Below are 57,671 nucleotides of genomic sequence, written 5' to 3' on the forward strand. Positions count from 1 at the left end.
GGGTGTCATGGCCGTTTTTGTCGTTCGGCGTTGCTTGGATATTTTTCGTTTCATATTTTTCTTCATGATTAGTTTGGTGTTTTTTTATTGGCACAGCATCTGATTTTTCAGACTGACTCTCTTTTTCATGTTTGTCTTGGTAGGAGTCGTCGGCATCCTCTATACGTTGAATTATACTAGGATTAAGTTTGAATCCAACTTTAGGTATTGTGATTATTGAGTTCTCTGCAACCCCAAATTCATAAAGGCATTTTCTTAGAGTGCGTATATATTGATTTAATCCTGCATTAGATGAACGCTGCCCATGATTTTCCCATATTTTTTCAAATAACTCTTCTCGACTCACCACGCAGCCATAATTTTCCAGCAGTAAGTTAAATAACCTTGCTGTTGTTGTGGTTAGTGCTAACTGGTTTTCATCATTTTGAAGTGACCTTAGAATGCCATCTTCAGAGTTATAAGTAACAAGATCATCGACGATATAAATACTCATTATTAAGTACCATAAATATCAAGGGGGTTTTTATGATGCATATAATATATTTTTTGGTCAAATCATGAGATTTTTCTAACGACAGTGTTGAGTGAAAATATAATTTTATTTAACAGGTGTGTATCTTGGCGTTATAAAAATTAACTCTAATTATGAATAAATGAATATATATATTTTTATGTAATTATCTTGCTGGAAGTATAGCTGCAATATTAGCTTTTTTAATGGCTTTTTAATATGAAAAACAAATGATTTTCAGACAAAAATATCATTTTTTCGATGAATATAGGTTCATCTGTCTAGGTTGTGGGCGGGTGGTTATAATTACCACACAAAAGTATTGAAGGCTGTTTTGTTGTAGGAATAATCTTAACTGATTTTGTGGCGCTTTTTCACTAATGTTGGGAATGTTTTTTATTACCAATGAGATTTAGCCTAAGCCCACAGTATCTGTGACTTCTGGTGGATGAAATGGTTAATGTCGTTACCCAAGGTTTAGATAATTATGCCAAGAAAGGCATTTATGCAGTTGTTGAGGGGATATATGGTGAGGACTCAATCAAAAAGAGTGAGATTGATGATTTAGACGATCCTTGCGAGGACGTCACATTATACTTTCGTACTAAATTTGAGGGATTAAGTCATTGTACTTGTCATCTGACAAACAATAATGTCGCAGTGGTTACAGGGTAATGACTCCAACTTACTGATAGTGTTTTATGTTCAGATAATGCCCGATGACTTTGTCATGCAGCTCCACCGATTTTGAGAACGACAGTGACTTCCGTCCCAGCCTTGCCAGATGTTGTCTCAGATTCAGGTTATGTCGCTCAATGCGCTGAGTGTAACGCTTGCTGATTACGTGCAGCTTTCCCTTCAGGCGGGATTCATACAGCGGCCAGCCATCCGTCATCCATACCACGACCTCAAAGGCCGACAGCAGGCTCAGAAGACGCTCCAGTGTGGCCAGAGTGCGTTCACCGAAGACGTGCGCCACAACCGTCCTCCGTATCCTGTCATACGCGTAAAACAGCCAGCGCTGACGTGATTTAGCACCGACGTAGCCCCACTGTTCGTCCATTTCAGCGCAGACAATCACATCACTGCCCGGCTGTATGCGCGAGGTTACCGACTGCGGCCTGAGTTTTTTAAGTGACGTAAAATCGTGTTGAGGCCAACGCCCATAATGCGGGCGGTTGCCCGGCATCCAACACCATTCATGGCCATATCAATGATTTTCTGGTGTGTACCGGGTTGAGAAGCGGTGTAAGTGAACTGCAGTTGCCATGTTTTACGGCAGTGAGAGCAGAGATAGCGCTGATGTCCGGCAGTACTTTTACCGTTACGCACCACGCCTTCAGTAGCTGAGCAGGAGGGACAACTGATGGAGATGGAAGCCACGGGAGCACCTCAAAAACACCATCATACACTAAATCAGTAAGTTGGCACCATTACCTGGTTACAGTGCTAAGTGATAAATCCGATGTAGGACATCTGGGTAATGAGGCGACTTTTACTATCTCGGATAGCTTTACGGATATCGAGAATAAAATAAAAAAAGTAATGAATCTCCATAAGAAAATCATGAATGAGGCAAGGCCTTCTCAATGCCTGTATTGCAAGATGCTTAAGGTATTAACACCAGAGGAGAAAAAGGTTGTTTTATTAATGAATAAAGGCCTTAGCTCAGTCATGATCGCTACATTACTTAATAAGAATATTAAAACGGTGAGCAGCTATAAACGCAGCATCATGAGGAAAATTGGTGTTAGGAGTAATGTGCAGCTGTATCGTTACCTTTCGACGATTTCGGTAGACCATTGATGTTTAAATTATAACTAATCCATTTCATGCTTAATACATGATATGCGATATCTATTCAGCCATCAGGCTTTTTTCAGGTTTTCTTTAGGACATTCATAAATTTTTTACGTTTCAGCCGTAAAAAATTCCAATTCCAGGTTTGTCAATCAGCGAAACTCAGATGTGGAGTCAATTCTTTTCGAGCCATGCTGATATTAACAAAGGCATATTATAGTGAATAAAATTTTTAAAGTTATTTGGAATCATAGCTTACAGTGCTTTGTCGTTGTGTCGGAGCTAGCACGCGGAAAACTTAAAACTGATTCTACAATAAAAATGAATGAGAATGCTCCTAAAAATCAATTTAAAATTTCCCTGCTATCAACTTCTTTGCTGATGGCAATATCGGGCTATGCTCAGGCTGCGGATATTACTGTTCATGATTTTAAACCTACAGACCCTTTTGAAGAGGTTATTGTTGGCTCAAGTAATTTAACAGGGAGTTTTGCGGGTATCCAAAAGGGAGAAAGTGGATCCAAGTGGACGACATTGGGACAAGCTAAAGCTGATGGCTTGATCACAGGCGATAGTGCCCAATGGGTTGACCATGATATTTTTAGAATTGGTTCACAGACTAAATCGATTAACTACATAGATCCTGTGACTGGCAACACGGTGACGATGAAAGTCTATGATAATAACGATATTCAAACGGAGCCTGCTGCAGATTTTCGTATAACAATCTCAACCCCAGTGGGAAAAGATGGTCAATATGTCGATAGAAACTTTTACCAGATTGGTTCTGGCGCGTCTCTAGACGTCAATGTTGGTAAAACCACAGGAAACTGGGTCGGAGCTGCAGAAAACCAATTCAACGTTATTTTGAAAAGTTCTTCCAAAACTAAGAATAATTCTTCAGCATTTCATGTGACCGATGGGGGGCAACTTAACTATCTGTCGAAGACCGTTGTTCAGCTCGGTAATAATGATAATAACATCCGAGATTCCAGTAACCCTGTTGCTTGGATGACGACAGCAGACTTTGTTGGCTCTTTTGATAGTGTGATTGGCCCACAAAATATTACTAACATTGATGAGTTTAAAGCCTATAACGATGCTTTAATTAAAGCCCTACAAGACGGTAAAATTCAGTTAACTGAGGCTGAATATTCTGCTGAATTGAACAAGGCCAGAGATCAAACATTACATGGGATTGTCGTTAATACAGATAATATTGCTTCTGACGATGCAGTAAGAGCGACTGTCAATCGAGACGTCGTGTCTTATCTCCATGCTGAAGGTGCTGGTTCTAATATTAACATTGGCGCTGACGCGAACATCCAGCTAGTCGGCTCTGATGCCACCGTTGTTAATCTGGAGAATGGGGCTAAATTAACCAACAATGGCACCTTGGGGACGGCGGGAAATACTTTCCGTGGTGCTTATGTTGTAGCAGCCCGCAGTACATCCTTTGTTGAAAACAATGGCGTGATCGATGCAGGTACAAACCCTGAAATGGCAGACTTCTTTCAGGGCGGAGCTGCAGGAGTGGCGAATGGCACCCATACCGCAATCTTAGCGAACGGCGCGTCGGTAGTTAACAACAATAACACTGGCGTGATTAATGTTGCCGCAAGAGGTAACTACTATGGCAATACCGGAGTATTGCTCGGCTCCTCTGCTACGTTAAATAACTATGGCGCGATTAATATTGCGGCTAGCAATGAAGCAAGCAGCATTTTGGGTGACGGTTCTAATATTGGTGTGGTCACTCAGCAAAACACCACATTTAATAATGAAGGTACGTTATACATTGGCCGTATGGCGCAACGGACGCCATCTGATAGCACTGATGATTTGGCCATAAAGCAATCATCAATAGGCGTGCATCTCTATGGTAATGGTACTTATAACGGAAAAACTAATTCAGAAATTATCATTGGTTCTAAGGTTCAGAATGCGACTGCTATTGATGTTGGTGGCTCAGCAACGTTAAATCAGCAGGGTACTATCCAACTTAATGGCGCGGTATCTGGAGAGTCTGTCTCTAGTAATACAGGGATTCTTGTTCGCGAAGGCACCAATGCTAACAAAGTAATCAATAGTGGCACTATTGATATGAATGGGTTGAATAGTACTGGGATTAAGGTGTTAGCGAATGGGCAAATTACAAATTCAGGGACGATCAATGTTAATGGTGGCCTCGACCCAGTAACACATTACGCCAACTATGGTATTTACGCTCAGGGTGAAAAAGCATTAGCGATCTTATCCGGTAAAGTGAATCTTACCGGTGATGGCGCCATCGGCGTTCATGCTAGAGATAAAGGTGAGATTGATGTCACTCAAAATGGTGTTGTGACGTTCAACGGCGGTACTAACCAAACGGGTTACTATATTTTCGGTGCCGGCTCAAAAATAAAAAACGATGCTAGCAGTGTGCAAGATGTGTCAACGCAAGACTCAACACTCTACCGAGTTGACGGAGGCGCCTCCTTTGACGGCTCTGGTAATAGTGCTGCGCAACTTAATGCCTCTGGCGATAATGCGACCATTATTCGCACTACTGGTGCGGGGAGTCAATTCAGCTCAGGCAAATTAGCACTTAGCGTTACCGGAGAGGGGGCCACAGGGATCCGAATTGAAGGCGGTGCCACGGGAGAAATTACTGCGGACGCCGTGATTGTAAAAGTGGCGGGCAAAGATACTACTGCGGGCATTGTGGACGGTAATTACTATGAGTTGGATGGTTCTGAGAATGCCGCTAAAAAAGGTAATTCCGTTCTGACCAGCTATGCCAATTTGGAAACAGCAAATACTGCTGATGGGGCATTTGGCTATATTGCGCGTAACGGTGGCAAGTTGATCCATGAGGGAAGCATCGACTTCACCGAGGCGAATAGCACGGGAGTATTGGTTGACGGCGGTATTTTGGATAACCGGTCTACTATTGTAGTTAATGGTGTCGCGGTGAATATTCAGGGGGCCAGTTCTGAAGTCACCAATACTGGAACGGTCACCGCAACGGATGGTACTGCCGCCTATTTAGTCGGGAAAGACGCCACATTGGCGCTAAACGGTAATGGTATTACGCAGGCTGCGGGTTCGGCTCACGGTATTTTATTAGATACCGGTGCGAAAGGCTTAACGGTAGACGGTGCCACCATAACCATGAGTGATACCGGCAGTGGTAGTGCTATTGAAAACAAAGCCGATATCGTCGGTATTCAGCTTAAAGATACGACGATCAACGTCGGTAGCGGTATTGGTGTTCACACTGGAGCCTCTATGGCTCAAACCAACTCCGGTACGATTAATGTCACCGGCAGCGGTACCGGTATCCTGTTTGAAAACATTGATGGCTCGCAGACCGATCAAACACTGGATATGTCCGACTCAAAAGATTTGGTGATTAATGTTCAGCAGGCCGGAGGAAAGGGGATTGTGACCAATGCGTCTTCTGACCTGAAAACCGGCGTGAGCGTTAATGTACTCGATGCTGCGGGAGGCGCAGCGCTGATAGTCAAAGGTTCAACACAAAAAGTTGAACAGTCAGGAAAACTTACCTCTAAGTCGACGACGGATGCGGTGGTTGATATTAACAACGGTAGCGTAAGCGAATTCGTGAACCGTGGTGATATTTTGGCACTCAATGCCTCACAGAAAGCCGTCGAAACGACCAGCGGCTCAGGTGTGCAGTTCACCAATGCTAATGGTGGGAACATCATTGGGCAGGTCAATCTTCTTACTGGTAATAACGTTGTGACGTTGGAGTCAGGCAGTACGGGAACTGATTTCACCACGGGTAGTGGTAGCGATCTGTTCTTACTTAAAGATGTTCAAGAGAGTGAAACCAACCTGTTTACATCTCTTAATGGTGGGCAAGGCGAGGATGTCTTGAAACTGGATAATTCCAGCTATGTGTTAAATCGCGCCGATGCCATTACCGGAATGGAGCATATCGACCTCACTAACGGTTCGACTTTCACCCTAGATAACGTGCTGCTGGCGCTAGGCGATAGCCGTGATGATAGTGTTTCAACGGGCTATTCCATTGATTCTACGAGTACTTTAGCCGTTAAAAATAGCGCTAGCGTTGCTTTTAATAGCCACTTATCTGGCAATGGATTGATGACGGTTGATACCACGGGTAACTCGTTTGAATTCACGTCCAACAACGCTGCCGATGGCTTCGCAGGGACGATTGCCATGGGGAATACTCGTTTTGAGCTGGATGGGCTTAATACTCAGGCTTTAACCAATGCCACGCTGCGTGCGGACAACGGTAGCATTACCCATGTTGGCGCTGGGCAGCAAACTATCGGTGGGCTGGCGTTTAACGGCGGTACAGTGAAGTTTGATGGTGTGACACCTGGCGTGACAGAGGCCGCAGGGACTATTCATACCACCGATAACATGGATCTGTTGGGCAAAGGTGTTGTTCAAGTCGATGCAGGCAGCGTGAGCAACGATCGTCCTTTACCAAATACACATGTTTCCCTTCTCGAACAAGATGATACTGGAAGCCTGATTAAGCTGGCTGATTCTGATGCGGCGGTTCAAGGCAGTGGCGGTAATTTAGAGCTGCATGACGCCAGCGGTAACGTCATTTCAGATGGTGTGACGTTAGATATTGTTCAGGATGGAACCACTGTCGCCAAAGGCACTTATGACTATCGCCTGACCAGCGGTGAAAATAACGATGGTCTTTATGTGAACTACGGTCTCACTCAGGTTGAACTGTTAGGAAGTGGCAATGATGCATTGGTGCTCGATGCGAATGGCAAAACGGGCAATGCTGCAGATTTGAGTGCCAAAGTCACAGGCAGCGGCGATTTAGCATTAGATAGTCAAAAAGGTGAGACGGTCTCTTTATCTAACATGGATAACGACTATACCGGCGTCACCGATGTTCGTAGCGGTAACCTCTTGATGCTGAACGACAACGTTCTGGGATTGACCAGTGAACTCAAGTTAGCGTTGGATACCGTACTGGATATGAATGGTCATAGCCAGACGGTGGGCAAACTGGCTACGGATGCGGGCTCTTTGCTGAACATCAACGGCGGTAAATTAACGTTAAGCCACGGTGGAATTTCTTCGGGTGAGTTAGCGGGTAGCGGAGAATTGGTTGTTGCCGCTGACACGTTAACGGTGAATGGCGCCAATGCGAATCTCTCTGCGACGACCACGATTGAGCAGGGGGCTTTAGCTGAGCTGAATAACACTCTGGGTCTGGGTATCGGCGATATTGTAGATAAAGGTGAGCTGTTGCTGAATAAGGCGGATGGCGTTCTCTATAACAATATCAGCGATAACGGCGCTGTAGCTTTGAAAGATAGTCACGTGGTTCTTGCGGGTGACAACAGTAAATTCGCGGGCACATTCATTATTGATTCTACGTCTCAATTGACGGCGGGTTCTGCACAGCATTTAGGGACGGCCGATATAAAAGATGAAGGCGAACTGGTACTGAATACTCAGTCCGATTGGGCATTGGCTAACAACGTGACCGGCAGTGGTTCGCTTATCAAACAGGGTAGTGGCAGCGTGACCCTTAATGAAAACGTAGCCTATACCGGAAAAACTGACATCCAGCAGGGCGGTCTGATTCTTGGCAATGAGAATGCGCCAATGACGCTTGCCAGCCAGCAGGTCAATATTCACGAGGGGGCGAAGCTCTCTGGATTTGGTGGTGTCGCTGGCAATATAGATAACCAAGGCTTGCTACAGATTGGCTCAGATACTCAAACTGATGGTAAGACCCAAACTTTCACTATTGGCAAAGATCTGGTAAACAGCGGAACCGTCCTGGTCGGTAATAATACTGGACATGCGACCGCGGGTAATCAGCTGTTGGTAAAAGGTGACTACACCGGTAATGATGGGCACATTCACTTTAATACCGCACTTGGCGACGACAATTCGGTTACGGATAAGCTGGTCGTTACTGGAGATACGTCTGGGAAAACCGGAGTCAGCGTCAGCAATGCCGGCGGCACAGGGGCTCAGACGCTAAACGGTATCGAACTTATCCATGTGGATGGGGCATCTAATGGTGAGTTCAATCAGGAAGGACGCATCGTGGCGGGCGCTTATGATTACACGTTGGCGCGTGGTAAGGGGGATAGCAGTGGAAATTGGTATTTAACCAGTAAGCAAAATGGTGAAAATCCTGATCCAGGCCCAAATCCAGAGCCGGGTGAAAATACCGAGCGTCCTGAAGGTGGGAGTTATATTGCTAACCTTGCAGCGGCGAATAATCTGTTCGTGACACGTTTACATGACCGCTTAGGTGAAACTCAGTATATCGATGCGCTAACCGGAGAGCAGAAAGTAACCAGTATGTGGATGCGTCAGGTCGGTGGACATAATAACTTCCGCGACGCTGCTGGCCAGTTAAAAACTCAAAGCAACCGTTATGTGATGCAGATGGGCGGCGATATTGCACAGTGGAGTACCGATGGGCTAGATCGCTGGCACTTAGGTGTGATGGCAGGCTACGGTAATAACCACAGCAACACGCACTCCAACATCAGTGGTTATAGTTCGAAAGGTTCGGTTGATGGCTACAGTACTGGTATCTACGGTACGTGGTATGCCAATGACGCCGAGAAAACAGGTACCTACGTTGATAGCTGGTTGCAATATAGCTGGTTTAACAACCATGTTAACGGTGAACAAATTGCCTCTGAATCGTATAAGTCACGCGGAATCACTGCATCGGTAGAAGTGGGGCAGACCATTAAGCTTAATGAGTTTAAAGGCAGTCTTGGTAGCACGAATACTTGGTACATTCAGCCGCAGGCACAGGCCGTTTGGATGGGTGTTAAAGCGAAAAACCATACCGAATCTAATGGTACTCGCGTGAGTAGCGATGGCGACGGCAACCTAATGACTCGACTGGGCGTAAGAACGTATCTCAAAGGGCACCATGCAGTTGATGAGGGGAAAGGACGCGAATTCCAGCCATTTATTGAGGCCAACTGGATCCATAATACTAGAGATTTCACGGCTACGATGAATGGGGTTGCCGTTAAACAAGATGGCGCACGCAATCTGGGCGAAGTTAAAGTTGGTGTTGAAGGGCAGCTAAATCCACGTCTTAACCTGTGGGGCAATATTGGCGTACAGGTGGGGGATAAAGGCTACAACGACAGTGCTGCAATGATTGGCGTAAAATATAATTTCTAATCGTATAGAAACTGAATAAGGGGCTTCGGCCCCTTTTTTCTTAAGAAAAAACAGTCTCTATTTTATGTAAGAGTCTAATACCTTCAGTACCACGCTCAGATCTTCTTCTCTTTTACTTTCTGAATCTTGGTGGACAATATGTTCAGTGAGATGACCTTTAATCACTTCTCGCATCAAGCCATTCACAGCGCCTCGAATTGCCGCAATTTGTTGTAAAACTGCGGAGCATTCATGAGGTTCATCAAGCATTTTATTCAGCGCTGCAATTTGCCCCTGAAGCTTGTTTGTTCGCGCTTTTAGTTTTTTCTTATCTCGAATGGTATGTGACATGTTAACACCTTTGTTACATCTTTATGAGTTAAATATAGCACTCACCAGATACTGGGGGGTAGTATTTTATACTGGGGGGGAGTAGAATTCCGGTTCTCTATCATATTAAGAATTATTCTCATGAACGAATTTACTACGCTATTTCAACAAGGGAATGCTTGGTTTTTTATACCGAGTGCCATCTTGCTTGGCGCTTTACATGGTTTGGAGCCAGGCCATTCAAAAACAATGATGGCAGCGTTTATCATCGCGATAAAAGGCACTGTTCGGCAGGCAGTCATGTTGGGGTTGGCTGCCACGTTCTCCCACACGGCTATTGTATGGCTCATTGCTTTTGGTGGAATGTATGTCAGCCAGAAATTTACGGCACAAGCGGTTGAACCGTGGCTACAGTTACTGTCTGGCGCGATTATTTTAGGTACTGCATTTTGGATGTTTTGGCTAACATGGCGAGGAGAACGAAATTGGCTTGAAAAGATGCATGCTGATGACAATCATACGCATAATGAAGCGCAACAAATAAATACCAATAATGGGGAGGTGGAGCTGTCCATCCATGAAGAAAACCACGTTGCCCGTTTTAGATTTAAGCAAATAACAGGACATGCTGACTTTGCTGAGAATATTTCAGCGATCGTTGATAGAGGAAATGGTGAGCAAGAAATATATCGATTTACTCATAAAAAAGGATGGGCTGAGTCAGAAAGTGAAATTCCAGAACCACATGAATTTTCAGTCATATTAAAGCTAGGCATTGCAGGAGATATTAGAGAATATCAAACTTATTTCCATGACCATGACCATGACCATGACCATGACCATGACCATGACCATGACCATGACCATGACCATGACCATCAATTCAAAGGTTTAAATAAAGACTCTAAAGAGTATCAAGATGCTCATGCGCTGGCTCATGCAAACGATATTAAAAAACGCTTCACAAGTAATAAAGTAACTAACTGGCAAATTTTATTATTTGGCCTTACCGGTGGATTAATGCCTTGCCCTGCGGCAATTACTATTCTTCTTATCTGCATCCAATTAAAAGCATTAACCTTAGGCGCAACACTGGTTGTTTGTTTTAGTATTGGCTTGGCGCTGACGTTAGTCACTGTCGGTGTGGGCGCGGCGGTTGGTGTTAGAGAGGCACAAAAACGATGGCGCGGGTTTAACCTATTAGCGCAAAAAGCGCCCTATTTTTCTAGCGCTCTGATCGCGGTCGTTGGGATATATATGGGGATTCATGGCTATATAGGGCTTCTTGGATAGCCGAAAGCTAGATGATGCGTGATGCATTTACGCTAACTCATAAAATGGTATATGATATGCATTATATAGATAGGTAGCCCTGCGTTCTTAAGGTGCAGAGGTGAAATTCATATGAGGTCGAAATATGCAGCGCATCATTATTCCTACAAACTATATCCATACCCGCACAACGCCATTGTGGACCAAGGAAACCGCTCCAGCATCTATCTGGAAGCGCCACCTAGACGCGGGCACACGGCAAGGCGTTTATCCACGTTTATGTGTGATGCAGGGAACCATTCGCTACTACGGCTATGCTGATGAAACCAGCCCTGAGCCTATTGAAACGCTGACGATTGAGGCGGGGCAATTTGGTGTATTTCCACCAGAGAAGTGGCACAGAATTGAAGCGTTGTCTGATGACACTGTGTTCAATGTAGATTTTTATGTAGATCCCAAGATTTTGTTAGAAGATTAAGGCTGGTAAATATGATGACAACTGAGAATCAAGGTTACGCACTTACGCTATCTAATTGTGAGAATCATCGAAGTGCAGAAAAAATATATCTGAAACCAATGGCATTATATATTCCGGACGTTGCTGCTAGCGTGGTTGCGGAGTTAATTACGGATTTAGGTGACAAAAACAGTAATGGTGAGGCCTTCTTACTGACGGTGACTAATAAAAATAACGGTGTGTCAGTAGATAAAGAATTTTCATCTTTAACTGAGTTAGAAAATCCTGCTACGTCAGCGGATGCGGTTAAAGAACTGGTTAATATTGTCCGTGGGTATGAAACGGATGAAGATACCAATGTTTGCGGTTGGTAGAGGAAAGAATAAATTTGAACGAGCTTGCGTTTCTAGGTCAAAGGACCTGACCTACTTGGCCTGCTATGGTTTTTCCCTGTTACCCGCGTGACGCTCATTACGTCCTCAAGAGAAAACAAGTAACTCTTTCTGAGTAAAATTCTGATAATAAAACGTCATAATTTGATCATGATATCGGTGTGTCAAGTACTTGGTTTTTTATGGTGAATACCTTCAACTCTATTTTTTCTCTGTAATAGAGAGATAGTACATGGTTTTGTGCATAATCTAAGTGCTTTCTCTATAGTGTTATATTTTGTTTTTATCGAATGTAAAAAACAAATCCCCGATAGTCCATCCCGCTAATATAAAGTAACGTGTGTAAATCTATTTTTATGTTTATTAATTTTCCATTTAAAATCATATGGATGATGTTTTTTCGTGAGTTTTCACATGTAATTTTTCTATTAATTTAATTTTTTTGATAGATTCTGGCAATCATGTGGCATGTTTCATGCAAAATTGATTGTTAAAATACCCATTGATAGAATGTGTGAATACTTGATTTTGCTATTGAACGTGAAGTTATAGCTTAGGATAAATCTTTATCGTGGGGTGTCATGGATGGCATGTCTTATTTTAGTGGTTTGGCTTTGTTAATTTAAATGAACAGATAAATAATACTTCTGTGGCGTGGAGTTTATAATAATTATCCCCGCGTGTTTTTAATAATTAATAGGCTTCGTATCAGCTGGATAAAATCGCGGTAGATATTTCAACGGCTATGTCGAATTTTTACTAACTGCACTCTCAACTCGTTAGGAGGTGATGGCATATTTTATAAACTAAATAAATGTACCTTATCAGAATTACGGTGAGAACTGTATTCAAGAAATAGGAACGCTCGCTTTATCTCATACCTATTTTTACCAAGGAGATTTGGAAAAAATTCTCCTCTCTGCTTAAAAGCATTTCACTTTTGGGTAGTATAATAATTATATAAGGAAATCACATGAGACTTACAATCTCACATGCGCTGCTTCCAGTCATCTATCTGGTTGCATTACCGCTGAATGCTGCGGATTCAATACCAGAATCTTTCCAACCTAAAAAAGAATCGACTGTTCCTACTGACTTGAAGACTAACTCTAGTTATCAGGACTCATGGGACTATACCCAAGAGAAGTGGGGACAAAAATATCCAAATCTGCAAATCAAAGATAATAAATATCTTGCTGACCGTGACATTGTTTTACTCAATCCTGCGTTTAGCAAGCAAGTTGTAACGCTAATCAACCATTCGTACAGCGTTGGCAATACGCTGAATTCGGTGCAGCTCAATATTGGTGATGGAATCAATGAGGCGAATGGCTCAGAAGCGCTGAATACCCTCGTAAAAGGGGAGTATGTTAACAGCAGAGGCAATATTGAAACGGGGGTATTGTCTGTTAATAGCAATGGTAAAGCCTTTAATACCGTGGTTGACGCTTACGGTTCGCTTTCAGTTTCTGGCGATGGCGAAGTTTATAATTCACTAATAAAAACTGGCGGTTTACAAGTTTTAGGCACCCGTGCCTACGCGCAGGCCAATATTATCGATGGCGGTGTTCAACAGCTATCGGTCACGGGAAACGCCGTGGCTGAAGACAACATAGTCAAAAATGGTGGTCAACAGATTATTTATGCTGGCACCGCAAAGAACTCGCACATTGGTGACGGTAGCTACCAGTTGGCCAGTGGCTTAGCGCAAGACACCGTTCTTTATAGCGGTGCGTTCCAAGAGGTCTATTCAGGCAAAGGAGAGACGCACGTTGCCGATAGCAACACTCAAGTACTGGCAGGCGCTTTTCAGCAAATTACCTCCGGTATTTCAGAAAATGCTCAGGTATATGGCACTCAAACGGTCAGCGGCGTTGATGTGACTTGGAAGGATGGTAGTTGGACATCAGATGAAGGTTCTAAAATCAGAATTAATGGCCAAACAGCTAAAAATTCAACTATCTATGCGGGTGGTAAACAGCGAATTCAGTCTGGCACTGCGGATGGTACTCAAGTCTATGGGGTGCAAACCATCAGCGGGCAAAAAGGCGGCTGGGTCGATGGTAAATGGGTCGATGCCGATGGCTATACAGGTGGCATCAGGGCTAATGCGACTAATACCACGGTTTATGCAGGCGGTTTACAGCAAATAGCATGGTATGGTGAAGCCGATCAAAACATCATTGACGGCGGAACCCAGCAGGTTGATGAGCTTGGTCATATATCGAATACCACTATTCAGAACGGTGGGGCTAGCACCATTGCCTATGGCGCTTATTCCAGCGGAGATCTGATCGTTAAAGATGGCTCGCTGAGTATGCAAGCAGGAAGCGATCACGCATGGACTGAAAACCTAGGTAAAGGCGCTTATGCAGCGAACGTGGATCTGCAAAGCGATAACGCTTATCTCTATATTCAGCACAACGATGCGACGCCAGAGTCCGTTGTAACGATCAAACAGCTAACTAATAATGGCGTGGTCAACTTTGGTGCGCAAAATGGCAGTGATAATGGACGTTTCAGCCGGCTCGATTTAAACACGCTGAGCGGAAGCGGTACGTTCATCATGAATACTAATCTTGCTGGTGAAGAGGGGGATTTCCTCAATATCTCTGATTCGGTCAGCGGCAATTTTCATGTGCTCGTTCGTGACTCTGGCTATGAGCTGACTGGCAGTGGAGCCAATCCGTACCATCTGATATATGCTAACGGTAGTTCGGCAGATACTTTTGCTATGACCAATGGCAGCGTTGATTTAGGTGCCTACAAGTATTATCTGGTACACGGCGATGCGAGTGATAAAGATAATTGGTATCTATCCCCCACAGCCGTTAAGCCAAACCCGGAGCCCGATCCTGATCCTACCCCCGATCCAGATCCGAAGCCGGACCCAGATCCAACGCCAGATCCTGGTACTGATCCCGGCCCTGATCCGCAACCAGAGCCGGAACCAACGCCAGAGCCAACACCAGAACCGACGCCTAATCCAGGGCCAGGTACTAAACCTGAACTCTCGGAAAGTGCAAAATCCGTTCTCGCGATGGCTAACGTAACTCCAACGATTTGGGATGCTGAGCTTTCAACGCTGCGCAGTCGTTTGGGTGAAGTGCGTAACAATCAGCAGAATGACACTGGTGTGTGGGGGAAATACATTAGTAGCCGTTACCGCATTTCAACCAGCAACGTGGGATATAACCAAGATCTGAACGGGGTCATGTTCGGAGGCGATAGAACCATTGCTTTAGACAACGCCCAGATGATAGTTGGCGGCATGGCGTCATATACCCATTCCGAGCTTGAAGCATCGAAGAGCAATGGCAAAGTCGATAGCTACAGCGTGGGTGCCTATATCACTTGGCTGCACGACAGTGGTTACTATTTGGATGGGGTGGTGAAAGCGAACCGTTTCCGTACTGAAAACAATCCGTACTTTAACGGTGGTCGAGCGCACGCGCACGATAATAGCTTTGGTGCCGGTTTCTCGCTTGAGGCCGGAAAACATATCTCATTTGATGACTATTTTGTTGAGCCTTATCTACAGGCGGCATTCTTCCGCGGCGAGCGAAGCGAATATAAGCTCGACAGCGGTATGAAGGTGAAAGCTGATGCAGCGAAGTCAGTCAAAGGTGAGTTAGGTACAACGCTTGGAAAAAACGTTACCCTTGATAATGGCGCAACCATTCAGCCTTATATGCGTCTGGCGGTTCGACATGAGTTCATGAAGGATAATGCGGTGGTCATTAATAACACTGAACACTTCACCAATGATATGTCCGGGACCAGTGGAAAATATGGTCTAGGTATCACTACTCGTATGAACGATCGCTGGGCAGCCTATGGTGAAATCAACTATGAAATGGGTCACCATATCGAAACGCCATACAGCGGCCAGATTGGCGTCCGTTATTCATTCTAGCGTTCAAGAATAAGTTACAAACTTCCCTCTAGCCCCGCAGATTGCGGGGCTTTTTGTGCAAAAACACCTGTTACTGTCCATAATACGCATTAGCGCCGTGCTTTCTTAAGAAATGCTTGTCCAGTAATGTTTGCTGCATGGCGGTGAGATGGGGCTGAAGTTGTTGTGTAAACAGATTCATATAGGCGATTTCTTCAAGCACGACAGCGTTATGCACCGCGTTAGCAGGATTCGTTCCCCAGGCGAAGGGGCCATGACAGTTTACCAGCACCGCAGGAATTTGGTTGGGGGAAATCCCTCTTTGTCTGAAGGTTTCAATAATGACGCTGCCAGTATTGTGTTCATAACTCTCCTCTATTTCGTCGTCGTGCATGGGGCGTGTGCAAGGGATAGCACCATAGAAATAATCCGCATGCGTTGTGCCTAGCGGCATTAAATCTTTGCCGGCCTGCGACCAGATAGTGGCATGGCGCGAATGGGTATGGACGATGCCACCAATATCAGGAAAAGCGTGGTACAGCGCCAGATGAGTATCGGTATCAGATGATGGTTTCTTATTTCCTTCGACGACTTTTCCACTCTGTATATCGACGACAACCATGTCATCCAAACTCATATTGGCATATTCAACCCCAGAAGGCTTAATGACCATTATACCTTTTTCTCTATCAATACCGCTTACGTTGCCCCAAGTAAATGTTATCAGCTGGTGTTCTGGTAGAGATAAATTAGCGGCAAGGACTTTCTTCTTCAACGTATTCATTACTTACTCCTGAATTATTGTTTACTTATGTGATGAAGTGATTTTTATTTCTTTCATTAATTCGTTTTTTTCGTGACGTTGTTATTTAAATTACGCCGAATAAATAAGATGTAAAATGCAGGTGGATTATGTATGAGCAGAAAACAACATAAATGGTCAAACTCGGAACTAATCGGGCATCTATTGATGTTGTTTTGATGCCCGTAAATGCCCGTTTGTTGGTTTTACTGTGGGGATTAGATGAGAAAAGAGAATTAATCTGTGATTACCATCCATTAATTCTGTAGGTTATACATCTGGTTTGCACTCAAATTTAAGATTTTGCTCACGCTCTCAGCTGCGAATTATTAATGTAAAACGATTCTAGACACCAATCACTTTAATTCATGGAGAAAAGATTAATGATATAGACATAATGAAATCGGTTTTTACGGGTTGATATTATGTTGCAGGCTGAGCGTTATAAAATGATTTGTGCGCATGTTCAAAAGTTGGGGGCGGTGCGCGTAACGGAGCTGTCGCAATTATTTCAAGTTTCTCAGGAAACGATTCGTAGGGATCTGACGAAATTAGAACAAAATAAAAAACTAACCCGTAGCTTTGGGGGGGCGGTCTCTCTAGAGGCTCCAGATGTCATGTCCGCGGCGTTGGAAGATAAAATCTGGCCGGAAAATAGCGTTGATCGTGCAGAGTCATTCCGTAAGCGTACCGAAGAAAACCCTGATATTAAAACAAAAATTGCCAAGGCTGCGCTACAGTTCATCCATCCGGGTGACTGCATTTTGATGGATAACAGTAGTACCTGTTGGTTTCTGGCGCGACAAATACCGGATATCGATATTACGGTTGTAACCAATTCATTACGCATTATTCAGGCATTAGCTTGCCGAGATAAAGTTCGCATTATCGGTATTGGTGGGGAATATTCAGAACGTCATGATGACTTTCATGGGCCAGTTGCAGAGAGCGCTATTAGAAACTTTCAGATTAATAGTTTCTTTTTTTCATGTCAGGGGCTGAATCTGGAAAATGGTCTTCGTGATGGCAGTGAAATCAATGCCCGGTTAAAACAGGTTATGCTTCAAGTTTCTGCACAAAAAATATTAATGGTTGACTCAAGTAAATTTGAACAGTTTGCTTTCAGTAAAATATGTATGCTGAATGAAATTGACATTATGGTTACCAATAACTGTATTGATGAACGTTATCGTAGTCTGCATCCACAGTTAAATGTAGTCGAAGTTGATAAGTAATCGTTTTTAATCATTATTTGAATAAACAAGGCTATTGCTCATTGATTTAGCCGACACCAGAGAAAGTACGAAATAAATAAAAAGTCAGGCTGATATTTTTATCGGGACTTCCTGACGCATGAGACTATATCTTAAGGAATTTACGATGAAAAAATTAATCTTATCTTGCCTGATTACGACTGTATTAGCATCAACTGCAGCATGGGCGGAACAACCCGCAACGACTCAAAAAGCGAATAAGCCTTTTACTATGGGGGTTGTGGTGAAAGTCGGTGGCATTCCGTGGTTTAACGTGATGGAACAGGGAATTAAGGAAGAAGGAAAAGCATTAGGTGTCGATGCTTGGCAAGTTGGGCCGACAACGGCAGATCCGGCTGAACAGGTACGTGCTATTGAAGATTTAATCGCTAAGAAAGTTGATGTGATCGGTGTTGTGCCAAATGACGCCAAAGTTTTGGAGCCCGTATTGAAGCGTGCTCAAGAGGCGGGTATTAAAGTCATTACGCATGAATCGCCTGATCAGGCCAACGCAGACTGGGACTTTGAGTTGCTTAACACCCAGACAATGGGCGCCAATCATATGAAAGATATGGCGAAATGTATGGGTGAGGAAGGGAAATATGCCATGTTCGTCGGCAGTCTGACGGTTCCTCTGGTGAATGACTGGGCCGACGCGGCAATTGCTTATCAAAAAGAACATTATCCAAAAATGACCCTCGTTGAAGATCGCTTTGGTGTGGCTGAATCTGTCGATGATTCGATGCGTACTACGAATGACCTAATGTCTAAATATAAAGATCTAAAAGGCATCATGTCGTTTGGTTCACAGGGGCCTATTGGCGCAGGGCGCGCTATTGATAAACGTAAGAAAAATGATGCCATTTGCGTTTTCGGGACGTTTACCCCAGGCCAGGGTATTAAATTGCTGGAAAAAGGCGCAATCGATGGTGGGTATATTTCTAACCCGATGACGGCGGGTAAGGTCTTCGTTCAGGTTGCTACGGCGATGATGAACGGCGAACCAATCAAAGATGGCGTAAAAATTGGTGATATGGGTGAAATTAAAGTTCAGAACAACACTATTCTGAGCGATAACCCTGAAAAACTCGATCTTGAAAATACGAAGCGTTTAGTGAAGTTAGGCTTGTAATTTAGGTTTGCATCACCGGGCCAGTGCTGGCCCGGAAATCCTTTGGTCGTTCAGGAATAGCATGATGCCTCATACTACAGAGCATAATGCGGGTGTGCCATTAGTGACGTTAAAATCCCTAACGAAGAGCTTCGGTGGCCATCAAGCATTGAAAAATATTGATCTCACGCTAAATAAAGGTGAAGTCCACTGTCTTGCTGGTGCGAACGGGTGCGGTAAAAGCACGTTAATAAAAACGCTGAGTGGGGTTTATACCCCGGATACCGGCAGCGAAATTATTATTGATGATAAATCCTGGTCTAGACTTTCCCCGGATAAAGCTCGCGAGTTAGGTATTCAGGTTATTTATCAGGATCTCTCATTATTTCCTAATTTGACGGTGGCGGAAAATATTGCCTTTGAATATAACCTCAAAGGATATTTGAGATGGCATAAAAAAGCTTATCTAAAAACGGTATCAGAAAAAATTATCCAGGAATTAAATTTTAACCTCGATGTGGACGCATTGGTCCAGCATTTGCCAATTGCGCAGCGTCAGCAGGTCGCTATTTGTCGTGCGTTAGTTGCAGAGGCTCGACTGGTGATAATGGATGAACCAACGGCTTCGCTGACCCGCACCGAAGTTAATCAACTGCTGCGTACGGTAAATTATCTCCGTGATAAAAATATCACCGTGGTTTTTGTCAGTCATCGTTTAGATGAGGTTAAAGAGATTTCCGACCGTATTACGGTGATTCGCGATGGTGAAGTGGTAGGTACTTGGGCTGCCGATTTATTATCGCCGGGGCGTATCACTGAACTAATGACCGGTAGAACGATTATTCATCAGAAAAAACTACCGAATAGTGTGGAAGGCAAAGTTATTCTTGAGCTGAATAAATTGAGCCGCAAAGGGCAATTTGAAGATATTTCCCTCAGGCTCCATCAAGGTGAAGTATTGGGGTTGTGTGGTTTACTCGGCTCTGGACGAACAGAGTTGGCGCTAAGTCTTTTTGGTGTCACCCATCCAGATAGTGGGGATATTTATTTGGATGGTAAGAAAGTAATGATTAAAGATAATACCCAAGCTGTAGAAATGGGTATTGCATATGTCTCTGAGGATCGCCTGACTTTGGGAGCTGTTTTACAGCAATCGGTCAGTGACAACATGGTGCTCTCTATCCTGAATCGGCTAAAAACGCCATGGCAGTGTATTGATGAAAAACGCCAAGAAACTTTGGTTAAGGAATGGATTCAGGATCTCGATATTAAAGTCACTAATCCTGATAACCCGCTTTCCACACTATCTGGCGGCAATCAACAAAAGGTTGTACTGGCAAAATGGATTTTAACTCGCCCGAAAGTACTGATTCTCGATGCTCCTACTGTTGGTGTAGATATTGGTGCGAAAGACAGTATTTACCAACTTATCCAACGACTTTCCGGCGTCGGTATTTCCGTATTGCTAATTACTGATGAAGCGCCAGAAGCGTACTACAACTGCGATCGTATTTTTCATATGCAGCGTGGAAAGATTATTAACGAACTGCGACCTTCTCTCTATACCGAACAGCAGTTAGCGGAGGTGATTAATGGCTAAAGGACTACAGCTCCGGCTCCCACGTTCGGTAGAAGGGTGGTTGGGATGTGTGATTGTTCTGATGCTGGTGCTTTTTTCTCTGATGAGCGATGAGTTCCTGTCGATTCAGAACCTGCTTGATCTCACTGAGAGTTATGCCGTGACGGGGATCTTCGCTCTTGGACTGTTTGTGGTGCTAGTGACAGGAGGTATTGATATTTCGTTCGCCGCCGTTGCATCGGTTGTTCAGTACGTGGTGGCTTCATTACTACTTAATGGAATGATAGAGAATCCCCTGCTGTGTCTTGGATTAGCTATTGGGCTGGGCGTTATATTGGGTCTGATTAACGCGATCCTTATTTATTACCTCAACGTAGTGTCCATCATTATCACTATCAGCATGCAGTCGCTGCTGTTCGGTATGTTGATGTGGCTGACTAATGGTCACAGCATTTACGACTTACCTGATTGGTGGATTACGCAACGATCCTTTTTTAGCTTTGGATTTGAAGGCGAAGTTTATCAGATTGGATTACCGCTGGCGGTGATGCTGGGCATGGCCTGCTTCACTTGGATAGTGATGAATAAAACCCACATTGGGCGTCAACTTTATGCCGTGGGCGGAAGTCCTGAATCAGCACGGCGTATTGGTATTAGGGTTTCACTCATTTATCTGTTTGCTTACGGCTATCTTGGGGCAGCGGCGGCGATTGGGGGAATGCTTCAGGCCTATCGCATGAGTGAGGTTGTCCCTAACGCGTTGGTGGGTGGCGAGCTAGAAGTACTGGCTGCTGCTGTATTGGGAGGGGCGAGTTTATCCGGCGGCCGCGGTTCGGTTATTGGCACACTGATGGGCGTATTTCTCATCGGCATTCTAAAAAATGGCCTCAACCTGATTGGCGTATCCAGCTATTTCGTCAACATCGTCATCGGCGTGGTGATTGTCTCAGCTATCTGTGTCACCCATTACAAAAAACGCAAAGAAACGGACGTTGGATTCGTCTGACAGGGAGCTTGAAATGAAAAAACAGGCATTTTTACCAATAGATGGCACCAGCTCCGGTTTACTGGCGATATGTTTCTTCGCCGTGGTGGCTTTTAGTCTGGCGATGCCCGGACGCTTTTTTACCGAAAATACTTTTCTGAGTATTGCCTTTCAGTTGCCAGAACTCGGATTGCTTACCTTTGCGATGTTTGTGCCGATGCTCAGTGGCGGGCTTAATCTGGCGATTATTGGCACTGCGAATCTGACCAGCCTGTTTATGGCATGGCTATTAATCCAGCTTGTACCTGCTGATGCGTCTACCGGCATGCAGTTATGGTGGTTACTTTTAGCGATGCTGGGCGCGATGCTTATTGCCATCGCGATTGGTGCCATTACGGGGATCATTATTGCTCGAGTGGGGGCGCACCCGATTTTGGTAACGCTAGGTAGCATGACGATTATCAGTGGAATTGGTATCTATCTCACTAAAGGCGCGGCGTTAAGTGGTATGCCACCGATTGTCCGCAGTATAGGGTCGGAAGTGATATATGGGATACCGGTTCCCATGGTGATTTTTATCGCTGCGACTCTGATGCTGGCACTTTTTCTCGGGAAAACCCGTACAGGAAAAGTCATTTATATGTGCGGTAGCAACATCAATGCGACCTGGTTTAGCGGTATTCGTACTGACCGTGTGCTGATCGCAATTTATGCTATTTCCAGCCTGCTGTGCGTGCTGGCAGGACTTATTATGCTGGCCCGCTTTAACTCTGCGCGTATGGGGTACGGCGATTCTTATCTACTGCTGACGGTACTGGCAATTGTTCTCGGTGGCACCGATCCATTCGGTGGGGTTGGTAAGGTCGGTCATGTTTTCTGTGCTCTGTTGGTGCTTCAGGTGATCGCCACTGGACTCAGTCTTCTGGGCCTTAGTCTGCATTTCAATCTAGCAGTGTGGGGGATTACCTTGATTGCCGCATTGGCCTTTAAGTTCTTCAAACAAAAGTGGCAGGCGCAGCGTGCCATGAATAACAGTCGAAAAGTGACTCAACAGCCACTGGCAACTCTTGAGGGAAAATAATGCGTACTCATCCATTAGGTATTTATGAAAAGGCGCTCCCCAGAAACACCAGTTGGGTAGAAAAGCTCGCGTTGGCAAAATCATGCGGCTTTGATTTTGTTGAAATGTCGGTAGATGAGAGTGAAGAACGACGTGCTCGCTTGGACTGGCCTCTTGCCGAGCGAATGGAGATTATCAATGCCATTCAGAAAACCGGTGTGCGTATTCCTACCATGTGTTTATCTGCTCATCGGCGTTTCCCGTTCGGTAGTCATGATAGCGACACTCGCCAGCAAGCTCGGATTATCATGCAGAAAGCATTGCGACTGGCGCAGGATTTGGGAGTGCGAACTATCCAGCTTGCAGGGTATGACGTTTATTATGAGCCGCAAAATGATGAAACCATCGCCTGGTTTGAAGATGCGATGGCTTGGGTTGCGGAGCAAGCTGCAGCCGCGCAGGTTATGTGCGCTGTGGAAATTATGGATACGCCCTTTATTAACTCCATCAGTAAATGGAAAGTACTAGATAAGAAAATTAACTCTCCGTGGTTTACCGTCTACCCAGATGTCGGCAATCTAACCGCATGGGGTAATGAATTGGAGAGTGAACTGGTAAAAGGAATTGATCGGATTTCTGCCATTCACCTTAAAGATACGTTTCCGGTGACACGGGATTCGCCAGGGCAATTTCGTGATGTTCCCTTTGGCGATGGGTGCGTAGATTTTGTGAATTTATTCAAAATATTACGCCGTCTTAATTACCGCGGTACTTTTCTTATTGAAATGTGGACAGAGAAATCCACCGAACCGTTGCTGGAAATTATCCATGCGCGTCAATGGATAGAAAATAAAATGCAGGCCGCCGGATGGTTTGACGAGCGGTCGCCGGTTGCAGGATGAGGAGGGGACGATGAGCCATTACTTTATGGGAATTGATTTGGGCGGCACCGTCACCAAGGCAGGGATCTACACCGCCGAGGGGAGGGAAGTCACCGTTGCAGCTCAGACCTTACCCCTACTCAGCCTACTTCCGGGATTCTGTGAACGCAATATGGCTGACCTTTGGACGGCAACGTGTGATGTTATCCGGCGAGCGTTGGTTGAAAGTCATTTGTCAGCGGAACACATCAACGGCATTAGTTTTTCCTCACATGGCAAAGGGCTTTATCTTGTCGATAAATCAGGAGCGCCGGTGCGTAACGGTATCGTGTCTTCGGATTCGCGCGCACAACCACTAGTTACAGCCTGGAAGGCGCAGGGTATCGATCGTCAGGCTTATCCGCACAGCTTTCAGCAGCTGTGGCCTTCACATCCGGCAGCATTGTTAAGGTGGTTAAAGCTGAACGAACCGGAGAGTTATGCCCGTATAGGTTATGTTTTGATGGCCCACGATTATATTCGCTATTGCCTGACACAGGAATTTACCTGCGAAGAAACCAATATTTCGGGAAGTCAGCTATTTAATTTACAACACAATGAGTTTGACCCTGCTCTGTTTGCATTATTCGGCATTGAAGAGATGACGAATTGTATGCCCAAGGTGATTGGCTCAGCCGAATTGGCCGGAGTTGTTACTACAGATGCTGCCGCGTTATGTGGATTAAAAGCAGGAACGCCAGTATTTGGCGGGGTTTTTGATGTCGTTGGCGCAGCCATCACCTCTGGAGTGTATGACAGTACGCAACTTAGCGCTGTCGCCGGCACCTGGTCTATAGCCACTCGTGTTTTTGATAACATTATCCCAGAAGAATATCCTTATGTATGGGGTAAATTTAGTATTCCTGGACACTATTTCGCCCATGAAGGCAGCCCTACATCTGCCAGTAATCTGACCTGGTTTATTCATCACTTTTTCCCAGATCTGCTGGATGACCATGACAAGCTTAATCAGTGGGCTGTGCGTGGATATGAGAAACCGGACAGTATTTTATTTTTCCCTTGGCTGTACGGTTCTAATTACTGCGACTCCCTGAGCGGTGGATTTCTCGGGTTGGGGGGGCACCACGACGCTGCAGATATGGTGTACGCTATCTATCAAGGAATAGTGTTCTCTCATTTACTGCATCAGGACAAATTACTGCAACTTAGCGATGGAACTCGTACTATTCGTTTTACTGGCGGGCCAACGCATTCACGTATCTGGATGCAGATGTTTTGTGATGCCAGCAATCTGCCGCTTGAAATTGTTGATGTGGAACAGTCTGGCTGTCGGGCGGCGGCGATATGTGCTGCCGTAGGTGCTGGAGATTATGCGGGCTTTGAACAGGCGATTAAAGCGACCCTGCCGCCACTGATTCGTTTGGAGCCGGATGCGGTGAAGCATCAGATGTTACGCAGTCGGTTTGAACGATTCAAGCGCGTTGCCGATGCGTTGAGTACGGCTGAAAGTTAATAGCGTGCATTATCGTGAAGGAGATCGGTGAGTACTCACTGATCTCCTTTTTGTTTATGCATGCTGAAGTGTAACGTTTCCCTGTCGAGGGAGGGCGCGTTGATAACGTAAAGGTTTTATTGCCATAAATTCAATGCCGCCAATTTGTCGCCAAAATAAAAGGAGCTACGCTTTCAAGTAACCCGTTAATGTATTTGGGCGGTGTAAATCTATCACCATCGGAGCGCAGATTCTCGTCGTCTTGAACGGGCAGTGGCTTTGATTTCCGTATCGGTTAACGGTTTGGTTTTTCTTGCCATGGGGAGTCTCCATGCGTTTAGGCCCAACGAAGAAAATAGAACTTTTCGTTGGGCCTATCAATGGGCCTAAAAGGTTCGGATTTAATTAGTTGGCATCAGACTTCACGGGACAAATTCAAGGCACAAAAAAGCCCGCAGGGCTTGCGCCGTGCGGGCTTCTAGGACTTCATCGGATGACTCTGGTAATCACCGATGGAGAATTTGGTGGAGCTGGGGGGATTTGAACCCCCGTCCGAAATTACTACACCGTCGGCACTACATGCTTAGTCTAGTCTTTACATTCGCCTACCAGCTGCGGACAGACACGCTACTAATAAACTAGCTTGATTAGATTTAATGCTTCAACCCCAAGCTAGGTATCCACACGATCTCTTTTGGGTTTGACTTCTCTTGATCCCCGTCTTAAGAGCGGAAGCTAGGGAGAGAAGGCTCTAAGCAGGGTATTAAGCTGCTAGTGCGTAGTTTTCGTCGTTTGCGACTATTTTTTTGCGGCTTTTTACGAGGCCAACCGCCCCTCGGCATGCTCCTTGGGCTTCGCAAATCCCGTCGAATCCAGAATCAGCCCCAAGTACTATTCAGCAGTATATCAGAAATTATATCCGTAAAGCCAGTAGCTTAGCGGTTTGAGTTCTTCATGATACGTGCTTTGTCTAATTTCCACTCACGATCTTTAATGTCGTCGCGTTTGTCGTGCTCTTTCTTACCTTTCGCTAAGCCGATTTTGACTTTCGACCAAGCGTTTTTCCAGTAAAGAGATAGCGCAACAACGGTAAAACCGTCACGACTGACTTTGCCGATCAGCGTTTCTAATTCGCGTTTCTTCAGCAGCAGTTTGCGTGTGCGCGTTGGATCGCACACGACGTGCGTTGACGCCACGTTTAGTGGTTGAATAGTGGCACCAAAGAGGTAGGCTTCGCCATCGCGGAAAGTCACGTAGCTGTCGGTGATGTTCGCTTTACCTGCGCGCATCGACTTCACTTCCCAACCTTGCAGCGCCAACCCCGCCTCGATTTCTTCTTCGATGAAGTATTCGTGGCGAGCGCGTTTGTTCATAGCAATCGTTGCTGAACCGGGTTTATGTGCTTTTTTCTTTGTCATAGTGCTGCCATTATACTGAACCACTCGAGGGATGAACATCCTTTCACCCTGAGCCGTCGTGGTTTTTTAATACGTTAGCTCAGTGTGCTTAAGGCATTTCTCTCTGTCCACAGATAAATGGTATTATTTGTGCGTTTTATGTTACTCAGGAATTGATATGCCACAGATTAGCCGTTCTGCTTTGGTGCCATTTAGTGCTACGCAAATGTATCAGTTGGTCAACGATGTTTCCGCATACCCTGCGTTTTTGCCGGGGTGTGTAGGGAGCCGTGTTTTAGAATCAGGGCCAAATTCGATGACTGCCGCAGTTGATGTTTCCAAGGCTGGGATCAGTAAGACTTTTACGACCCGCAATACGCTTGCGGATAGCTCCAGCATCAAGATGCAACTCGTCGATGGTCCATTTCGTAAGCTGTTAGGCGGTTGGCATTTTATCCCGTTGAGTGATGATGCCTGCAAAGTTGAATTGCATCTCGATTTTGAGTTTACCAACAAATTGGTTGAGCTGGCTTTCGGCAAGGTGTTTAAAGAGCTGGCGGGGAATATGGTTCAGGCTTTCACTTCGCGTGCGAAAGAGGTCTACAGTGCCTGATATCAATGTTGAAGTGGTTTACGCGTTGCCTGAACGCCAATATTTACGCCGTATAAAGCTACCGGAAGGCGCTAACGTTGAACAGGCTATTCAGCAGTCGGGGTTGTTAGCGTTACGCACTGAAATCGATCTAGCGAAAAACAAAGTGGGTATCTACAGCCGTACGGTCAAGCTGTCGGACAAGGTTCACGAGGGAGATCGGGTAGAAATTTACCGCCCGTTGTTAGCCGATCCGAAAGAACTGCGTCGGTTGCGTGCCGAACGAGCAAAAAAATAAGGCGCTGTTTGCGCCTTATTCTCTCAGATATTGATACATCCAGCCCTATCACACCCATTTGCCTAGCTTACGGCACTTATTCTTCGCTGTTATCAGGAAGCTTTTTGGTGTTTTCAATATTGGTCAAAACACCGCTGCCATCGAAGGTCAGAGTCAGTGTTTCTTGAGTCACGGCTTCATGACCCGGCTGTTGACGGAACACGTAGAACCATGTGCTGGTTCCAAACGGATCTTGCAGCATTGGCGTACCTAGCGTGTAGGCGACTTGTTGCTGCGTCATCCCTCTGTGAATTTTGGCTACGTCAGCAGCAGTCAGGTAGTTTCCCTGATTGATGTCAGGACGGTATACCACTTTTTCAAAGGTTGAACAGCCTGCGGTCAGCGTAACCATAACCACAGCAGCGGCAGTCAGCATTTTACAACGCATAGTAATCTCATTCCTTTTGGACATAGGTTGCCGATGATAATCGACCTTGCAACAGTTGGAAACCTCAACAGACCTCAATATGACCTCTGGAATCAAAAAAAGTTGAGCTTTTTTATGCGGCAAGCAGTTCTTTTGCATTTGCCAGCGTATTACGCGTCACTTCACTTCCGCCCAACAGGCGCGCCAGCTCTTGTAAACGAGCCTTTTTATCGAGTGGCTGCATAGTAGTTTCAGTTTCTGAGCCGTCAGTCTGTTTGCTGACATAAAAATGTTGGTGTCCACATCCTGCAACTTGAGGTAAATGAGTCACACACATAACCTGTGTAGATTCGCCAAGTTGACGCAGCATCTTACCGACAATTGCCGCGGTTGGTCCACTGATGCCCACGTCTACTTCATCGAAGATGAGTGCCGGGGTATCCATTTTTTGTGCGGTGATAACCTGAATAGCCAGTGCGATACGTGATAGTTCACCGCCTGACGCGACTTTAGCCAGAGGCTGTAGAGGCTGGCCGGGGTTAGTCGTTACGCTGAATTCAATGCGGTCAGCACCGTCAGCGGTGAGCGCTTCAGGCATGAAATTCACGTCAATAGCGAATTGTCCATGAGGCATTGATAGTTCGTGCATGCTATGGGTAATTAACGAGGAGAGCTCCTGCGCGAACTCGACCCGCTGCTGGTGCAACTGCTGTGCTAGCGAAAGTGCTTGCTGGTGATGAATATGCACATTCTCTGCTAGCTGTTCCTGCTCGCTCTCTTGCTGACAGAGAGACTGCTGCTCGTCTAGTAATTGCTGATGGAACTGTGGCAACTCTTCTGGCGAAACGTGGTGTTTTCTGGCTAATGCAATTTGGCGAGAAATACGCTGCTCTAATTCATAGAGGCGTGCAGGATCCATATCGATGTTATCGCCATAGTGACGTAACTCGTTGCTGGCCTCTGATATTTGGATCGAGGCTTCTTCAAGCATATCTAGAAGCGGTGAAAACTGACTGTCGTAGCTAATCAATTCGGACACATTTTGTTTTGCACTGTGCAAGAGACTCAGAATATTGCCGTCTTCAGCCTCCGAAAGCATGTTGAGCGCTCGCTGACTGATGGTTAACAACTGCCCACTATTGGCTTGGCGCTTATATTCCTCATCGATTTGTTCATACTCACCCGCCTGAGGAGCAAACTCATTGAGCTCTTTTAACTGATATTGCAGCAGCTGTTTACGTGATTCACGCTCTGCTACCTGTTTTTGATGGTGCGTTAGCAAACGGCAGCTATGGTGCCATTGACGATAGGCCGCCTGCATTTCAGCCAACAGTTCTGATTGATTGCTGTAGGCATCAAGCAGATGCTTTTGATGTTCGGATTTGAGTAGCAACTGATGCGCGTGCTGACCGTGGATCTGGATCAGATGCTGACCTAACTCACGCAGCTGTGAAAGGGGAACCGCGGTGCCGTTAATAAAACCCCGCGAGCGGCCATCGGCGCTGATAACGCGGCGGAGCAGGCATTCGTTGCTGTCATCCAACTGGTTCTGTTCAAGCCATTGGCGCGCTGAGGGGGTGTCCGCCAAAGAGAAACGAGCGCAAATATCGGCTCTAGGCGTATTTAAACGCACCATAGCCGCTTCTGAGCGTCCTCCAAGGCATAAGCCCAAGGCATCGATAGCAATAGACTTACCTGCGCCAGTTTCGCCAGTGATAGCGGTCATTCCGCGTTGGAAGTCGATTTCAAGTTCACGAACAATAGCAAAATTAGAAATGGTCAGTTGCGTCAGCATTCGAAATTCCCCTGTACGGAATCACATAACTGTATTTAACCACAGTATAAACTGGTTTTTTATACAGTAAAGTAGCTGACGAAAAAATTTTCTTAATTTAGAAAAGTTTTTTAGACCACCCTAACTTGGTGCTTAATGTATTGAAATAGTTGTAGTCTTTGGGATGTATCAAGTTTAAATGAAATTGGCTACGCTGAATCATCACTTCTTCTCCTTGCTGAATTGGCAGGGCTATCTGGCTGTCACAGCTGATTTCCAGATCGTTGCTGAAGTGGCTAAAGCGGAGATGGATTTTGCTGTTACTATCGATAACTAGAGGTCTGGCGGATAGCGTATGAGGAAACATAGGCACCAGTGCGATGGCATCTAGGGTTGGGGTCAGAATAGGCCCCCCGGCAGATAATGAGTAGGCGGTAGAGCCTGTAGGGGTTGAGATGATTAGGCCGTCAGAGCGTTGTGAGAAGGCAAAGTTTTCATTGATATAAACTTCGAACTCAATCATATGAGCCACTTTACCAGGGTGTAACACTACCTCGTTGATCGCGGTGCTCATGCGTCTTTGTTGTTGCTCGCGGCACACCTGGACTTCAAGTAAAAAGCGTTGCTCGCTAAAATATTCGCCGTCGAGGACGTCAGAAAGCTGTTGTTTAGCGTTATCGGGATCGAGGTCGGTGAGAAAACCCAGGTTGCCACGGTTTACACCGATAACTTTGATATCGTAGCGCGCCAGAATGCGTGCCGCGCCGAGCATATTGCCATCGCCGCCGACGACGACAGCGAGATCGGCCTGCTGCCCAATGTCTGCCAAACTGCCTGTAGTCGCGTTTTCCAACTTGAGGTCGTGTGCAATTTGGTGTTCGACGATCACCGGATAGCCTTTACCGACGAGCCAGTTAAACAGCATCTCATGCGTGGCCAGTGCCGCAGGATGACGCGGATGACCGACCAGACCGATACATTCAAATTTTTTATTCATGCAGTGGTTTTCCTACTGAGTGCAATTTAATGACTCTCATTATGCGCGGTTCTCTTGAATCGCCAGCTTTCATCCCCATAATAAGCCAAGTAGCGAGATTAATGCCAAACCGCGGAGAATTTCATGAGTAGTAAAGAACAGAACATGTCGAATGAGCAAGCCTCACAAGAAATGGAAAACGGACAAGAGCAGCACGAACAGGCTCAGGTCGATGCGGCAGACGTAGTCGATGTGCGCGATGAGCGCATTGCTGAACTGGAAGCTCAGTTGCAGGAAGCCGCTCAGCGTGAGCGTGATTCTGTTATGCGTGCCCGCGCAGAAGCTGACAATATTCGCCGTCGTGCCGAGCAGGACGTAGAGAAGGCGCATAAATTCGCTTTAGAGAAGTTCTCTAACGAACTGTTGCCAGTGATTGACAGCTTGGAGCGTGCGTTGGATCTGGCGGATAAATCCAATCCAGATTTAGCGGCGATGATTGAAGGCATCGAATTGACGCTGAAATCTATGCTGGATGCCGTGCGTAAGTTCGGCGTAGAGCAGGTAGGTGAAGTCAATGTTCCGTTTAATCCTGAAGTGCATCAGGCAATGACGATGATGGAATCCGATCAGCATGAACCAAACCAAGTCATGATGGTTATGCAAAAAGGCTATACCTTAAATGGCCGCCTGATCCGTCCAGCGATGGTTGCGGTATCTAAAGCTAAGGCTTGATCGATATCCTAAAAATCAAAAACCAGTCGATTGACTGGTTTTTTTTCGCCTGTACTTATTCCTCGCTACCGTTTTCCGGTAAGCGTGGCTGCCAGTCAATCGGCGTAAGCCCCTGTTCAATCAGGAGTCGATTGGTTTGTGAGAAATGGTGGCAGCCCAAGAAACCGCGGTGTGCAGATAGCGGTGATGGATGGGGTGCCTTCAACACGCGGTGGCGCTGCGTATCGATAATGCTGCCTTTCTTTTGCGCATGGGCTCCCCACAACAAGAACACAATCCCTGAACGATGTTCGTTAAGCGCTGCGACAACTTTATCTGTGAAGGTTTCCCAACCGAGCTTAGCGTGCGAGTGCGCTTGACCACGCTCGACGGTTAACACGGTATTGAGTAGTAAAACACCTTGGTCGGCCCAGCTTTTTAGATAGCCGTGATTAGGGATTTGAAATCCTTCAATATCGGTTTGTAGCTCTTTATACATATTCATGAGCGAAGGGGGCGCGGGAATGCCTGGGCGAACGGAAAAAGAGAGTCCGTGTGCCTGATTTGGCCCGTGATAGGGGTCTTGCCCAAGGATGACGACTTTAACGTCATTAAATTCAGTGAAGCGAAAAGCGTTAAATACATCTTTCTGCGGTGGATAAATGGTCTTACCGGCTTGGCGCTCTGCCGCAACGAAAGCAAGCGTGTCGTGAAAATAGGGCTTTTCTTTCTCGGCACCGATGACATCGTGCCAGTTTAGTGGAGAAGTCATCTTCACTTCCTCTTTGTTTATACGGAAATTATCTGGCGGTAGCTTACCGTTTCAAGCGATGAAGTTAAACCGTGAAGAAAATTTAACCACGTGCAGGCTAGTCACTGTGTGAGTGTTTTTTGAACGAAAATTAAATTTTTTTTGAAAATTTACAAAAATAGAAAAGTCGCCACAAAATGGTTAAATTTGATGTAAAACATAAATTTGCCCAAATTGGTAAAATGACCACCATGAAAAAATTGATTTAAATCAAAGAAAACCCCACTCTATATTGGTATATAGAACATCAAGACAACATTGGTTTTACCAAATGGCCGATGTTAAGGCCGTAAACGAAGAAATTAATCCCAGATTTTTTGCTCTATTGACGGAGGCAACAAATGATTCAAGGTATTCAGATCACTAAAGCTGATAATGCAGACCTGATGAACTCTTTCTGGCTGCTTGATACAGATAAAAATGAAGCACGCTGCGTATGTGCTAAAGCAGGCTATGCAGAAGACCAGATCGTTGCAGTAAGCGATTTGGGTCAAATCGAATATCGCGAAGTCCCTTTGGATATCAAACCAACTGTACGTGTGGAAGGCGGTCAGCACTTGAACGTTAACGTTCTGCGCCGTGAAACTCTGGAAGATGCCGTTAAGCACCCAGAAAAATATCCACAGCTGACTATTCGTGTTTCTGGCTATGCGGTGCGTTTCAACTCACTGACTCCAGAACAGCAGCGTGACGTTATCGCTCGTACCTTTACTGAAAGCCTGTAATTTCAGGCTTGAGGCAACAGGAATAGCAAAAAGGAGCTGAAAAGCTCCTTTTTTACGTCTGTAGCCCAGAGAACTTTGCTAAATAGTACAAAATAGCTGCACAGCATGTTGCTGCATAATTAATGTTATTTGCATTCTATTTCATTATATTAATTCCACTCTTCATCGAATTTTTAGTGTGCGAGCAGGGAAAAGAGTCAGAAAAAATAGTCTGGCTGGATTTAATCTCGTAGCGGTAAAATTGTTGGTGTTAGGATGAAAAAAAACCGCCATTAAAGGCGGTTTTTCTGTTAGCTCGCTGATTTATTCTTCAGTTGGAGTCACTGACTGTGCGGCTTTAGGCTTACGGCGTTTTCCGACATTTTTACTATCGCGGTGACGCACTTTTACCTTTTTATCTTTCTTCTCTTCGTCTTTTTTCTCTTGGCGCTTGAGCAGCGTCTTCTTAGACGGCTTACCTTTGTTCTTCTCGCTTGGCGGCTTGGTGGTTGGACGAAGTTCGTCAACCACGCGAGATTTAATTTGCTCTTCGACATAGCGGCTGATTTTGCCCAGCAGCAGATGGTCATGAGCTTCCACCAGAGAAATTGCGATGCCTTTACGACCTGCGCGACCGGTACGGCCAATACGGTGTAGATAGGTGTCAGCGGTGCGTGGCATATCGAAGTTGAAGACGTGGCTGATGTCTGGGATATCCAGACCACGCGCGGCGACGTCGGTTGCAACCAACACGTTCACTCGGCCATCAAGCATACGCTTCATGGCTTCATTACGCTTAGCCTGCACCATCTCGCCTTCTAAGTAGCAGGAGTTGATACCCGCTTCGCGCAGCCAGCCTACCAGTTCATGCACGCGCTCGCGCTTACGCACGAAAATAACGGATTTGGTGACTTCAGGCTCTTTTAGCAAATGACACAGCAGCTTGGTTTTGTGCTCAAGAGTATCGGCGCGGTAATACCATTGCTGGATCTTCTTACGCTCACGGCGTGAAGGATCGGCTTCGATTTCGACAGGATCCTGCAGCAGACGCTCAGAGAACTCTTTAATTGCGTCGCCTTCCAGCGTTGCTGAGAACAGCATAGTCTGTTTACGCCAGCGAGTTTCTGCAGCGATGGTTTCGATATCTTGTGCAAAACCCATGTCGAGCATGCGGTCTGCTTCATCAAGGATCAGGGTTTCAACCGCGCGGCAATCGAAGTTTTCTTCTTTGATGTATTGCAGCAGACGGCCAGTGGTTGCAACCACGATGTCTTGATTTTCGCTGAACACTTCAGCGTGATTCATGTAGGCAACGCCACCGGTGATGGTTGCGATATCCAAATTTGTATGTTTAGCCAATTCGATGGCTTGCTCGGCAACCTGCATTGCCAATTCACGCGTTGGAGTCAGCACCAATACACGTGGTGGGCCGGATTTTTTACGCGGGAAGTCGAGCAGGTGCTGCAATACTGGCAGCAAATAGGCGACGGTTTTCCCGGTTCCGGTAGGTGCTGAACCCAGAACGTCGCGACCGTCCATTGCCGGAGGAATGGCGGCAGCTTGAATGGCTGTCGGGCGGTCATAGCCTTTGTCGCGCAATGCGTCGAGTAGGCGTTCATCGAGTTCGAGTTCGGAAAAATTGCTTGCTGTCATGGTCTACCTCTACTTGGGGCGCCGATTATAGACGGGTTGGGGCAGATGTTCACCCATTAAAGCGGGGGAATTAGTATGTTTGCACCGATCCCGCCTTTGCGAATCTATGGGGATATTTTATGCTATGCGACCAAAAATAAGGAGTTACTGTGACTCAACGCCCATCAGAATCAGTACCATTGCGCCGTAACGGATTCACATTTAAGCAATTTTTCGTTGCACACGATCGCTGTGAGATGAAGGTCGGTACCGATAGTATTTTGTTAGGCTCGTGGACTGACATCAGCAATCTCGATGGAAAAATACTGGATATCGGCACAGGCAGCGGTCTTTTAGCTTTGATGCTGGCGCAGCGTACCACAGATGTCGTGCAAATTGATGCCGTTGAACTAGATCAAAACGCGGCCACTCAGGCAGCAGAAAATTTTGTCCTGTCGCCGTGGGCCAATCGAATGCGGGTTCACACCTGTTCATTACAGGCTTTTGCCGCGCAGACCTCCGAACGTTATGACCTGATTGTGAGCAATCCGCCTTACTATCCGCAGGGAGTAGAGTGTCGCAATGTGAGTCGCAATACCGCTCGTTATACCTCGGAGCTTAGCCACCAATCATTGCTAAAGCATGCGAGAGAATTGGCTACAGATAATGGCAGAATGGCCGTCGTTCTCCCTACTGATGTGGGCGTAAGCTTTATTCAGACAGCGGCTCAAGAAGGGTGGTTTATACTGCACTACACTGAAATTGCAGAATTTGACGATAGAGTCGCGCGACGTTCACTGATGTTGTTTGGTTCCAAGCCTGTAAATCAGCAGTCAGATCGACTAGTGATCCGCGATAAAAGCAGTGAATACTCCCATGATTTTCGCCTGTTAACGAAAGATTTTTACCTTTTCTTCTGAGTCTGTTGCTTTGGTTAGCATAATATTTCACTATCAGACTCAGATGCGGTAATTCACCGCAATTTTGTTCTGATAGGAAAGGCTGAAATAATTAACAGGCTCAGGGAGTGGGCGTTCATTGTCGAATTATCCCTATGTAGTGCCATTTCCCTTTGTATTACTCCTTTCTTAGTCAGATCCCTATTGAGCTTTAGTGAATAACTGGCGTACGTGTCTGCTGCGTATACGTCCAGAAAAATTTATAAGAGGGCAGACTATGCAACAACGTTTATCTACGGCTGACACCATGGGGTTAGGGTTAATGACCTTTGCTTTTTTTCTGGGCGCAGGAAACATCATTTTTCCTCCATTAGAAGGTCAGATGGCAGGGCATAACGTACTTTATGCTATGGGCGGTTTTTTGCTCACTGCTGTGGGTTTGCCGTTACTCTCTATTATTGCCGTTGCCCGGGCGGGTGGCGGTTTGCCGTCCATGACTCACGATCTGCCGAAAGGGACAGGTACTTTTGCTGCTGTTTTGTTATTTATCATTATCGGTCCAGCTTTTGCCGCTCCGCGAACCGGCTTGGTCGCTTTTGAAATGGCGGTAAAACCGTTGCTGGTTAGCTCAGGTAGCTACAGCGATACGCCGGTGACGCTGGGTAGCCTAACTTTGGATGGAGTACAAATGTTAGTGACCGCACTGTTTTTTGCAGTGACGCTGATGCTGGCATGGAGCCGTGGCAAGCTGATCGATAGTATTGGCAAATTCTTGACACCGATGTTGTTTTTGCTGCTGGTGGTCTTGGCGCTAGGCGTGATTTTCAAACCGCAAGGGGACATCGTAGCACCGGTAGCGGCCTATGAGCAGATGGCATTTTCTAAGGGGTTTATCAGCGGCTATAACACCATGGATACCTTTGCTGCGCTGATGTTTGGGATGTTGCTGGTTGATGTATTGCGCGGTAAGGGTGTGACTGAGCCGAAGGCTTGCTTCCGCTATTTGAGCATTGCGGGTGTGATTGCTGCGCTCGGTCTGGCGTTTGTATATATCTCCCTGTTTTGGCTGGGGGCGACCTCTTCAACAATTGCTGGTGGAGCCGATAACGGTGGCGTTGTGCTGGCGGCGTATGTGAAGGCGTTATTTGGTCAGCCAGGGCAGTGGATTTTATCATTAGTGGTCATGCTGGCATGTTTAACTACGGCGGTGGGCTTAGTCAGCGCCTGTGCGGACTATTTCTCCACCTTAACGCCGCTGCGCTACCGTCATTGGGTCATTGTATTGTGTCTCATTTGTGCGGTGGTGGCTAACGTTGGGCTGAGCCGTTTGATTGCACTGTCGGTTCCCGTGTTAATGGCATTGTATCCGTTGGCGATTGCCTTGGTGGCTCTGACTTTTGTGCGACGCTGGTTACGTAATCCGGTTCTGGGATATCGTCTGGTTATGCTGGTTGCGTTGCTGTGCAGCTTGCTGGATGGTGCGCGTGCCGCAGGCGTTGAGTCCATCGGTTGGTTAGCTCGCCTGCTGGATTGGCAAATGGCGGCGATGCCGCTGGCCGCAGAAGGTATGGCGTGGGTTCTACCCACGTTTATTATGCTGGTGTTGGCTTTCTTCTTGCCTGCGAAAAGCCGTAATCAGAAAGTGGCTTTGGCTTAATAACGTCCTTGTGATGAATAAGCCACCTTCTCTGAAGGTGGCTTTAACTATTTTAATCCGCCTTAGGGCTCTTAAATCCGCTTCAGGGCTGCAAAATCGTTGGCTTAGGCTCTGCTAATAGATCGGGATAGTCGAGAGTGTAGTGCAATCCTCGGCTTTCTTTTCGTTCCATCGCACAACGCACCATTAGCTCTGCGACTTGAACCAGATTGCGCAGCTCTAAAAGGTTATTTGAGATGCGGAAGTTTGCATAGTACTCGTCAATTTCCTGCTGCAACATTTGAATGCGGCGCAGCGCGCGCTCCAGACGTTTTGTGGTACGAACGATACCAACGTAATCCCACATAAACAGGCGCAGCTCATGCCAGTTATGTTGGATCACGACGCGCTCATCGGAATTGTAAACTCGGCTGTCATCCCACTCGGGTAAACTTGGCGCAAGGCTGGTTTGCGGCAGGCGTTGCAAAATGTCCTGTGAAGCCGACCACGCGTAGACCACGCACTCCAGTAAGGAATTAGAGGCCATACGATTAGCGCCATGTAGGCCGGTATAACTCACTTCACCAATCGCATAGAGTCCTTCCAAGTCAGTACGCCCTTGATGATCGACCATCACACCACCGCAGGTGTAATGTGCCGCGGGTACGATAGGTATAGGTTCTTTGGTGAGATCCAACCCCAAATCCAGCAGTTTTTCATAGATCATCGGGAAGTGCTGCATGATGAAGTCAGCGGGTTTGTGGCTGATGTCTAAATACATGCAGTCGGCGCCAAGACGTTTCATCTCATGGTCGATAGCGCGTGCGACGATATCGCGTGGTGCGAGTTCACCGCGTTCGTCGAAGTCGGGCATGAAACGCGAACCGTCAGGGCGCTTAAGAAAAGCCCCTTCGCCGCGCAAAGCTTCGGTGAGCAGGAAGTTTCTGGCCTGTGGGTGATACAAACAGGTGGGATGGAATTGGTTAAATTCGAGATTTGCAATGCGGCAGCCAGCGCGCCACGCCATAGCAATACCGTCACCTGAAGAGATATCTGGGTTGGTCGTGTATTGATAAACTTTAGCGGCACCGCCGGTCGCTAGCACCACGGTGCGGGCGCGCAAAGTTTCGACCCGCTCTAGATCGCGGTTCCATACATAGGCGCCGACTACACGTTGGGTACCCGGTAAACCGATCTTCTTGGAGGTAATGAGGTCAACGGCGTTATAACGCTCGCACACACGAATATTGGGGTGTGCATTTGCTTTCTGCACCAGCGTGGTCTCTACTTCTTTACCAGTAGCATCTGCGCTGTGCAGAATTCGGCGATGGCTATGGCCGCCTTCACGCGTGAGGTGATAGCGTGATTCGCCAGCGGGACTCATTTCGGTATCGAACAGCACGCCTTGATCGATAAGCCATTGCACGCAATCCTTTGCGTTACGGGCAATAAATTCAACGGCAGAGGGTTCGCACAGCCCTGCGCCCGCAATCAGTGTATCTTGTACGTGTGATTCAATGCTGTCCGTTTCATCGAATACGGCCGCAATGCCACCCTGAGCATAAAATGTGGCACCTTCATTGAAGGGACCTTTGCTCAGCACGGTGACTTTACAATGTTCGGCAAGGCGTAAAGCGAGTGAAAGTCCGGCAGCTCCGCTACCGATAATCAATACATCGTTAAAATGTTCTGAATTTGGTTGCATAGGTTGTGGTGTGTGCAGCTGAAAAGTGAAAATCATGTTAGCCTATGCCAACGTGTAAATGCACGGCTAATGAACAACGAATATAAAAACAGCATCGTACGGAACTTTTTAGTACGTATGAACTCTAAGCTAGTGCTTGCTCAGGATCGATTGAGACAACTGGCAGTACAATTTATTCATGCGTGGAGAGAGATTTGAGGAGAGATTACCTCGGATGAGCGAGCAGTTAACGGATCAGGTGCTGGTCGAGCGAGTCCAGAAAGGAGACAAGAAGGCTTTTAACTTACTGGTAGTTCGCTATCAGCATAAAGTTGCGAGTCTCGTATCCCGCTACGTGCCGTCAGGCGATGTTCCTGATGTGGTACAGGAGTCGTTTATCAAAGCTTATCGTGCGCTGGAATCTTTCCGCGGCGAAAGTGCTTTTTACACCTGGCTTTATCGTATTGCTGTGAATACAGCTAAAAATTACCTGGTTGCTCAGGGGCGACGTCCGCCATCAAGCGATGTTGATGCCAGCGAGGCTGAAAACTTCGAAAGTGCGGGTGCATTGAAAGAAATTTCGAACCCTGAGAACTTAATGTTGTCAGATGAACTGAAGCAGATCGTTTTCCGAACCATAGAGTCTCTTCCTGAGGATTTGCGTATGGCAATCACCCTCAGAGAATTGGATGGTTTAAGCTACGAAGAAATAGCTGCCATTATGGATTGTCCGGTTGGAACAGTACGTTCCCGTATTTTCCGGGCGAGGGAAGCCATTGATAATAAAGTTCAACCGCTGATACAGCGTTAATGATGCGGGCACAGGAAGGGTATTTAGGCATGCAGAAAGAACAACTTTCGGCTCTGATGGATGGTGAAGTGGTGGATAGTGAACTGATCGGTTCACTTGGCAAAGACGACGCACTTCAGCAAACGTGGAAGAGCTATCACCTGATACGTGACACCCTGCGTGGTGACGTCAGCGACGCGATCGAGTTTGATATTTCTGATCGTATTGCTGCGGCGCTCGATGATGAACCGGTTCGTCTGGTTCCCAACGCTATTCCCGAATCTCAGCCTCAGCCTCACAGCTGGAAAGATATGCCGTTCTGGAGCAAGGTTCGTCCTTGGGCCAGTCAAATCACTCAAATTGGTATCGCTGCCTGCGTTTCACTGGCGGTTCTAGTGGGTGTGCAACAGTATAATCAACCAGCAGGTGGCGTGAGTGATTCAGATGCCCCTGCATTTAATACTTTGCCGATGGGCGGCCAAGCTTCCCCCGTAAGCTTTGGTGTTCCAAATGAAAGTACCAATGCGAATGGACAGCAGCAGGTTCAGCAGCAGCGTAAGCGTATAAATGCTATTTTGCAGGATTACGAACTGCAGCGCCGCTTGCATACCGAACAGTTGCAGATGGACAATGGTAATACGCAGGCGTCAGTTCAGGTGCCAGGAACTCTGTCATTAGGAACTCAACAGCAGTAATGAAGCAATTTTGGTTCGCCATCAGCTTATTCGCTGGTAGCCTGTTTGTCTCTAACATCGCCTCAGCGGAAGATTCGTCTGAGGCGATGTTGCAACAGATGAACAGCGCCAGTCAGTCACTCAGCTATGAGTTAGCGTACATCAATATCACCAAACAGGGGATTGAGTCGTTACGCTATCGTCATGCCATTTTCAATAAACAACTGTTATCTCAGCTTTTGCAGATGGATGGACCGCGTCGTGAAGTTTTACTGCGTGGCAATGAAATCAGCTATTTTGAGCCTGGGCTTGAGCCATTTACGCTTAACGGTGATCATATTGTTGACGCTTTGCCGTCGATTATTTTCTCCGATATCAAACAGTTGCGTCAGTACTACAATTTTATATCCGTAGGCCGAACCCGCGTTGCCGATCGTCCATGCGAAGTGATCCGCATTGTCTCGCGGGATGGCCTGCGCTTTAGCTATATCGTTTGGATTGATGAAAGTTCTAAGCTACCGTTACGCGTCGATTTACTCGATCGCGATGGAGAAACGCTGGAACAGTTCCGAGTGATCTCCTTTACCGTTGGCGATCAGGTCACCGCCGCGATGTCGAGTTTGGCTCAACTGACTTTACCTCCGCTGTTGAAACTACCAGCAACGGATAAGGTTGATTTCAGTTGGAGAACCTCTTGGCTACCGCAAGGCTTCAAGGAAGTTTCTCGTAGTCGCCGGACATTACCAACATTATCAGAGCCGGTAGAATCGCGTCTGTATAGCGATGGTCTATTTAGCTTCACCGTCAATATCAGCAGCGCAGCTTCCGGTGCTGCGGTGAGCGAACAGTTCTTACGCCAAGGACGCCGCACTATTCATACTGAGACTCGTAACAATGTTGATATTACCGTTGTTGGGGAATTGCCGCCTGCTACGGCTAAACGAGTCGCGAATAGCATTGTCCTCGATGGTCGTAAATCATGATGCGCGAATGGGCAACGGTGACATCCTGGCATCAGGGGGTTGCGACGTTAAACTGTGAACAGCGTTCTAGTTGTGGATCATGTGGTGCGAAAAACACCTGTGGCACGGCGGTTTTCGATAAAATTAATCCACAGTCTCAGCATCAATTGCAGGTTGAAATTGATCAGCCGTTAGAGCCTGGGCAAAAAGTTGAAATCGGTATTACCGAGGCCAACTTGTTGCGTTCTGCAGTTTTGGTTTATCTCACACCGCTATTAGGGCTTATTATTGGCGGCGGTGTCGGGCAGTCAGTTATGCACACTGATGCATGGGCTGCGTTAGGCGCTTTAGTGGGCGCAGGTGCTGGTTTTATGTTTGCGCGTATTAAGGCGAAAAGATTGAGTGACCGGCAAGATTATCAGCCGATAGTTTTACAAGTCGGTTTGCCCCCTTCTATGATCCGCACCCCCACGAATATCTAGGTTTTACCGGGTTCGATGTGTAGAATGCATCGAATCTGGCAAATTACCGCCAAACGTTAAACCATCGCTTTGAACCCATCAGTGTGTCCTTAGGCGAGTAATCTAGAAATCATCAGGCAAAATATCTTAATAATGAAGCATATACGAAATTTCTCCATTATCGCACATATCGACCACGGTAAGTCGACACTGTCTGACCGTATTATTCAGATTTGTGGCGGTTTGACTGACCGTGAAATGGCAGCGCAAGTTCTGGATTCTATGGATCTGGAACGTGAGCGCGGCATCACTATTAAAGCGCAGAGCGTGACGCTCGACTATAAAGCACAGGATGGTGAAACTTATCAGCTGAACTTCATTGATACCCCAGGACACGTTGACTTCTCTTATGAGGTTTCTCGTTCACTGGCGGCATGTGAAGGGGCATTGTTGGTGGTTGACGCGGGTCAGGGTGTTGAAGCTCAGACTTTGGCTAACTGCTACACCGCAATGGAAATGGATCTGGAAGTTGTCCCTGTTCTAAACAAAATTGACCTGCCTGCGGCCGATCCCGATCGTGCGGCACAAGAAATTGAAGATATCGTCGGTATTGATGCGATGGACGCCGTACGTTGCTCGGCAAAAACCGGTGTCGGAGTACCTGAGGTTCTTGAGCGTTTGGTGCGTGATATTCCACCTCCAGAGGGTGATCCAGACGGTCCATTGCAGGCGCTGATCATCGACTCATGGTTCGATAACTACTTGGGCGTGGTGTCTTTGATCCGTATTAAAAACGGTTCACTGCGCAAAGGTGAAAAAGTTAAGGTGATGAGTACGGGTCAGGCTTATAACGCTGACCGCCTCGGTATCTTCACGCCTAAGCAAATCGATCGTGATGTGTTGAACTGCGGCGAAGTTGGCTGGTTAGTTTGTGCAATTAAAGATATTCACGGCGCTCCAGTCGGCGATACCTTGACGCTGGCCCGTAATCCAGCGGAGAAATCGCTGCCAGGCTTCAAAAAAGTGAAGCCTCAGGTTTATGCCGGTCTGTTCCCTGTCAGCTCTGATGATTACGAAGCTTTCCGTGATGCGTTAGGGAAACTCAGCCTTAACGATGCTTCCTTGTTCTATGAGCCAGAAACCTCGACGGCGTTGGGCTTTGGTTTCCGCTGTGGTTTCTTGGGCTTATTGCACATGGAAATCATTCAGGAGCGTCTGGAGCGTGAATACGATCTGGATCTCATCACAACGGCGCCAACGGTTGTATACCAAATTGAAACGACCAGTGGTGATGTGATCTTTGTTGATAGCCCGTCCAAGCTACCACCTATCAACAATATCGAAGAGCTTCGTGAGCCTATTGCTGAATGTCATATGCTGTTACCGCAAGAGTATCTTGGTAACGTTATTACGCTTTGCATTGAGAAGCGTGGTGTCCAAACTAACATGGTATACCACGGCAATCAGGTTGCACTGACTTACGAAATTCCTATGGCCGAAGTGGTTCTGGACTTCTTTGACCGTCTGAAATCAACGTCCCGTGGTTATGCGTCATTGGATTACAGCTTTAAACGCTTCCAGCAGTCTGACATGGTTCGCGTTGATGTCTTGATCAACAACGAACGAGTGGATGCTCTCGCGTTGATCACCCACCGCGACAACGCGCAGTATCGTGGTCGTGAGCTGGTTGAGAAGATGAAAGAGCTGATCCCACGCCAGCAGTTTGATATTGCTATTCAGGCGGCTATCGGCAACCAGATCATCGCACGTTCGACCGTTAAGCAATTGCGTAAAAACGTTCTGGCTAAGTGCTACGGCGGTGACGTCAGTCGTAAGAAAAAACTGTTGCAGAAACAGAAAGACGGTAAGAAACGTATGAAGCAGGTCGGTAACGTCGAACTGCCGCAGGAAGCCTTCTTGGCGATTCTGCATGTTGGTAAAGACTAAAGTTCTATGATGAGCGGCACCCATTTCAGGTGCCGTTCTCATTGAGAGGCTTATACCCATAAGACTTCAGAAAGTAGCAGTATGAAAGCCTATGGGGATATTTAAGGAGTTATTGGCATGGCCAATATGTTTGCTTTAATTCTGGTGATAGCAACGCTGGTTACCGGGGTTATTTGGTGTATCGATCGCTTTAAGCTGGCTCCGGCGCGTCGGGCAAAAATCGAGGCGATTAACGCCCAAACGGTTGAAGGCTTGGATAAACAGACGGCAAAGGACGTGGTGAAAGCTCCAGGTTGGATTGAAACCTGTGTGTCTGTTTTCCCTGTTTTGGCGCTGGTTCTGATTATCCGCTCATTTATTTATGAGCCATTCCAGATCCCATCGGGGTCAATGATGCCAACGTTATTGATCGGTGACTTTATTTTGGTCGAGAAATTCGCCTACGGAATTAAAGAGCCGATTGCGCAGCATACGATTATTCCGACCGGTCATCCGAAGCGTGGCGATATCGTGGTATTTAAATATCCGCTCGATCCGCGTTTGGATTATATTAAGCGCGCTATTGGTCTGCCAGGCGATAAGGTGACTTATGATCCTTATAGTAAAGAAGTGACGGTATATCCTGCCTGTCAAACGGGGCAAAGCTGCGATAAGCTGCTGCCAATTACCTACAGTGCGGCTGAGCCTAGCGAATGGGTACAGACTTTCGGTCAGATGGGAAATGGTGAAGCCAGCAGTGGCTTCTTCCAAGTTCCTTTGGACCAGAATGTCGAAGATGGCTATCGCATGAGTGAGCGCAAAGAGACGTTGGGCACGGTCACTCATCGTATCCTAACCGTACCTCAGGCGCAGGATATGATGTCTCGTTATTATCGCCAGCCGGGTCAGCCTCAGGGTGTTTGGGTTGTGCCTGAAGGTCATTACTTCATGATGGGGGATAACCGTGATAACAGCGCTGACAGCCGTTATTGGGGATTTGTCCCAGAGCAAAATCTGGTGGGTAAAGCCACGGCAATTTGGATGAGCTTTGAAAAGCAAGAAGGGCAATGGCCTACTGGCGTTCGCCTAAACCGCATTGGCGGTATCCACTAATTTCCTGCTCCTATTTCGAGCTGTAGGCCTTTGCTTGCAGCTCGAAACTTCGTCTAGATATAAAATAAGCGCCTAAACTTATTAGTTGTTGCGTTAATAGCAATGTAACTTCAAGTAATAGCGCATATTACCGCAGCATTATATTTTCAGTCGTTGTAGAATACCCATTCGAGCGATAAAAAGTTGGCTTCCGTCTGGGAGCCACTGCAAACGAAACAGCTTTGGATTGGCTAATGGCAAGCAGGCCTGTTCCGTATGCTGCGGTTTTTGACGCATTCTAGATCTATTTGGTATCTCATGAATCCCATCGTAACTAACCGGCTTCAAAAGAAGTTGGGCTATACTTTTCAACAGCAGGAGCTGTTATTGCAGGCATTGACTCATCGCAGTGCCAGCAGCAAACATAATGAACGTCTTGAGTTTCTGGGTGACTCAATTCTGAGTTTCGTTATTGCCAATGCGCTGTATCACCGCTTCCCGCGGGTTGATGAAGGCGATATGAGCCGTATGCGCGCTACTTTGGTGCGTGGAAATACGTTGGCTGAAATGGCACGCGAATTCGATTTGGGTGAGTGCCTGCGCCTTGGGCCGGGCGAGCTAAAAAGCGGCGGTTTCCGTCGTGAGTCTATTTTAGCCGATACCGTAGAAGCTCTGATTGGCGGCATTTTTCTGGATAGCGATATCCAAACGATTGAACGACTGATCTTGGATTGGTACCGTTCACGTCTGGATGAAATTAGTCCAGGTGATAAGCAAAAAGACCCTAAAACGCGCCTGCAAGAATTCTTGCAAGGACGCCACCTGCCGCTGCCATCTTATTTGGTTGTGCAGGTTCGTGGCGAAGCACACGATCAGGAATTTACTATTCACTGTCAGGTCAGCGGCCTGAGCGAACCGGTTATCGGTGTTGGCTCAAGTCGCCGTAAGGCCGAGCAGGCAGCCGCTGAACAAGCGCTGAAACAGCTGGAGCTTGAATGAGCGAAGAAACAACTTATTGCGGATTTATCGCCATCGTTGGTCGTCCCAACGTTGGCAAATCGACACTCCTGAACCAATTATTGGGGCAGAAGATTTCGATTACCTCGCGTAAGCCACAAACGACCCGTCACCGTATTATGGGGATCCACACCGAAGGGCCATATCAGGCTATCTACGTGGACACCCCGGGTCTGCATATTGAAGAAAAACGCGCCATCAACCGTTTGATGAACCGCGCAGCAAGCAGTTCTATCGGTGATGTCGAACTTGTCATTTTCGTGGTTGAAGGTACTCATTGGACTGCCGACGACGAAATGGTGGTGAATAAGCTACGCGATCTGAAAGCGCCGGTGATTTTAGCCATCAATAAAGTTGATAACGTTCAGGATAAGGCTGCTCTGCTGCCGCATATTCAGTTCCTGAGTGAGCAGATGAACTTTATGGACGTGGTTCCAATCTCTGCGGAGAAAGGCACTAACGTTGATACTATCGCGAGCATCGTTCGTAAAAAACTGCCGGAAGCGATTCATCACTTCCCTGAAGAGTATATTACTGACCGTTCACAGCGCTTTATGGCCTCAGAAATCATCCGTGAAAAACTGATGCGCTTCTTAGGCGAAGAACTGCCGTATTCCGTCACCGTTGAAATTGAACGCTTCGTCTCGAACGACCGTGGCGGATACGATATCAACGGTCTGATTCTGGTTGAACGTGAAGGCCAGAAGAAGATGGTTATTGGTAATAAAGGCTCAAAGATCAAGACTATTGGTATCGAAGCTCGTCAAGACATGGAAGCCATGTTTGAAGCTAAGGTTCACCTTGAGCTGTGGGTTAAGGTGAAATCCGGTTGGGCAGACGACGAACGTGCGCTGCGCAGCTTGGGTTATGGTGAAGATCTCTAAGAGATCGCGCCTATGGAAGGTTGGCAACGCGCATTTGTTTTGCACGGGCGTCCTTACAGTGAAACCAGTCTTTTATTAGACCTGTTCACTGAAGGGCATGGACGTGTACGTCTGCTAGCAAAAGGCGCTCGCAGTAAACGTTCTAGCCTTAAAGGCGCGTTACAACCTTTCACTCCTCTTCTGGTTCGTTGGGGCGGCAAAGGGGAAGTCAAAACCCTGCGAAATGCCGAGCCTGTCTCTCTCGGACTACCGCTTACCGGTATTTCGCTTTATAGCGGCCTGTATGTCAATGAGCTGGTTTCTCGCGTTCTTGAACAAGAAACCAACTACTCTTCGTTATTCTTCGATTATCTCAACTGCCTACAAAATCTGGCGGCTACGGTTGGTTCTCCCGAACATGCGCTGCGTGAGTTTGAACTCGCTCTGCTAGGCAATCTTGGCTATGGCATTGATTTTCTGCACTGTGCGGGCAGCGGTGAACCGGTATCAGATGATATGACCTACCGATATCGGGAAGAAAAAGGCTTTATTGCGAGTTTATTAGTCGATCAGCTCAGCTTTACCGGTCGCGACTTAAAAGCACTCGCTGAACGCCGTTTCCCCGATCCTATAACGCTGCGTGCGGCGAAGCGCTTTACGCGCATGGCGCTTAAGCCTTATCTGGGGGGAAAACCATTGAAAAGCCGTGAACTGTTTCGTCAGTTTGTGGGGAAACGCCCTGTCAAACCGGCTTCTGCTTAAAATCTGACTGTCCCCTTCATCGTCATAATTCTGTCTGGTCTGTTCTCTCGAACTTAGGTGTACACTAGCTTACAGTGAACCGTATTCTGTCCGTTGTCTCTGACCTATAAGCTTTCTAATGAGGATTTGTCATGGCTGATTTACTGTTAGGCGTAAACATCGATCATATCGCAACGCTGCGCAACGCGCGTGGGACTCAGTATCCTGACCCCGTTCAGGCCGCTTTTATTGCCGAACAGGCGGGGGCAGATGGCATTACCGTACATCTGCGCGAAGATCGTCGCCATATCACCGATCGTGATGTGCGTTTGCTGCGCCAAACCATTCAGACGCGCATGAATCTTGAGATGGCTGTTACCGACGAAATGATTGAGATCGCCTGCGAGCTGAAACCCCATTTTTGTTGCTTAGTTCCTGAAAAACGTCAGGAAGTGACAACCGAAGGTGGCTTAGACGTTGCTGGCCAATTGGACAAAATGACGGTTGCCGTTGAGCGTCTAACCCAAGCTGGCATTTTGGTCTCTCTGTTTATCGATGCCGATCCGCGCCAGATTGAAGCGGCGGTTAGCGTCGGTGCCCCGTATATCGAAATTCACACAGGGGCTTACGCAGATGCAGAAAGTGATTTAAAACGTCAGGCTGAGTTCGAACGCATTGCTCATGCAGCGCGTTTTGCGAGCGAGCGCGGTTTAAAAGTGAACGCCGGTCATGGCCTGACCTATCACAACGTGTTGCCAATTGCGGCATTGCCCGAAATGCATGAGCTGAATATTGGTCACAGCATTATTGGGCGAGCGGTGATGAGCGGCTTGCCAGAGGCGGTTAGCGCCATGAAACAACTGATGCTGGAAGCGCGTCGCTAATGGCTGTTTTAGGCTTAGGTACCGATATTGTTGAAATTTCTCGAATTGAGGCGGTGGTTGCACGCAGCGGCGATCAAATGGCAAAACGTGTGCTCGCCCCAGATGAATGGGAGCAATACCTTTCTCATCAGCAGAAAATTCGCTATCTTGCCAAACGCTTTGCGGTGAAAGAAGCCGCCGCGAAGGCATTTGGCACGGGGATCCGCAACGGACTGGCCTTTGCCCAATTCGAGGTTTACAACGATGCGCTCGGTAAGCCCGTATTACGCTTACACGGCCGTGCAGCTGAGCTTGCACAAGAGATGGGGATTACCTCTATTCATGTCTCATTGGCCGACGAGCGGCGCTATGCCTGCGCTACGGTTATCGTTGAAGGATAATGAGATACTTTGGTATCCCCTCCGATCTTGGGGATACCTTTTCACCAATATATCAATTGGCTAGCTTTTCCCTTGCTGCTTGCTCTACGTTTGCGATCTCGTCAAGCAACTCCATCCACTCAGGCTCTAGGTCACCCACGGCGATTTGATGGCGTAGTTGCTGTTCTATATAACGGCATAACCGCTTCAAACGGGGTAAACCGCTGTAGCTACAGCTTCCATGCAGTTTATGGATAACGTCTACAATAGAGGCGTCTTGATGACCGCTGAGTGCCGCTTCAACCTGCGTTTTTACCTGCGGCAGGAATTCCAGCAGCATCTGTAATAAATCACGGGCTAAATCTTCTTTGTTAGCCGCTTGTCTGAGCGCCATATCCCAATCAAGAGTGAGATCGCTATCGGCTTCTATTGCCGGCATTGATATCATTTCGTCTTGGATTTCAGGGCTACGGTAATAGCGTGCCAGCAGTTGGCGCAGCATATTTTCATCGATAGGTTTGGCCAGATAATCATCCATTCCGGCGCGAAGTAGGCGCTCACGCTCACCGTTAATCGCATGGGCGGTAACGGCAATAATCGGGGTATCGATATAACGTGGCAGTTTTCGAATCAGCTCGCTGGTACGGATGCCATCCATTTCTGGCATCTGTATATCCATTAGGATGATATCCAGTCGATGCTCCTTAGCTTTGGCAATAGCTTCTTCGCCGCTGTTGCAGAGAATGGTTTGCTCAACCAGTTCGCCAAGCAGGGCACCAATAAGCTTCAGATTTGCTGGATTATCATCGACCGCCATCACGGAAAGCGGGAGACGCTCAGCATTGTGATCTATCACGACGGGAGCTCGCTTAGGCAGGCTGTTATCTAGCAGAATGGGCAGCAGCCGATTACTCGTTAGTGGTTTGGATAGGCAGCTTCGAATACCTCTCATTTTAAGCTCATCGCTATCTAGCAGCGTATGGCTGGGCATCGCCAGAATGACGCGATCGGCTAAAGAAAGGGCTTTTCGCAACTTTTCCTCCCCTTGTGAATCGTGCGAGGTAAAGTTAACCGGTAGACCAACGAGAAGAATATCGTAATGAGAGTCAGGAATAACCTGAGCGAGCAGCGGGCTATAGCTCACCTCGAGCGGTGTGGCCTGTAACAAATCCAATGTGCATTGCGCCGCCACAGGGTTTGATTCGATATACAGCAGCTTTTGCCCAGCCAACCGCTGCATAGGGAAATGGCTCTGCGGTGCATTATGGTTAAGCTCTAGCTGAATATGGAACCAGAAGGTGGAGCCTTTATTGGGTTGGCTATGGAAGCTAATATCGCCGCCCATTTCATTAACCAATTTTTGCGTAATGACCAAGCCTAAACCGGTTCCGCCGTGGCGACGAGAAATGCTGGCATCCGCCTGACGAAATGCTTGGAATAACTGTGATTGCTGGCGTTCTGAAATCCCTATACCGGTATCATGCACGAGCACTTCTAACTCAACCTGATGAGGCGTCGCGCTACGTAGTTCAACGCGAATGTCGATATTGCCCTTCTCGGTAAATTTAATGGCATTGCCAAGGAGGTTAGTAAGGACTTGCTGTATACGCATTGGGTCGCCAATAACGTGCTCAGGAACGTCATTACGAATATTCAGCGTGAGTTCAATCCCTTTCTCGTGCGCGCTAGGGGCGAGCAGCACGGTGACTTCATCTACGGTCTCACGCAGCAGGAAAGGTATGTGTTCCAAAACCAACTTTCCGGCTTCCAGCTTCGAGAAGTCCAACACGTCGTTGATGATGGTAAGAAGATTGTTCGCAGATCGTTCTATGGTCTGTAAGTAATCGCTTTGCGTCGCATTGAGCGGTGTTTTGAGAACCTGACGAGTAAAGCCAATAACCCCGTTGAGCGGTGTACGCAGCTCATGTGACATATTTGCCAGAAACTCGGATTTAATTCTTGCTGCTTCCTGTGCGCGCTTTTTGGCGAGATCCAATTCAACGTTTTGTATTTCCATCTGTTCCAGCGTTTCGCGCAGGTCTGACGTTGCCTGATCGATATTTTGCTGCATCTCTTCGTGGTAAGCCGTAAGCGACATCGCCATAGAGTTAATACCGTTCTTGAGCATATCAAGCTCGCCCAGCATGTGTCCTTCTACGCGGCTATCCAACTGCCCTCGTCGAATACGGTCAACGGTGTTAACCATATTACGAATTGGTCCGGTCACATCACGCATTAAGCGGTAGGCAAACAGCAGCGCGATACACATACATATCACCAGCAATAACGTGGCAACGAAGACCTCTTTGTATTGCTGTAAGCGCACAGAACGAAGATCCAGTTCGATGGCGATATAGCCAAGATGAGGGTTTTCGGCGCTGGTGGCATCAATGAATCGATCTTCAGAAATAATCGGTGTGCGTAGAATCAGCGAGTCCCCATGCTTAGACAGCATTAGGTCGTTCGGCATCGGCACCCCTTTGGGGAGCTGGAGCAGAGAATAGTTATGATGATAGTTCGAGGTGACGAACAGATCGTTGTTATCGTCAAACACCGCGATAGAGCGCACGATATCTGAATGGCGACGGTGTAATAACCCAATGAGCTGACGCACCGATTCGCGACTGCGGAAGGTCATGCCGTATTCGCTCGCGACAGCGAGGGGTTCTATGATACTGGAACCGGAATCAACCAACTGTCCTTGTAACTCATTGTATCTATGAACAACGAAGAAGGTACTGAGTAGCAAACCAATCAATAACGTGGGGGCTAGAATCAGTATCATCATGCGCGCACGCAGGCTGTATTTGGTCATGTGGGTCCAATGTGGGAGAATTGGTGGCAGATATCATTCTTAGCAAAAGCTAAACCAAACAACGAATCGGCAGAACATGGCTCAATTTTACTCTCCGGGGCGCCGCATGGCGACCCGACAAACGATAACTGTGACGGCAAACGACCTTGACCCCTTTGGTCAGGGCGTGGCGCGCCACAACGGTAAGGCTATTTTCGTTCCAGGCCTTTTGCCCAGTGAGCAGGCTGAAGTCACCCTTATCGAAGATAAAAAGCAGTTTGCACGCGCTAAACTGAAGCGGTTACTCACTCGCAGCCCTGAGCGTGTTATGCCGCGCTGTCCTCATTTCGGCGTATGTGGTGGCTGCCAACAACAGCACGCCAGTGTTCCACTTCAGCAGCAAAGCAAATCAGCGTCTTTACAACGTCTCATTATCCGCGAAACCGAGGTAAATATCATACCAGAGTCAGTGATTAGCGGACCAGAATACGGCTATCGTCGCCGAGCGCGCTTAGGTTTGCAATTCTTATCCAAGCAACAGCAACTGGTTATGGGATTTCGTCAGGCGGGATCTAACGATTTAGTTCCTGTAAAAGAATGCCCAATTTTGGTCCCCGCGCTGGCATCACTCTTGCAACCGCTGCAGGCTTGTTTGGCGGGTATGAAAGCGGTACGTCGGTTGGGGCATGCGGAATTAGTGCAAGCGGATAACGGCTGCGTATTGGTATTGCGACATCTTGAGGCACTGAAAGAGCAGGACTTAGCGCGATTGCACGATTTTGGTGCACAACATGATGTGATGATCTACCTTCAGGGCAACGAAGGTGAATTGGTTAAGTTGTGCGGTGAATCGCCGTTTTATCAGGTAGACGAGCTACGCTTATTTTTTAGCCCTAGAGATTTTATTCAGGTCAATGATGCGATTAATCAGCAGATGGTTGCACAGGCGTTGGAATGGCTGGATGTAAAATCTACCGATCGCGTTTTGGATTTGTTCTGCGGCATGGGTAACTTCACATTACCGTTAGCAAAACGCGCAAAACAGGTCGTTGGTGTAGAAGGTGTTGCTACGCTGGTGGAAAATGGTCTGTATAATGCTCATATTAATGCGCTGAATAATGTCGAATTCTTCCAGCACAATCTTGAGGATGACGTGACTCGCCAGCCATGGGCTAAACTTGGATTCGAAAAAGTATTGCTGGATCCTGCTCGTGCAGGGGCAGCTGGTGTGATGACCCACATTGTAAAGCTGGCACCGGAAAAAGTGGTGTATGTTTCATGTAACCCCACCACGCTTGCGCGTGACAGCAAAGTTTTAATCGCCGCGGGCTATCGAATGGAACGCGTGCGAATGCTGGATATGTTTCCCCACACGGGGCATTTAGAGTCGATGGCGCTGTTTGTTGCGTCTTAATCGTCTCAAGTTGATGAGTAGAAGGGAGAGGATATGGTTGCGGTAAGAAGTGCCCATCTGAATACGGCTGGTGAATTTGCCCTCGATGAGTGGGTGAAGAGCCTGAATCTGTCGAACCAGCAGTCGTGTGAGCGTCTTTCTGCAACTTGGCGTTATTGTCAGCAAAAAACAGCCGATCATCCTGACGCCGCGCTATTGCTGTGGCGTGGGGTCGAGATGGTGGAAATCCTTTCTACGCTCAGTATGGATAACGATAGCATGCGCACTGCGCTGCTGTTTCCACTGGTGGAAGCCAAGGTTATTGACCGCGAGACGGTGGAAGAGGACTTCGGCAAAGAGATCACCAACCTCGTGCACGGCGTGCTGGAAATGGATGCCATTCGGGCGCTAAAAGCGACGCAGAATGACTCTGGTGCGTCTGAGCAAGTGGATAATATTCGCCGTATGTTGTTGGCGATGGTTGAAGATTTCCGCTGCGTGGTTATTAAGCTGGCAGAGCGTATCGCGCATCTACGTGAAGTGAAAGATGCCCCAGAAGAAGAGCGCGTTTTAGCCGCTAAAGAGTGTTTTAATATTTATGCGCCGCTGGCTAACCGCTTAGGTATCGGCCAGTTAAAATGGGAGCTGGAAGATTTCTGCTTCCGTTATCTTCATCCTGACGAGTACAAGAAAATAGCCAAGCTGTTGCATGAGCGCCGTATCGATCGCGAGCAGTTCATCGACAACTTTGTGGAAGCGCTGCGTAAAGAAATGGCCAAAGAGGGCGTAAAAGCCGAAATTTATGGCCGACCAAAGCATATCTATAGCATCTGGCGCAAAATGCAGAAAAAGGCGTTGGCGTTTGATGAGCTGTTTGACGTCCGTGCGGTGCGCATTGTGGTCGAGAGATTACAGGATTGCTACGCTGCATTAGGGATAGTGCATACTCACTATCGTCATTTGCCAAACGAGTTCGATGACTACGTGGCTAACCCAAAACCTAACGGCTATCAATCGATCCATACCGTCGTTTTAGGGCCGAGAGGGAAGACGCTGGAGATCCAGATCCGTACGCGTCAGATGCATGAAGATGCGGAGTTGGGTGTTGCGGCACACTGGAAATACAAAGAAGGACCTCAGGCTGCGGGGCGTTCTGGTTACGAAGGCCGTATTGCATGGCTGCGTAAACTGATTGCATGGCAAGAAGAGATGGCTGACTCCGGGGAAATGCTGGATGAGGTTCGTAGTCAGGTCTTCGACGACCGCGTATATGTGTTTACGCCAAAAGGTGACGTGGTTGATCTGCCGGCTGGCTCAACGCCGCTGGACTTTGCTTATCACATCCATAGCGATGTGGGACACCGCTGTATTGGTGCAAAAATAGGTGGGCGCATCGTACCCTTTACCTACCAGCTCCAAATGGGTGATCAGGTCGAAATCATCACCCAGAAACAGCCTAACCCAAGTCGTGATTGGTTAAACCCGAATCTTGGGTATGTCACAACCAGCCGTGGGCGGGCGAAAATCCACAACTGGTTCCGCAAGCAGGATCGCGATAAAAACATCCTTGCCGGACGTCAAATTCTTGATGATGAGTTAGAGCGCTTAGATATCAGTCTGAAAGAGGCGGAGAAGCTGCTGATCCCTCGCTATAACGTCAACTCAATGGATGAGGTATTGGCGGCAATCGGCGGTGGTGATATTCGCGTTAACCAAATGGTTAACTTCTTGCAGGGCAAAACTAACAAGCCAAGTGCAGAAGAAGCCGACCGTGAAGCGCTTAAGCAACTGACGCAAAAGGGTCAGTCTCAGTCGCGTAGTGATAAAAGTAGTGGGCGGGTGGTCGTTGAAGGGGTTGGCAACCTGATGCACCATATTGCGCGCTGCTGCCAGCCGATTCCAGGAGATGAAATCATTGGTTTCATCACTCAGGGGCGTGGCATTTCGATTCACCGTTCGGATTGCGACCAGCTTAACGAACTACGTTCACACGCGCCTGAACGTATCATTGATGCCGTTTGGGGTGAAAGCTACTCAAGTGGTTACTCTCTTGTTGTGCGTGTGATGGCTAACGACCGCAGCGGTTTACTGCGTGATATCACGACCATTCTGGCGAATGAGAAGGTCAATGTGTTAGGTGTAGCCAGCCGCAGCGATACCAAAAAACAGCTAGCTACAATAGATATGGACATCGAGATTTATAATCTACAGGTACTAAGCAGAGTGCTGGCTAAGCTTAACCAACTACCCGATGTCATTGATGCTAGACGTTTACATGGTGGGAAAGCGGATAAGTAATCCTGTGATAGGGCGGCATGGATGCCTAATGCCGGTCACTTAAGCGTGATTTTAGGGGAAGTACACCGATGGGGTCGTAGCAGCTTTAGCTGCCGGAGCGCCCCGCGGTGTGCTAACCCCGTGTATCTCGATCTCTTAAACGATCAGCATTAGGCATGGATGCCGCCTTATTTATATTAAGATAATTCTCTTGTCAGCATATTCTCGCTAATAAAAATAACGATTCCTTATTAGACTGTTAATTCCCTGCATATTAGCCGTCTAAAATGTTATGTGTAGTCATATTCCTAATAACATAAAATAACAATGTTTTAGGAATCATCCTAAATTAGCATAATTAAATTATGCTTAATTGGATAATTATATCAACCTACATTATGATCAGGTTCTTATTTGGTGTGCGTGATTTTTAAATCTTGTATTACGAGAATAATCCTACTTGGTGAAGGTGCTCATGAGAGAATTCTGGTTTAGCTTATGAGTTCAGATAATTTCTTTTTTCGGCTAATAAGCCGAAGGCAAGATGTTGTCACGGTAATGCTGTTTGTCATTAGCGCAGCTTGCTTTACTCTTTTCTACTACAAAACAGAAACAACAGTAAATCAAATAGAGTTTCTGCTAAAGCTTTCAAACGCACGAAGTGACTTTATTTCTCTTGCGGCCTCATCTTTCAATAACATGGAGGATAGGGCAAATAATGAACAGCTTAAAGAGAGTGAACGACAAGCGTTACAGCTCAGCTATTCAAGCTATATCAAGTTACTGCATGAATATAATATTCCTGAAAAACTCAAAGAAAGTGAAGAGATCACCTCTAATAAATTATTAAATCATGTTATATCTGCCAAGGGCGGTAACGATAATATCATTGAGTTCCCTCAAAATACCCAGTGTTTTAGGATACTAATAGAAGAGTCACTGTGTAATATAGAGTCAGCGTTTCATTGGAAATTAATACTATTGATAATGATTCCGTTCTTGATTTCAATCGTTCGCACGTTGCATGGTCTTTATTATATTGATGTTTTCGAAAAATTGAACAAAGACTACTATATTGATTATTTAACAAAGGCCTATAATCGAAGATATATACCGAAAATAAAAAAACATAATAAATTAAACTATGTACTGGCCATTGATATCGATAATTTCAAGCACATCAATGATAGTTATGGGCATGACATTGGTGATAAAGCCTTATATAAGTGCACGAAAATCATGCAACGAAATATCAAAGCAAGCGACATAGTGGTAAGAATGGGAGGCGATGAGTTTTTGGTTTTCCTATTCAATGCTTCGTTACAGGATGCCAAACACATCACGACGAAAATTTTGCAAGATATTAACGGAGAAAGCTTGTATATATCAGAGCAGGTTACTGCAAAAATGACGGTTTCTGTTGGTGTCGCTAAATTTACAGACGATATTAGCACGACAATGAAACTGGCAGATGTTAACTTATATGAGTCGAAGAGTCGTGGTAAGAAGCAGTTCACATTCTGAGCATTAGTTTGCATGATAAAAAATAAATTGGCGTTTATAGAGAACTATTCCCTCAAAACTATCGTCCTATCCGTGTTCGTTTTTTTTACGACGTTTATGGTCATATTTATCCTGTATCTCCAATTTCAGCAGGAGAATCATGCTCTCAACCGTATGAGCGAGAAGGTGATTACGTCAAAAGGTGAAACGGTTAAAAGCATGCTTGAGCACTATATCAATGTGCCCAAGCAATCTAATGCTGCGGTAGCAACTTCGCTCAAGGCGATGGATTTTAGTGATCCAAACGATCAAATGCCCGTCATTAAAAGCATGCTGCTACAAACCATGGGGCAAATTTTTTCGGGCGATAAATATCTGAGTATGGTGGCGCTGGGAACGAAGGATGGTCACTATATCAGTGTTGGTAGGAATAATGTTACAGATAAAGAATATTTAATTCTAAAGTCGCGAGAAACCAAAGGAAAACTAAATTTTTACAATGGGTTATCGCAAAGTGAGGCGCCTAGAGAAAGCATTGCTAATTACGACGTTAGCCGTAGGCCGTGGTTCTCCTACGTCAATGAAAGCAAGAAAGCGACATGGACAAAAGCCTATCGCGATTTCAATTCAGACAGCGGTATTAGTATTTCTTACAGCTCGCCGGCCTATGATAAAAATAACCATTATATTGGTGTTATCTCTAGCGATCTGCGGCTGAGTCGATTTAGTCGCTACCTGATGGAACTTACTGAGAATGAAAACAACGTTATTTTCATTGTGAACGGTTCTAATCAGATCATCGCGTCCTCTAAAGACGATTTTCTTATCTCTGACACTTCTTTTGGTATTGCCGATCAAGAAGGCGGTGGACTGCTTTCGGTGATGGACTCAAGCGATCCGCTGATTAAGTCAACGGTGAAAATACTTCAAAATAGCCCGAGTGACGTGGAGAGAATAGAGTCTAATGGCTCGATGTTTTTCGGAAAAGTCATGCCTGTAGGCAATAACCTCAATTTGCCAGGCTGGCGTATTGTGATTCTGTCGGCTCAGGATGATTTAACCGGCGACCTTCGCAGTAATCGTATTATCACTATTATTCTCTCCTTTATCATTTTTGCTGTGGGTACCTTGATTGCGGTGAAGTTGCTCACGATGGTAACCAACCCGATATTAGATATTGCCCGACAGGCACCGTTGATTGCGCGAAGAAAGTGGAAGCCGCAGCTCAATAGTCAGGCACAATTTTCTGAAATCAGAGTGCTCAACTCTTCCTTTATGCAAATGTCAGATGAGTTAGAAGGTATGTTCCTTAAACTTGAGGAACAGCTTAATATCGATGAAGAAACTAAGCTGATGACGCGTAGAGGATTACAAGGCAAGCTGCGTGAATGCTATGAAGAGCGGAGTGATTTTACGATTGGTTTACTGGCGATTGTC

Annotated in this window: 47 protein-coding genes and 1 other RNA gene (2 of these 48 cut by a window edge); 34 read left to right on the forward strand and 14 right to left on the reverse strand. The window is 46.7% G+C overall.

Annotated elements, in window-relative coordinates:
• Together K9N75_RS05260 and K9N75_RS05265 are read right to left on the reverse strand one after the other, a co-directional pair.
• Nucleotides 1–493, reverse strand: the 5' portion of a protein-coding gene (locus tag K9N75_RS05260) for a winged helix-turn-helix domain-containing protein (RefSeq protein ID WP_008812571.1). 380 nt of this gene lie to the left of the window's left edge; only the first 493 of its 873 coding nucleotides appear in the window; it begins with the start codon at nt 491–493; the stop codon falls past the left edge of the window.
• Between the two features lie 703 nt (nt 494–1,196).
• A protein-coding gene (locus K9N75_RS05265; protein WP_223216367.1) for an IS1 family transposase occupies nt 1,197–1,894 on the reverse strand; the annotation gives its coding sequence in 2 pieces (ribosomal slippage) (nt 1,197–1,645 and nt 1,645–1,894; 699 coding nt in all).
• Between the two features lie 291 nt (nt 1,895–2,185).
• On the opposite strand from K9N75_RS05265, the gene K9N75_RS05270 reads away from it, so the two are divergent.
• Nucleotides 2,186–2,317, forward strand: a complete 132-nt coding sequence (locus tag K9N75_RS05270) for a LuxR C-terminal-related transcriptional regulator (RefSeq protein WP_250870663.1) — start codon at nt 2,186–2,188, stop codon at nt 2,315–2,317.
• Nucleotides 2,318–2,530: 213 nt separating this feature from the next.
• Nucleotides 2,531–9,490, forward strand: a complete 6,960-nt coding sequence (locus tag K9N75_RS05275; RefSeq protein WP_224452296.1) for an autotransporter outer membrane beta-barrel domain-containing protein — start codon at nt 2,531–2,533, stop codon at nt 9,488–9,490.
• A 57-nt stretch (nt 9,491–9,547) separates the two neighbouring features.
• Here the strand turns inward: K9N75_RS05275 and rcnR are convergent, their stop codons facing one another.
• Nucleotides 9,548–9,820, reverse strand: a complete 273-nt coding sequence (gene rcnR / locus K9N75_RS05280; protein WP_039187331.1) for a Ni(II)/Co(II)-binding transcriptional repressor RcnR — start codon at nt 9,818–9,820, stop codon at nt 9,548–9,550.
• Between the two features lie 120 nt (nt 9,821–9,940).
• On the opposite strand from rcnR, the gene K9N75_RS05285 reads away from it, so the two are divergent.
• From K9N75_RS05285 to K9N75_RS05300, 4 genes are all read left to right on the forward strand, one after another.
• Entirely contained in the window at nt 9,941–11,092 is a 1,152-nt protein-coding gene (locus K9N75_RS05285; RefSeq protein ID WP_224452297.1) for a nickel/cobalt efflux protein RcnA, read from the forward strand.
• Nucleotides 11,093–11,216: 124 nt separating this feature from the next.
• Complete coding sequence (locus K9N75_RS05290) at nt 11,217–11,549, forward strand: TehB family protein (RefSeq protein WP_039187326.1); 333 nt, start codon at nt 11,217–11,219, stop codon at nt 11,547–11,549.
• A 14-nt stretch (nt 11,550–11,563) separates the two neighbouring features.
• Nucleotides 11,564–11,902 (forward strand): DUF1869 domain-containing protein, encoded by a 339-nt coding sequence (locus K9N75_RS05295; protein ID WP_175320326.1) that lies wholly within the window; start codon nt 11,564–11,566, stop codon nt 11,900–11,902.
• Between the two features lie 991 nt (nt 11,903–12,893).
• Entirely contained in the window at nt 12,894–15,836 is a 2,943-nt protein-coding gene (locus K9N75_RS05300; protein WP_224452298.1) for an autotransporter outer membrane beta-barrel domain-containing protein, read from the forward strand.
• A 70-nt stretch (nt 15,837–15,906) separates the two neighbouring features.
• On the opposite strand, the gene araD is transcribed toward K9N75_RS05300, so the two are convergent.
• The gene (gene araD / locus K9N75_RS05305) at nt 15,907–16,599 is read right to left on the reverse strand and encodes an L-ribulose-5-phosphate 4-epimerase (RefSeq protein WP_166713000.1); all 693 of its coding nucleotides are present in this window, start codon (nt 16,597–16,599) and stop codon (nt 15,907–15,909) included.
• 443 nt (nt 16,600–17,042) lie between these two features.
• Here araD and K9N75_RS05310 point away from each other — a divergent pair, with 443 nt between their 5' ends.
• From K9N75_RS05310 to K9N75_RS05340, 7 genes are all read left to right on the forward strand, one after another.
• Complete coding sequence (locus tag K9N75_RS05310) at nt 17,043–17,852, forward strand: DeoR/GlpR family DNA-binding transcription regulator (RefSeq protein WP_039187317.1); 810 nt, start codon at nt 17,043–17,045, stop codon at nt 17,850–17,852.
• A 145-nt stretch (nt 17,853–17,997) separates the two neighbouring features.
• Nucleotides 17,998–19,002: a substrate-binding domain-containing protein gene (locus K9N75_RS05315; protein WP_008812577.1), complete on the forward strand. Its 1,005-nt coding sequence runs from the start codon at nt 17,998–18,000 to the stop codon at nt 19,000–19,002.
• Between the two features lie 61 nt (nt 19,003–19,063).
• On the forward strand, nt 19,064–20,581 hold the full coding sequence (locus tag K9N75_RS05320) for a sugar ABC transporter ATP-binding protein (protein WP_008812578.1): 1,518 nt from the start codon (nt 19,064–19,066) through the stop codon (nt 20,579–20,581).
• Nucleotides 20,574–21,566 carry an ABC transporter permease gene (locus tag K9N75_RS05325; protein WP_039187313.1) on the forward strand — a complete coding sequence of 331 codons (993 nt, stop codon included), beginning with the start codon at nt 20,574–20,576 and terminating at the stop codon, nt 21,564–21,566. The genes K9N75_RS05320 and K9N75_RS05325 overlap by 8 nt, the downstream gene beginning before the upstream one ends.
• A 13-nt stretch (nt 21,567–21,579) precedes the next feature.
• Nucleotides 21,580–22,626 (forward strand): ABC transporter permease, encoded by a 1,047-nt coding sequence (locus K9N75_RS05330; protein ID WP_114446045.1) that lies wholly within the window; start codon nt 21,580–21,582, stop codon nt 22,624–22,626.
• The gene (locus K9N75_RS05335) at nt 22,626–23,507 is read left to right on the forward strand and encodes an L-ribulose-5-phosphate 3-epimerase (RefSeq protein ID WP_008812581.1); all 882 of its coding nucleotides are present in this window, start codon (nt 22,626–22,628) and stop codon (nt 23,505–23,507) included. Before K9N75_RS05330 ends, K9N75_RS05335 begins: the two co-directional genes overlap by 1 nt.
• A 10-nt stretch (nt 23,508–23,517) precedes the next feature.
• Nucleotides 23,518–24,999 carry an FGGY-family carbohydrate kinase gene (locus K9N75_RS05340; RefSeq protein ID WP_224452299.1) on the forward strand — a complete coding sequence of 494 codons (1,482 nt, stop codon included), beginning with the start codon at nt 23,518–23,520 and terminating at the stop codon, nt 24,997–24,999.
• A gap of 501 nt (nt 25,000–25,500) precedes the next feature.
• On the opposite strand, the gene ssrA is transcribed toward K9N75_RS05340, so the two are convergent.
• Both ssrA and smpB read right to left on the reverse strand, forming a co-directional pair.
• Nucleotides 25,501–25,864: a transfer-messenger RNA gene (gene ssrA / locus K9N75_RS05345) on the reverse strand.
• A gap of 49 nt (nt 25,865–25,913) precedes the next feature.
• Complete coding sequence (smpB, locus tag K9N75_RS05350; RefSeq protein ID WP_035503279.1) at nt 25,914–26,396, reverse strand: SsrA-binding protein SmpB; 483 nt, start codon at nt 26,394–26,396, stop codon at nt 25,914–25,916.
• 157 nt (nt 26,397–26,553) lie between these two features.
• Here smpB and K9N75_RS05355 point away from each other — a divergent pair, with 157 nt between their 5' ends.
• Both K9N75_RS05355 and K9N75_RS05360 read left to right on the forward strand, forming a co-directional pair.
• The gene (locus K9N75_RS05355) at nt 26,554–26,988 is read left to right on the forward strand and encodes a type II toxin-antitoxin system RatA family toxin (protein WP_004847214.1); all 435 of its coding nucleotides are present in this window, start codon (nt 26,554–26,556) and stop codon (nt 26,986–26,988) included.
• Entirely contained in the window at nt 26,981–27,265 is a 285-nt protein-coding gene (locus K9N75_RS05360; RefSeq protein ID WP_004847213.1) for an RnfH family protein, read from the forward strand. The genes K9N75_RS05355 and K9N75_RS05360 overlap by 8 nt, the downstream gene beginning before the upstream one ends.
• A gap of 76 nt (nt 27,266–27,341) precedes the next feature.
• Here K9N75_RS05360 and bamE read toward each other — a convergent pair whose 3' ends face one another.
• The 3 genes from bamE to nadK form a co-directional block, all read right to left on the reverse strand.
• Nucleotides 27,342–27,692, reverse strand: coding sequence for an outer membrane protein assembly factor BamE (bamE, locus tag K9N75_RS05365; protein ID WP_020303893.1), 351 nt, complete (start codon nt 27,690–27,692; stop codon nt 27,342–27,344).
• Between the two features lie 112 nt (nt 27,693–27,804).
• The gene (gene recN / locus K9N75_RS05370; protein WP_008812627.1) at nt 27,805–29,466 is read right to left on the reverse strand and encodes a DNA repair protein RecN; all 1,662 of its coding nucleotides are present in this window, start codon (nt 29,464–29,466) and stop codon (nt 27,805–27,807) included.
• A 97-nt stretch (nt 29,467–29,563) separates the two neighbouring features.
• Nucleotides 29,564–30,442, reverse strand: coding sequence for an NAD(+) kinase (gene nadK / locus K9N75_RS05375; RefSeq protein WP_004847209.1), 879 nt, complete (start codon nt 30,440–30,442; stop codon nt 29,564–29,566).
• 123 nt (nt 30,443–30,565) lie between these two features.
• On the opposite strand from nadK, the gene grpE reads away from it, so the two are divergent.
• Nucleotides 30,566–31,153 (forward strand): nucleotide exchange factor GrpE, encoded by a 588-nt coding sequence (gene grpE / locus K9N75_RS05380; protein ID WP_008812628.1) that lies wholly within the window; start codon nt 30,566–30,568, stop codon nt 31,151–31,153.
• Nucleotides 31,154–31,208: 55 nt separating this feature from the next.
• On the opposite strand, the gene ung is transcribed toward grpE, so the two are convergent.
• A complete protein-coding gene (gene ung / locus K9N75_RS05385; RefSeq protein ID WP_008812629.1) occupies nt 31,209–31,904 on the reverse strand; it encodes a uracil-DNA glycosylase in 696 nt (231 codons plus the stop codon).
• Nucleotides 31,905–32,284: 380 nt separating this feature from the next.
• On the opposite strand from ung, the gene grcA reads away from it, so the two are divergent.
• Entirely contained in the window at nt 32,285–32,668 is a 384-nt protein-coding gene (gene grcA / locus K9N75_RS05390) for an autonomous glycyl radical cofactor GrcA (RefSeq protein WP_185922468.1), read from the forward strand.
• Nucleotides 32,669–32,971: 303 nt separating this feature from the next.
• Here grcA and srmB read toward each other — a convergent pair whose 3' ends face one another.
• A complete protein-coding gene (gene srmB / locus K9N75_RS05395) occupies nt 32,972–34,300 on the reverse strand; it encodes an ATP-dependent RNA helicase SrmB (RefSeq protein ID WP_008812631.1) in 1,329 nt (442 codons plus the stop codon).
• Nucleotides 34,301–34,536: 236 nt separating this feature from the next.
• On the opposite strand from srmB, the gene K9N75_RS05400 reads away from it, so the two are divergent.
• A complete protein-coding gene (locus K9N75_RS05400) occupies nt 34,537–35,199 on the forward strand; it encodes a tRNA1(Val) (adenine(37)-N6)-methyltransferase (RefSeq protein WP_282107349.1) in 663 nt (220 codons plus the stop codon).
• 256 nt (nt 35,200–35,455) lie between these two features.
• On the forward strand, nt 35,456–36,835 hold the full coding sequence (gene brnQ, locus K9N75_RS05405; protein WP_039187295.1) for a branched-chain amino acid transport system II carrier protein: 1,380 nt from the start codon (nt 35,456–35,458) through the stop codon (nt 36,833–36,835).
• A gap of 82 nt (nt 36,836–36,917) precedes the next feature.
• Here the strand turns inward: brnQ and nadB are convergent, their stop codons facing one another.
• Nucleotides 36,918–38,519 carry an L-aspartate oxidase gene (gene nadB, locus K9N75_RS05410; RefSeq protein ID WP_172635535.1) on the reverse strand — a complete coding sequence of 534 codons (1,602 nt, stop codon included), beginning with the start codon at nt 38,517–38,519 and terminating at the stop codon, nt 36,918–36,920.
• 214 nt (nt 38,520–38,733) lie between these two features.
• On the opposite strand from nadB, the gene rpoE reads away from it, so the two are divergent.
• The 6 genes from rpoE to lepB all read left to right on the forward strand — a co-directional run bounded on the left by rpoE (nt 38,734) and on the right by lepB (nt 44,424).
• Entirely contained in the window at nt 38,734–39,309 is a 576-nt protein-coding gene (gene rpoE / locus K9N75_RS05415; RefSeq protein ID WP_008812634.1) for an RNA polymerase sigma factor RpoE, read from the forward strand.
• Between the two features lie 29 nt (nt 39,310–39,338).
• Nucleotides 39,339–39,983: an anti-sigma-E factor RseA gene (gene rseA / locus K9N75_RS05420; protein ID WP_035503207.1), complete on the forward strand. Its 645-nt coding sequence runs from the start codon at nt 39,339–39,341 to the stop codon at nt 39,981–39,983.
• Entirely contained in the window at nt 39,983–40,945 is a 963-nt protein-coding gene (gene rseB / locus K9N75_RS05425; RefSeq protein WP_008812635.1) for a sigma-E factor regulatory protein RseB, read from the forward strand. The genes rseA and rseB overlap by 1 nt, the downstream gene beginning before the upstream one ends.
• On the forward strand, nt 40,942–41,406 hold the full coding sequence (gene rseC, locus K9N75_RS05430; protein WP_039187291.1) for a SoxR-reducing system protein RseC: 465 nt from the start codon (nt 40,942–40,944) through the stop codon (nt 41,404–41,406). The genes rseB and rseC overlap by 4 nt, the downstream gene beginning before the upstream one ends.
• A gap of 132 nt (nt 41,407–41,538) precedes the next feature.
• Nucleotides 41,539–43,332 (forward strand): translation elongation factor 4, encoded by a 1,794-nt coding sequence (gene lepA, locus K9N75_RS05435; protein ID WP_008812637.1) that lies wholly within the window; start codon nt 41,539–41,541, stop codon nt 43,330–43,332.
• Nucleotides 43,333–43,449: 117 nt separating this feature from the next.
• Entirely contained in the window at nt 43,450–44,424 is a 975-nt protein-coding gene (lepB, locus tag K9N75_RS05440) for a signal peptidase I (protein ID WP_061060332.1), read from the forward strand.
• Nucleotides 44,425–44,562: 138 nt separating this feature from the next.
• Here the strand turns inward: lepB and K9N75_RS05445 are convergent, their stop codons facing one another.
• Nucleotides 44,563–44,700, reverse strand: a complete 138-nt coding sequence (locus K9N75_RS05445) for a hypothetical protein (RefSeq protein ID WP_156518182.1) — start codon at nt 44,698–44,700, stop codon at nt 44,563–44,565.
• 21 nt (nt 44,701–44,721) lie between these two features.
• Here K9N75_RS05445 and rnc point away from each other — a divergent pair, with 21 nt between their 5' ends.
• The 5 genes from rnc to acpS all read left to right on the forward strand — a co-directional run bounded on the left by rnc (nt 44,722) and on the right by acpS (nt 48,288).
• Nucleotides 44,722–45,402: a ribonuclease III gene (gene rnc, locus K9N75_RS05450; RefSeq protein WP_008812639.1), complete on the forward strand. Its 681-nt coding sequence runs from the start codon at nt 44,722–44,724 to the stop codon at nt 45,400–45,402.
• Entirely contained in the window at nt 45,399–46,304 is a 906-nt protein-coding gene (era, locus tag K9N75_RS05455) for a GTPase Era (RefSeq protein ID WP_004847192.1), read from the forward strand. Before rnc ends, era begins: the two co-directional genes overlap by 4 nt.
• A 12-nt stretch (nt 46,305–46,316) precedes the next feature.
• Nucleotides 46,317–47,045: a DNA repair protein RecO gene (recO, locus tag K9N75_RS05460; protein WP_130953988.1), complete on the forward strand. Its 729-nt coding sequence runs from the start codon at nt 46,317–46,319 to the stop codon at nt 47,043–47,045.
• A gap of 131 nt (nt 47,046–47,176) precedes the next feature.
• Nucleotides 47,177–47,908, forward strand: a complete 732-nt coding sequence (gene pdxJ, locus K9N75_RS05465; protein ID WP_039187285.1) for a pyridoxine 5'-phosphate synthase — start codon at nt 47,177–47,179, stop codon at nt 47,906–47,908.
• Complete coding sequence (gene acpS, locus K9N75_RS05470) at nt 47,908–48,288, forward strand: holo-ACP synthase (protein WP_166713003.1); 381 nt, start codon at nt 47,908–47,910, stop codon at nt 48,286–48,288. The genes pdxJ and acpS overlap by 1 nt, the downstream gene beginning before the upstream one ends.
• 52 nt (nt 48,289–48,340) lie before the next feature.
• On the opposite strand, the gene barA is transcribed toward acpS, so the two are convergent.
• Nucleotides 48,341–51,082 (reverse strand): two-component sensor histidine kinase BarA, encoded by a 2,742-nt coding sequence (gene barA, locus K9N75_RS05475; protein ID WP_061060330.1) that lies wholly within the window; start codon nt 51,080–51,082, stop codon nt 48,341–48,343.
• A gap of 76 nt (nt 51,083–51,158) precedes the next feature.
• Here barA and rlmD point away from each other — a divergent pair, with 76 nt between their 5' ends.
• The 4 genes from rlmD to K9N75_RS05495 all read left to right on the forward strand — a co-directional run.
• On the forward strand, nt 51,159–52,475 hold the full coding sequence (gene rlmD, locus K9N75_RS05480) for a 23S rRNA (uracil(1939)-C(5))-methyltransferase RlmD (protein WP_224452300.1): 1,317 nt from the start codon (nt 51,159–51,161) through the stop codon (nt 52,473–52,475).
• Nucleotides 52,476–52,508: 33 nt separating this feature from the next.
• Nucleotides 52,509–54,752 (forward strand): GTP diphosphokinase, encoded by a 2,244-nt coding sequence (relA, locus tag K9N75_RS05485; RefSeq protein ID WP_008812644.1) that lies wholly within the window; start codon nt 52,509–52,511, stop codon nt 54,750–54,752.
• 477 nt (nt 54,753–55,229) lie between these two features.
• Nucleotides 55,230–56,255, forward strand: coding sequence for a GGDEF domain-containing protein (locus K9N75_RS05490; RefSeq protein WP_008812645.1), 1,026 nt, complete (start codon nt 55,230–55,232; stop codon nt 56,253–56,255).
• A gap of 165 nt (nt 56,256–56,420) precedes the next feature.
• Nucleotides 56,421–57,671, forward strand: the 5' portion of a protein-coding gene (locus tag K9N75_RS05495; protein WP_224452301.1) for a bifunctional diguanylate cyclase/phosphodiesterase. It continues 1,179 nt past the right edge of the window; 1,251 of the gene's 2,430 nt are visible here — the first part of the coding sequence; its start codon is at nt 56,421–56,423; its stop codon lies off the right edge, out of view.

This window comes from Hafnia paralvei (assembly GCF_020150375.1).
Taxonomy (GTDB): Bacteria; Pseudomonadota; Gammaproteobacteria; order Enterobacterales; family Enterobacteriaceae; genus Hafnia; species Hafnia paralvei.

Bases quoted from the DNA above. Each gene is read 5' to 3' on its own strand.
- K9N75_RS05270 (WP_250870663.1), top strand. From the start codon at position 2,186: ATGATCGCTACATTACTTAATAAGAATATTAAAACGGTGAGCAGCTAT.
- rcnR (WP_039187331.1), bottom strand. From the start codon at position 9,820: ATGTCACATACCATTCGAGATAAGAAAAAACTAAAAGCGCGAACAAAC.
- K9N75_RS05285 (WP_224452297.1), top strand. From the start codon at position 9,941: ATGAACGAATTTACTACGCTATTTCAACAAGGGAATGCTTGGTTTTTT.
- K9N75_RS05290 (WP_039187326.1), top strand. From the start codon at position 11,217: ATGCAGCGCATCATTATTCCTACAAACTATATCCATACCCGCACAACG.
- K9N75_RS05295 (WP_175320326.1), top strand. From the start codon at position 11,564: ATGACAACTGAGAATCAAGGTTACGCACTTACGCTATCTAATTGTGAG.
- K9N75_RS05300 (WP_224452298.1), top strand. From the start codon at position 12,894: ATGAGACTTACAATCTCACATGCGCTGCTTCCAGTCATCTATCTGGTT.
- araD (WP_166713000.1), bottom strand. From the start codon at position 16,599: ATGAATACGTTGAAGAAGAAAGTCCTTGCCGCTAATTTATCTCTACCA.
- K9N75_RS05310 (WP_039187317.1), top strand. From the start codon at position 17,043: ATGTTGCAGGCTGAGCGTTATAAAATGATTTGTGCGCATGTTCAAAAG.
- K9N75_RS05315 (WP_008812577.1), top strand. From the start codon at position 17,998: ATGAAAAAATTAATCTTATCTTGCCTGATTACGACTGTATTAGCATCA.
- K9N75_RS05320 (WP_008812578.1), top strand. From the start codon at position 19,064: ATGATGCCTCATACTACAGAGCATAATGCGGGTGTGCCATTAGTGACG.
- K9N75_RS05325 (WP_039187313.1), top strand. From the start codon at position 20,574: ATGGCTAAAGGACTACAGCTCCGGCTCCCACGTTCGGTAGAAGGGTGG.
- K9N75_RS05330 (WP_114446045.1), top strand. From the start codon at position 21,580: ATGAAAAAACAGGCATTTTTACCAATAGATGGCACCAGCTCCGGTTTA.
- K9N75_RS05335 (WP_008812581.1), top strand. From the start codon at position 22,626: ATGCGTACTCATCCATTAGGTATTTATGAAAAGGCGCTCCCCAGAAAC.
- K9N75_RS05340 (WP_224452299.1), top strand. From the start codon at position 23,518: ATGAGCCATTACTTTATGGGAATTGATTTGGGCGGCACCGTCACCAAG.
- smpB (WP_035503279.1), bottom strand. From the start codon at position 26,396: ATGACAAAGAAAAAAGCACATAAACCCGGTTCAGCAACGATTGCTATG.
- K9N75_RS05355 (WP_004847214.1), top strand. From the start codon at position 26,554: ATGCCACAGATTAGCCGTTCTGCTTTGGTGCCATTTAGTGCTACGCAA.
- bamE (WP_020303893.1), bottom strand. From the start codon at position 27,692: ATGCGTTGTAAAATGCTGACTGCCGCTGCTGTGGTTATGGTTACGCTG.
- recN (WP_008812627.1), bottom strand. From the start codon at position 29,466: ATGCTGACGCAACTGACCATTTCTAATTTTGCTATTGTTCGTGAACTT.
- nadK (WP_004847209.1), bottom strand. From the start codon at position 30,442: ATGAATAAAAAATTTGAATGTATCGGTCTGGTCGGTCATCCGCGTCAT.
- grpE (WP_008812628.1), top strand. From the start codon at position 30,566: ATGAGTAGTAAAGAACAGAACATGTCGAATGAGCAAGCCTCACAAGAA.
- ung (WP_008812629.1), bottom strand. From the start codon at position 31,904: ATGACTTCTCCACTAAACTGGCACGATGTCATCGGTGCCGAGAAAGAA.
- grcA (WP_185922468.1), top strand. From the start codon at position 32,285: ATGATTCAAGGTATTCAGATCACTAAAGCTGATAATGCAGACCTGATG.
- srmB (WP_008812631.1), bottom strand. From the start codon at position 34,300: ATGACAGCAAGCAATTTTTCCGAACTCGAACTCGATGAACGCCTACTC.
- K9N75_RS05400 (WP_282107349.1), top strand. From the start codon at position 34,537: ATGAAGGTCGGTACCGATAGTATTTTGTTAGGCTCGTGGACTGACATC.
- brnQ (WP_039187295.1), top strand. From the start codon at position 35,456: ATGCAACAACGTTTATCTACGGCTGACACCATGGGGTTAGGGTTAATG.
- nadB (WP_172635535.1), bottom strand. From the start codon at position 38,519: ATGCAACCAAATTCAGAACATTTTAACGATGTATTGATTATCGGTAGC.
- rpoE (WP_008812634.1), top strand. From the start codon at position 38,734: ATGAGCGAGCAGTTAACGGATCAGGTGCTGGTCGAGCGAGTCCAGAAA.
- rseA (WP_035503207.1), top strand. From the start codon at position 39,339: ATGCAGAAAGAACAACTTTCGGCTCTGATGGATGGTGAAGTGGTGGAT.
- rseB (WP_008812635.1), top strand. From the start codon at position 39,983: ATGAAGCAATTTTGGTTCGCCATCAGCTTATTCGCTGGTAGCCTGTTT.
- rseC (WP_039187291.1), top strand. From the start codon at position 40,942: ATGATGCGCGAATGGGCAACGGTGACATCCTGGCATCAGGGGGTTGCG.
- lepA (WP_008812637.1), top strand. From the start codon at position 41,539: ATGAAGCATATACGAAATTTCTCCATTATCGCACATATCGACCACGGT.
- lepB (WP_061060332.1), top strand. From the start codon at position 43,450: ATGGCCAATATGTTTGCTTTAATTCTGGTGATAGCAACGCTGGTTACC.
- K9N75_RS05445 (WP_156518182.1), bottom strand. From the start codon at position 44,700: ATGCGTCAAAAACCGCAGCATACGGAACAGGCCTGCTTGCCATTAGCC.
- rnc (WP_008812639.1), top strand. From the start codon at position 44,722: ATGAATCCCATCGTAACTAACCGGCTTCAAAAGAAGTTGGGCTATACT.
- era (WP_004847192.1), top strand. From the start codon at position 45,399: ATGAGCGAAGAAACAACTTATTGCGGATTTATCGCCATCGTTGGTCGT.
- recO (WP_130953988.1), top strand. From the start codon at position 46,317: ATGGAAGGTTGGCAACGCGCATTTGTTTTGCACGGGCGTCCTTACAGT.
- pdxJ (WP_039187285.1), top strand. From the start codon at position 47,177: ATGGCTGATTTACTGTTAGGCGTAAACATCGATCATATCGCAACGCTG.
- acpS (WP_166713003.1), top strand. From the start codon at position 47,908: ATGGCTGTTTTAGGCTTAGGTACCGATATTGTTGAAATTTCTCGAATT.
- barA (WP_061060330.1), bottom strand. From the start codon at position 51,082: ATGACCAAATACAGCCTGCGTGCGCGCATGATGATACTGATTCTAGCC.
- rlmD (WP_224452300.1), top strand. From the start codon at position 51,159: ATGGCTCAATTTTACTCTCCGGGGCGCCGCATGGCGACCCGACAAACG.
- relA (WP_008812644.1), top strand. From the start codon at position 52,509: ATGGTTGCGGTAAGAAGTGCCCATCTGAATACGGCTGGTGAATTTGCC.
- K9N75_RS05490 (WP_008812645.1), top strand. From the start codon at position 55,230: ATGAGTTCAGATAATTTCTTTTTTCGGCTAATAAGCCGAAGGCAAGAT.